Annotated in this window: 48 protein-coding genes and 1 CRISPR repeat array (1 of these 49 running past the window's edge); of the genes, 31 read left to right on the forward strand and 17 right to left on the reverse strand. The window is 62.2% G+C overall.

Translation table 11 applies throughout. The features are described from left to right. The first annotated feature begins 13 nt into the window (after positions 1-13). A CRISPR array of direct repeats spans positions 14-340; the repeat unit is 37 nt; unit sequence ATTTCAGTCCTCTATCGCTCGAGGACAGCATTTCTTG. A 275-nt stretch (positions 341-615) separates the two neighbouring features. The 14 genes from cas4 to WKI89_RS10645 form a co-directional block, all read right to left on the reverse strand. Next, positions 616-1,185 (reverse strand): CRISPR-associated protein Cas4, encoded by a 570-nt coding sequence (gene cas4 / locus WKI89_RS10580; RefSeq protein WP_337869559.1) that lies wholly within the window; start codon positions 1,183-1,185, stop codon positions 616-618. Beyond that, positions 1,182-1,457, reverse strand: a complete 276-nt coding sequence (cas2, locus tag WKI89_RS10585; protein WP_337869451.1) for a CRISPR-associated endonuclease Cas2 — start codon at positions 1,455-1,457, stop codon at positions 1,182-1,184. Before cas2 ends, cas4 begins: the two co-directional genes overlap by 4 nt. Before the next feature lie 3 nt (positions 1,458-1,460). After that, the gene (gene cas1, locus WKI89_RS10590) at positions 1,461-2,468 is read right to left on the reverse strand and encodes a CRISPR-associated endonuclease Cas1 (RefSeq protein WP_337869453.1); all 1,008 of its coding nucleotides are present in this window, start codon (positions 2,466-2,468) and stop codon (positions 1,461-1,463) included. A 16-nt stretch (positions 2,469-2,484) separates the two neighbouring features. Then, positions 2,485-4,839 (reverse strand): CRISPR-associated helicase Cas3', encoded by a 2,355-nt coding sequence (gene cas3, locus WKI89_RS10595; protein WP_337869455.1) that lies wholly within the window; start codon positions 4,837-4,839, stop codon positions 2,485-2,487. Next, positions 4,817-5,215, reverse strand: coding sequence for a hypothetical protein (locus WKI89_RS10600; protein ID WP_337869457.1), 399 nt, complete (start codon positions 5,213-5,215; stop codon positions 4,817-4,819). The genes cas3 and WKI89_RS10600 overlap by 23 nt, the downstream gene beginning before the upstream one ends. Positions 5,216-5,466: 251 nt before the next feature. Beyond that, the gene (gene cas7i / locus WKI89_RS10605; RefSeq protein ID WP_337869459.1) at positions 5,467-6,441 is read right to left on the reverse strand and encodes a type I-B CRISPR-associated protein Cas7/Cst2/DevR; all 975 of its coding nucleotides are present in this window, start codon (positions 6,439-6,441) and stop codon (positions 5,467-5,469) included. 2 nt (positions 6,442-6,443) lie between these two features. After that, entirely contained in the window at positions 6,444-7,916 is a 1,473-nt protein-coding gene (locus tag WKI89_RS10610) for a hypothetical protein (protein WP_337869460.1), read from the reverse strand. After that, a complete protein-coding gene (gene cas6 / locus WKI89_RS10615) occupies positions 7,913-8,863 on the reverse strand; it encodes a CRISPR system precrRNA processing endoribonuclease RAMP protein Cas6 (RefSeq protein WP_337869461.1) in 951 nt (316 codons plus the stop codon). The genes WKI89_RS10610 and cas6 overlap by 4 nt, the downstream gene beginning before the upstream one ends. Before the next feature lie 13 nt (positions 8,864-8,876). After that, the gene (locus WKI89_RS10620) at positions 8,877-9,197 is read right to left on the reverse strand and encodes a TM2 domain-containing protein (RefSeq protein WP_337869462.1); all 321 of its coding nucleotides are present in this window, start codon (positions 9,195-9,197) and stop codon (positions 8,877-8,879) included. 2 nt (positions 9,198-9,199) lie between these two features. Beyond that, positions 9,200-10,198: a WYL domain-containing protein gene (locus WKI89_RS10625; RefSeq protein ID WP_337869464.1), complete on the reverse strand. Its 999-nt coding sequence runs from the start codon at positions 10,196-10,198 to the stop codon at positions 9,200-9,202. A 128-nt stretch (positions 10,199-10,326) separates the two neighbouring features. After that, positions 10,327-11,937, reverse strand: a complete 1,611-nt coding sequence (locus tag WKI89_RS10630; RefSeq protein WP_337869466.1) for a DNA-binding protein — start codon at positions 11,935-11,937, stop codon at positions 10,327-10,329. A gap of 498 nt (positions 11,938-12,435) precedes the next feature. After that, positions 12,436-13,338: a LysM peptidoglycan-binding domain-containing protein gene (locus tag WKI89_RS10635; RefSeq protein WP_337869560.1), complete on the reverse strand. Its 903-nt coding sequence runs from the start codon at positions 13,336-13,338 to the stop codon at positions 12,436-12,438. A 203-nt stretch (positions 13,339-13,541) separates the two neighbouring features. Beyond that, positions 13,542-14,708 carry a cation:proton antiporter gene (locus tag WKI89_RS10640; protein ID WP_337869469.1) on the reverse strand — a complete coding sequence of 389 codons (1,167 nt, stop codon included), beginning with the start codon at positions 14,706-14,708 and terminating at the stop codon, positions 13,542-13,544. After that, complete coding sequence (locus WKI89_RS10645) at positions 14,708-15,163, reverse strand: CBS domain-containing protein (RefSeq protein ID WP_337869470.1); 456 nt, start codon at positions 15,161-15,163, stop codon at positions 14,708-14,710. The genes WKI89_RS10640 and WKI89_RS10645 overlap by 1 nt, the downstream gene beginning before the upstream one ends. Positions 15,164-15,337: 174 nt before the next feature. Here WKI89_RS10645 and WKI89_RS10650 point away from each other — a divergent pair, with 174 nt between their 5' ends. The 19 genes from WKI89_RS10650 to WKI89_RS10740 all read left to right on the forward strand — a co-directional run bounded on the left by WKI89_RS10650 (position 15,338) and on the right by WKI89_RS10740 (position 37,929). Beyond that, entirely contained in the window at positions 15,338-16,360 is a 1,023-nt protein-coding gene (locus WKI89_RS10650) for a LacI family DNA-binding transcriptional regulator (RefSeq protein ID WP_337869472.1), read from the forward strand. 1 nt (position 16,361) lies between these two features. Further along, complete coding sequence (locus WKI89_RS10655) at positions 16,362-17,015, forward strand: transaldolase family protein (RefSeq protein ID WP_337869474.1); 654 nt, start codon at positions 16,362-16,364, stop codon at positions 17,013-17,015. Beyond that, the gene (locus WKI89_RS10660; RefSeq protein WP_337869475.1) at positions 17,012-17,932 is read left to right on the forward strand and encodes a carbohydrate kinase; all 921 of its coding nucleotides are present in this window, start codon (positions 17,012-17,014) and stop codon (positions 17,930-17,932) included. The genes WKI89_RS10655 and WKI89_RS10660 overlap by 4 nt, the downstream gene beginning before the upstream one ends. A gap of 132 nt (positions 17,933-18,064) precedes the next feature. After that, a complete protein-coding gene (locus WKI89_RS10665) occupies positions 18,065-19,540 on the forward strand; it encodes an extracellular solute-binding protein (RefSeq protein WP_337869477.1) in 1,476 nt (491 codons plus the stop codon). Positions 19,541-19,594: 54 nt separating this feature from the next. Further along, the gene (locus WKI89_RS10670; protein ID WP_337869479.1) at positions 19,595-20,728 is read left to right on the forward strand and encodes a sugar ABC transporter permease; all 1,134 of its coding nucleotides are present in this window, start codon (positions 19,595-19,597) and stop codon (positions 20,726-20,728) included. Beyond that, positions 20,725-21,741, forward strand: a complete 1,017-nt coding sequence (locus tag WKI89_RS10675) for a carbohydrate ABC transporter permease (protein ID WP_337869481.1) — start codon at positions 20,725-20,727, stop codon at positions 21,739-21,741. Before WKI89_RS10670 ends, WKI89_RS10675 begins: the two co-directional genes overlap by 4 nt. After that, positions 21,738-22,874 (forward strand): extracellular solute-binding protein, encoded by a 1,137-nt coding sequence (locus WKI89_RS10680; RefSeq protein WP_337869483.1) that lies wholly within the window; start codon positions 21,738-21,740, stop codon positions 22,872-22,874. Before WKI89_RS10675 ends, WKI89_RS10680 begins: the two co-directional genes overlap by 4 nt. After that, on the forward strand, positions 22,875-24,086 hold the full coding sequence (locus WKI89_RS10685; protein ID WP_337869485.1) for a dihydrolipoamide acetyltransferase family protein: 1,212 nt from the start codon (positions 22,875-22,877) through the stop codon (positions 24,084-24,086). Between the two features lie 10 nt (positions 24,087-24,096). Further along, positions 24,097-26,553 carry a thiamine pyrophosphate-dependent enzyme gene (locus WKI89_RS10690; RefSeq protein WP_337869487.1) on the forward strand — a complete coding sequence of 819 codons (2,457 nt, stop codon included), beginning with the start codon at positions 24,097-24,099 and terminating at the stop codon, positions 26,551-26,553. A 13-nt stretch (positions 26,554-26,566) separates the two neighbouring features. Then, entirely contained in the window at positions 26,567-27,871 is a 1,305-nt protein-coding gene (locus WKI89_RS10695; protein ID WP_337869489.1) for an L-fuconate dehydratase, read from the forward strand. 2 nt (positions 27,872-27,873) lie between these two features. After that, positions 27,874-28,893 (forward strand): aldo/keto reductase, encoded by a 1,020-nt coding sequence (locus WKI89_RS10700; RefSeq protein WP_337869491.1) that lies wholly within the window; start codon positions 27,874-27,876, stop codon positions 28,891-28,893. Next, positions 28,894-29,634 carry an SDR family oxidoreductase gene (locus tag WKI89_RS10705; protein WP_337869493.1) on the forward strand — a complete coding sequence of 247 codons (741 nt, stop codon included), beginning with the start codon at positions 28,894-28,896 and terminating at the stop codon, positions 29,632-29,634. A gap of 313 nt (positions 29,635-29,947) precedes the next feature. Further along, positions 29,948-30,787 (forward strand): fumarylacetoacetate hydrolase family protein, encoded by an 840-nt coding sequence (locus tag WKI89_RS10710; RefSeq protein WP_337869495.1) that lies wholly within the window; start codon positions 29,948-29,950, stop codon positions 30,785-30,787. Between the two features lie 16 nt (positions 30,788-30,803). Beyond that, entirely contained in the window at positions 30,804-31,640 is an 837-nt protein-coding gene (locus WKI89_RS10715; protein ID WP_337869497.1) for an amidohydrolase family protein, read from the forward strand. Between the two features lie 368 nt (positions 31,641-32,008). Further along, positions 32,009-33,268: an S-layer homology domain-containing protein gene (locus tag WKI89_RS10720; RefSeq protein ID WP_337869498.1), complete on the forward strand. Its 1,260-nt coding sequence runs from the start codon at positions 32,009-32,011 to the stop codon at positions 33,266-33,268. A 123-nt stretch (positions 33,269-33,391) separates the two neighbouring features. Continuing rightward, entirely contained in the window at positions 33,392-33,784 is a 393-nt protein-coding gene (locus tag WKI89_RS10725) for a hypothetical protein (RefSeq protein ID WP_337869500.1), read from the forward strand. A 162-nt stretch (positions 33,785-33,946) separates the two neighbouring features. Then, a complete protein-coding gene (locus tag WKI89_RS10730; RefSeq protein WP_337869502.1) occupies positions 33,947-35,173 on the forward strand; it encodes a DNA polymerase in 1,227 nt (408 codons plus the stop codon). A 181-nt stretch (positions 35,174-35,354) separates the two neighbouring features. After that, positions 35,355-37,442 (forward strand): DNA polymerase III subunit gamma/tau, encoded by a 2,088-nt coding sequence (dnaX, locus tag WKI89_RS10735; RefSeq protein ID WP_337869562.1) that lies wholly within the window; start codon positions 35,355-35,357, stop codon positions 37,440-37,442. 211 nt (positions 37,443-37,653) lie between these two features. Next, on the forward strand, positions 37,654-37,929 hold the full coding sequence (locus WKI89_RS10740) for a metal-sensitive transcriptional regulator (protein WP_337869504.1): 276 nt from the start codon (positions 37,654-37,656) through the stop codon (positions 37,927-37,929). Positions 37,930-37,933: 4 nt separating this feature from the next. Here WKI89_RS10740 and WKI89_RS10745 read toward each other — a convergent pair whose 3' ends face one another. Both WKI89_RS10745 and WKI89_RS10750 read right to left on the reverse strand, forming a co-directional pair. Beyond that, positions 37,934-38,614: a DUF5995 family protein gene (locus WKI89_RS10745; RefSeq protein ID WP_337869505.1), complete on the reverse strand. Its 681-nt coding sequence runs from the start codon at positions 38,612-38,614 to the stop codon at positions 37,934-37,936. 182 nt (positions 38,615-38,796) lie between these two features. Then, entirely contained in the window at positions 38,797-39,699 is a 903-nt protein-coding gene (locus tag WKI89_RS10750) for a hypothetical protein (RefSeq protein WP_337869506.1), read from the reverse strand. A 115-nt stretch (positions 39,700-39,814) separates the two neighbouring features. On the opposite strand from WKI89_RS10750, the gene WKI89_RS10755 reads away from it, so the two are divergent. The 10 genes from WKI89_RS10755 to WKI89_RS10800 all read left to right on the forward strand — a co-directional run bounded on the left by WKI89_RS10755 (position 39,815) and on the right by WKI89_RS10800 (position 51,983). Next, complete coding sequence (locus WKI89_RS10755; protein ID WP_337869508.1) at positions 39,815-40,858, forward strand: LacI family DNA-binding transcriptional regulator; 1,044 nt, start codon at positions 39,815-39,817, stop codon at positions 40,856-40,858. A 12-nt stretch (positions 40,859-40,870) separates the two neighbouring features. After that, positions 40,871-42,157: an ABC transporter substrate-binding protein gene (locus WKI89_RS10760; RefSeq protein ID WP_337869510.1), complete on the forward strand. Its 1,287-nt coding sequence runs from the start codon at positions 40,871-40,873 to the stop codon at positions 42,155-42,157. A gap of 177 nt (positions 42,158-42,334) precedes the next feature. Next, entirely contained in the window at positions 42,335-43,186 is an 852-nt protein-coding gene (locus WKI89_RS10765; protein WP_337869512.1) for a sugar ABC transporter permease, read from the forward strand. Further along, positions 43,183-43,983 (forward strand): carbohydrate ABC transporter permease, encoded by an 801-nt coding sequence (locus WKI89_RS10770; RefSeq protein ID WP_337869514.1) that lies wholly within the window; start codon positions 43,183-43,185, stop codon positions 43,981-43,983. The genes WKI89_RS10765 and WKI89_RS10770 overlap by 4 nt, the downstream gene beginning before the upstream one ends. Positions 43,984-44,001: 18 nt before the next feature. Continuing rightward, a complete protein-coding gene (locus WKI89_RS10775; protein WP_337869515.1) occupies positions 44,002-45,063 on the forward strand; it encodes an ABC transporter ATP-binding protein in 1,062 nt (353 codons plus the stop codon). 2 nt (positions 45,064-45,065) lie between these two features. Next, a complete protein-coding gene (locus tag WKI89_RS10780; RefSeq protein ID WP_337869517.1) occupies positions 45,066-46,367 on the forward strand; it encodes a trehalase family glycosidase in 1,302 nt (433 codons plus the stop codon). Between the two features lie 58 nt (positions 46,368-46,425). Beyond that, a complete protein-coding gene (locus WKI89_RS10785; RefSeq protein WP_337869519.1) occupies positions 46,426-48,096 on the forward strand; it encodes a sugar phosphorylase in 1,671 nt (556 codons plus the stop codon). A 10-nt stretch (positions 48,097-48,106) separates the two neighbouring features. Beyond that, positions 48,107-49,144: a zinc-binding dehydrogenase gene (locus WKI89_RS10790; protein ID WP_337869521.1), complete on the forward strand. Its 1,038-nt coding sequence runs from the start codon at positions 48,107-48,109 to the stop codon at positions 49,142-49,144. After that, positions 49,141-50,130: a Gfo/Idh/MocA family oxidoreductase gene (locus WKI89_RS10795; RefSeq protein ID WP_337869522.1), complete on the forward strand. Its 990-nt coding sequence runs from the start codon at positions 49,141-49,143 to the stop codon at positions 50,128-50,130. The genes WKI89_RS10790 and WKI89_RS10795 overlap by 4 nt, the downstream gene beginning before the upstream one ends. Continuing rightward, the gene (locus tag WKI89_RS10800) at positions 50,127-51,983 is read left to right on the forward strand and encodes a glycoside hydrolase family 36 protein (protein WP_337869524.1); all 1,857 of its coding nucleotides are present in this window, start codon (positions 50,127-50,129) and stop codon (positions 51,981-51,983) included. The genes WKI89_RS10795 and WKI89_RS10800 overlap by 4 nt, the downstream gene beginning before the upstream one ends. 2 nt (positions 51,984-51,985) lie before the next feature. On the opposite strand, the gene WKI89_RS10805 is transcribed toward WKI89_RS10800, so the two are convergent. Beyond that, positions 51,986-52,597, reverse strand: a complete 612-nt coding sequence (locus tag WKI89_RS10805; RefSeq protein ID WP_337869526.1) for a lysoplasmalogenase — start codon at positions 52,595-52,597, stop codon at positions 51,986-51,988. Between the two features lie 77 nt (positions 52,598-52,674). Here WKI89_RS10805 and WKI89_RS10810 point away from each other — a divergent pair, with 77 nt between their 5' ends. After that, positions 52,675-53,409, forward strand: coding sequence for a DUF1175 family protein (locus WKI89_RS10810; protein ID WP_337869527.1), 735 nt, complete (start codon positions 52,675-52,677; stop codon positions 53,407-53,409). Between the two features lie 12 nt (positions 53,410-53,421). Then, on the forward strand, positions 53,422-57,671 hold the 5' portion of the coding sequence (locus WKI89_RS10815) for an MG2 domain-containing protein (protein ID WP_337869529.1). 226 nt of this gene lie beyond the right edge of the window; 4,250 of the gene's 4,476 nt are visible here — the first part of the coding sequence; it begins with the start codon at positions 53,422-53,424; the stop codon falls past the right edge of the window.

The following is a 57,671-nucleotide window of genomic DNA, read 5'->3' on the forward strand; positions in this document are numbered from 1 at the left end:
GCACCAGCTAGCAATTTCAGTCCTCTATCGCTCGAGGACAGCATTTCTTGTTCCTTCCTTCCTAGACATACGATTACCATATGTCTATTTCAGTCCTCTATCGCTCGAGGACAGCATTTCTTGCAACGACGGCGCGGGAACGGCCAGCAAGATTGACCTATTTCAGTCCTCTATCGCTCGAGGACAGCATTTCTTGTAGCCCCTAGCCCCTACTATAGATTTCGTAGTAGATTTCAGTCCTCTATCGCTCGAGGACAGCATTTCTTGCTATAGCCAAGGCCAAAAGGCCAAGGCCTAGGCCAAATTTCAGTCCTCTATCGCTCGAGGACAGCATTTCTTGAGCGATCAATACGCGGGTTTTTCCGCTTCACATTCTAGTTGTCAATGTGCTTTTGCGTGATTGGAACGCAACGTCATTATACAAGCAACAGCTTCTCGCAAATAAAAACTGGCGCCAATTTTATTCCGGTTTGCGAGCGAGATGAGCTGTCTGGCAGGACACTGGCGCTTTCGCTTGAGAATAGTCTTCTCTAAGGCAAGCAAAATTGCGCCCAAATCTCGCCGGATACGAGTTCGCAAATAGGTGTGATTTTGGTGGGGTCGAGTGATTTGCGACTAAAAAACGTCGCCACAGAAGTTCTTCAGCTCGCACTCGAAACACTTGGCCACTTGCGGCGTGGGGTCAGGGCAGCGCTCAGCTTTGATGAATGCCTTAATTTCTCGGATGGCTTGTAGGGTTCTTTTACGGAGTCGGGTATCAAACTCTATTTCAAAAGTCTCACGGGTGCGGGTGCTATGCCAAAACCCTTTGGGGCTTTTGGTTTGACGGGTGGCCTCGAGCAGCAATCCGTAGGCACACAACTGCATCCGATGCCCTAGGTCGGGTTCGCGGGTGCTGTCCTTGAACTCCACCGGGTAACTCTCTGCTCCAACTATCACCACCAAATCGGCAATACCGGTGAGCTCGAGCGCCTCGCTAGACATATGCACAGCAAATTCTCGCTGTCCTTGGTGCAAACCATAGCGCTGGAGACTCCTCTGCTTTTCAAGTGCCACTTCGACGTCGTGCGCCTCACGCCCATATTGCATACGCCGGGTCTCACGTCGATAAACCGGAGTACAACGTTCATAAAATACGACGCGTGGACAATAGTGGTACTGCCTCAATTCAACAGGGGTGATCACGGGTTTACCTTCTTCCAAGCTCCCTCGAACTGGCTTTGTTCTAGCTGAATCACTGTGATGGCCCCGCTGTGGTCGCCCAAGGTCTTATCCAAGCGTATTTCCAGCTCTTCCCTTGCTGCCCGGGTTAGCCTGCCGCTATAGGCGCTAAACTGAATCCGATCCAGTCCATAGTCCTTGCAGGCATCGCTTACCTTGGTTCTAATGCGGTCGTCGGTAATGTCATAAAGCACCAGAACGGGCTTACCTGGTTTGCGCGGATCTTGGATCAGCATGGTTCACCAACTCGCTACGTAGACTGGGTAATCTCCCTCATCTCGCAGAAATAAGGCCAGACTGCGAGCTTGGGCCACCATAATGCTCTTAAGCCGGAAGCGTTTGCCCTTATGGGTATCCCTGGCATCCAAGCGGTTGAGCACCGCCTCGGCCAAGCGCTTACGTGAAGAGGGCTGGAGCTTGCCCTTCTCGAACTCCGGTCGCCAGCCTCGCCCAAGGGCAGCAATAATGGCACGATCCACCACAGCGGCCCTAAAGCCTTCAACAAAGTCCAGCACCAGGCTGGGCTTACCCGGACGGTCGGTGTGCAGAAAACCCGCGAAAGGCTCGAGGCCCGCCGTCGAGAGTGCGCCCGAGGCCTGTGAGTAAAGGATGCCATAGCCATAGTTGAGGCAGGCATTTACTGGATCGGTGGCCCCGCGCCCCAGACGGCCTGGAAAGTTGAGGTCTTGGGGCAGCAAAGCTGCTATCGCGCCCCAGTACACAACCCCACCACGGCCCTCCACGCTCAAAAGCAGGTCGCGGGCAGCATCCACGTTGGGGGCCTGAATGGCGTCGAGTTCTGCCTCGAAGGTTTGCAGCAACGGCAGGGCCTCCTCGATGGCAGCATAAGCAGCGGGGTCGGCTTCGCGGCGGTACTTGCCAAAGTAGCGCAGCAAGTTAACCTGGTTGCGCAGCCGCACGCGCACCGCGTGGCGGGCCACCTCCAGGCCTTTAGGGGTGGTGTAGGCCAGCATTTGGGCACGACGGGTAGTAACTGTACCCACAAGGTAGGGGCTGGTGATCTTGGCATAGGGGTCGCCCTGGCCGTCCAGTAGGTCAATCTGTACGCCAAATTTGGCGCAGGCCCGGATGGCTTCCACCGAGATGCTAACCGCACTGGAGACGATGGAAAGGGTCTCGAGGTCGCGCAGGGCTACCTCACGCAAGGGTTGCCCTTCCACACGGAACTGTAAGCGCTCCGACTTGAGGCCAATGAAGGTGCCACGCTCTTCGATGATCAGGTTCATTGCTCATCCTTAGTCGTTAGTCGTCCAATTGCCCCCAGGTGTCTTCTCGTACTTCGGGAGCCTTCCACTCCATCCCGAGTTCTGCACTGTACGGCAGGTCAGCAATAAAGAGTTTTAGGGTCTCGCTCCAATGCACGTGCTTCCACAGTCCCGCCGTAATCCAGCGTGGGGCGTTCACCAGCAGGCTACATGCCTCAATAGGGGAATATTTCAGGGTATCCTCATACTCCTGCTGAAAGCACTTTGGCAATACCTGAATGCCGTCAAACAGGTCGTCAAACTTGTGCTCAAGGGTCTCATCTCGGGCAAAAGCTTTGAGGGTATTTACAGCAACCGCTCTGAATTCCTTTGCGCTGCGCTGCACTTTATCACGGAAAACCTTCAAGAGCGTCTCGTTATACACATTGTCGAGCCAACTTGATACCTCCAGGTCGTCAAACTCAGTACCTACATTGGCCTCGAGTTGTTCTAATCCCCGTTGCACGAGCTCATTGTCGTAGATCCGCTGGCCATCTCGAGGTTGGGTCAAGACAGTAACTGGTACAATGCCGTTCTCGCCCTTCTTACCTCTGCGGTTGACCCGCCCGAAGCGCTGCACTAAGGCCTCGAGGGGTGCAGGCTCGCTGAAGATGCAGTCAAAGTCCAGCTCAAGCGAGACCTCAATAACCTGGGTCGCCACAACCACAATGGGGTCTTGGGTATCTCGATTGGCATCGAGGCGGGCCTGAATATCCTGCTCTTTGGCGAGACGGTCTCGTCCCGTGAAGCGACTATGCAGCAGTAAAACCTTCTCGGGGGGAAGCTGCGTCTTAAGGCTTTGCCAAACCGCCTGCGCTTTTTTCACCGTGTTACAGGCCACCAGAACGCTGCGGCCTGCACGCAGCTCATTCACAATCCGTTTCTGAGCCTCTAAGCTTTCGATATCCTTGTCGAGCAGCTCAAGCCGATGTCGCCTGAAAGCCCGGAAAAGCTCCGGGTCGGGCGGCAAGGCCTTCACACCCAGACAGCGCTCGAGTTCCTCTCTTAGCCAGGCTGGCATGGTGGCTGTCATTGCACACACCCGCACGTCAAAGTCGCGGCACAGGGTCTCGGTGACTGCCAGTAACATGCCCAAGCGGGTTGGCTCATAGGCGTGGATTTCATCGAGGACAAGGCACGAGCCTGCCAGCATGGTCAGCAGGCCCTCATAGCCTGCAATTCGGTACATAGCCTTGAGTACCTGGTAGGGGGTCAGTACCGCCACGGCAGGCTGGTGTAACCGGTTAAAGTCATTCTGGCGACGCACGTTTTGTGCTAGCTCCTCGAGATCTTCGACCCCTTCTTTGTGCTGGCGGTACAGCACCTGTAAAGCTCGGCTGTGCAAAATAGCGACGCCGCCTTCTGGCCTAAGGTCGCGCTCAAGCCGATCTTTCATGGCATTCAGACTGGCTTGGTAGGGCAACGCGTAAATGAGCCGCCTGGGGGCCTGGGTTTGTTGTACCGCGGCCCATCCCAAGGCGGCTTCCGTTTTACCGCTTCCAGTGGGGGCGTTAAAAATAAGATTGCCTTCGATCCGAGCAGCTTTCTGATGCCCTCTTGGCTCAGCTTCCTTGTTTTTCCGCGCGATGAGTTGCTCAAGGCAGGGTAACCACAGAACCGAGGGGATAGGGGCGCGGGCGCTTGCCATCCGGTCGGACTGGGTAATAATCCCGCGCAGCAGGATATGCAAGCGGCGCTCGGCCTGGAGCTGGGCAAAACCCGGCTCATGGGGATAGGGCTCATCAAGGCGATGAATGTTAGCGTAAAGCTTGATACCCTTTTCAATTGCCTCCGCTGCCTGCTTAGGAAACTGTTTGAGGTCTATCTGAAAAGTCTTCTTCTGCACACCAAGCCGGGCCAAGTCATAGTGGTCTACCCAGTCATTGGGGACACGCTCGATCCAGTCTTTCAACCACTCAATGGCTCGGGGCTCAAACTCAGTCAGTAACTCCACGCCGCTCGAGTCCTGATACAAGGTTTTGATGACCTCGCTATCCCGGTGGTGTGAGATCACCCCAAGCGCGATCAATCGAGCCTCGTTCGGCTCGGCAACCCAGGGCAAGAAGGCCAGCGAAAGCACCTCGTGGCGGTGTAGATATTTCTGACCGCCGCCATTGAGTCGTGCCTGGAAGCCGCTGGCAGCTTTGCCAAAGTCATGGATCACCGCAGACCAAAACGCGATATGCCAGAAGTCGGGCAGGCCCGCTATTTGCGATAAGTGCGGCGTACGACTAGCAAGTCCTGCCAAACGCTCTACCACCCGTTGGGTGTGCTGTTCCAGGGTCTCGGGCTTTCCCTCAAAACCTAGTCGAGCGCTCTTAGCCAGTGGTTCAAAGGGCTGCGCTGGGTTCAAGGGACTCACTCTCCTCACCCAACAGGCTGTGCCAGACCAGGATACGCTGGCGTTCACTGTGGACAGGGCTGGTAGGATCTACCCAAAGAACCTCGCTGGCTCCGCTCACCGTGATCACCCCGCTAATAGATTCCTGCTGTCTTGGGTTGGGATGAAACAGGCGGCTATTAAGGATTACATACCTGGCCCAGCGCACCTCACGGCGATTAACAGGGTTTATCCAGCGCGGCATCAGAATGCCCTGACCAACCTGTACCCTGGGACGGTACGACCATGGCAGCAAAGTGTGCTCGTAATAGCCGGTGTCGCGTTGCTCGAGGTCTATCACCTCCACGCTGCGGTAACTAGCGAGGTCTTGTGAGCGACCCAGCAACACCGGATAGCGCGGCTCGAGGAAGGCCCTGCGCCAAGTCTCGAGGTTGGGTGTTTGCAGGTAAAGCGTAAGGCGCGGGGAAAAGAACAGCTCTCGAACGGTCGGGCTGAGGTTCGCACTGATATTGGCTGGGTGCTTCCATCCCCTAGCGCTGCGGTCGGCTTTTACTAGCCAGGTGTGCTCAAAGTCATCTACACTACCTTGATGGGTAAATACATAGGCGAAGCGAAAGGAATCGGGCTCGGGATACTCCCCTAAAAGGTAGCCTCAAGCCTAACCCGTTGCTCATCGTAGAAACCCTGTACCCAACCCACATACAAATCGCTCAGCAAACAGTCGCGCCAGACCTGCAAGGCTTCTTTTAGGGCTTCAACCTGAACCTTCGGACGGCCCTTCTCGTCAGCCCCAACCACGTAATGCAGCGGATTGTTTCCACCTTTGAACACAGCCGTCATTACAACTACGGGTGTTACATCGGTGTAGTGAATAGCCTGCTTGGCCCCACCCTCGAGGTGGGCTAGGCCCTTGAGAAGGCCTGCGATACGTTTTGCTCGTTCATCTGTTGGCAGGCGGAATTCTTTGTTCTTTTCATCATGGTGCAACCCTTCGTCTTTGGCAGCCTGAATCCGCACTTCGTCAAGGTTGCGTGATCCGCTCTGATCACGGTAGCTAAAGGTGCCTGCCCGGTTCAAATCAAGGGAAAAAAGACCCTTGAGCGTAGCCCGATAAAACTGGTGGGCGTGCGGCACAGGGTTGCCCTCGTGGCGGCTCATGGTGCCAAAATCCTTGACGATGTTCACGGGGGCAATGGAAACCAAAGTACTCATGCGAAAAGGCGATGTACGGGTAATGCTGGTCTGGGTTTCAGTCTCACTAGCGCGGGAGGCATCCTCAGTCCTGGCCTCCTTCGCAGTGGTCTTTTTAGACTCGGCCCGCATATAACCAAAAAGATCGTCATCCCAATACCTAAGCGGGTTGGCATCGGTATAAGCCACTTTGTTCTCGCGGAAAATAGGTGCAGTATGAGCCGCCCAGTCGGGTTGTTGCTCGAGGGTGCTGCGCAACCAAAACCTAAAAGATTGTGCCGACACGTAGGGCAGGGCCCCTTCTTTAGTACGAATTAGCTTCACACCTACTTCGTTGTCATAGTCGGCATCGAAGGCACGATTGGAGTTGTTAAGGGCGGAAGCAGGTGCATCCAGTAGTAGGGTTCCAGCGATAAAGGCCATGTTTATTCCTCCTCTTCTTCTTCTGGTATATCTTCAAGTACTTCCTTGTTGCTATCAAACCACTGCTGGTCAAACAAGGCTTCAATGAAGCGAATCCGAGTCAAATCCCAGGCCAGGCTGAAATCAGCTCGAGCCAACTCATCGCCCTCCTCAAAAATTTCCAAAAATTCATCGAACCTTACAGCAGGTTCAAGACCCTCCTTTAGCCGTCGCATCCCCATCTGAATCAAGAGTTGTCGAACCTCAAAGGGTTTTCGGGCGGTATAAATGCGCCGAAACAAGCGACGATCGTTATCATCCTTGACCGCATCTGCTAGACGGTCGGCTAGGGCTCGAATGGCTTGAATACGACTCTGCTCCATACCTAAAACCTCCCTTAGAAACAACTCGAGCAAACCCCACAAAGTTGCGGGACGTCGAGTAGATGCAGCATTCGCTGCGGTGGTTTCACTTTTTGATTTTTTGGCTCGTCTTTTCCCCTCAACTGGCTTCGCACCTTTAAGTTGGTCAACAACGGGTTTCCAAAAAAAGCGTCGAACGAACCTTGCGGCGTCTTGAGGCAAGTCGAATACCGCTTCATAGACATCATTGCGCCTCGCATACCGAGGATCCTTATCCTTATCCTTAACCTCTTGCCAAGCACTCGAAACCAGTCGGTTCCAGGCCTCACGGTGCCTAATGCCTTGGGCCTTTCGTACAAAGGCTAGGGCGGGCAGCTCAAGGGTATAAATGGTTAGCTCAGGCCCCTGACCGCTGTTACTAGCGTAGTAGATGGTGACACTACCGGTATACTCAAGGTCAGGGTCTTGGTTGTTTTCACGAAGTTGCTCAATCTCAACAATCTTTTCAATTAACCGCGAACGTGGCCCACTCCAACCTGAGCATTTTTCCCCAGAAGACTTCGAGAGCTGTACCCGTTTGCGAATCTCTGGCTGCCAACACTTCACTAAAAGTAACAATAGCCTGGGGTCGTCAGCAGCCACCACCATCAGCCGCCCGCCAACCAACGGAGAGGCCAGCGAGAGACCTTGCAACGTAGTGATTCCCAGTCCACTGATGGGCAGTTGAGGCTGCCCGTCAGGAAAGAAGTTCGATGGCTCGCGCCCAGTGAGCATCGGCACGAAATCGCGGGCGACCAATTGCTGGGCTGGGCGTCGGAAGTAGCTGCACCCAAGCGCTTTAAGGGTATTTGGGTTTTTGAAGCTCTCAAGGATTTTCTTAGCAACCTCGCGCTTTCTTTCCGGCTCGAAGCTGGGGTTGATGAAGTTGCTGGTAAAGGCAACCGCGATCCAACCCGTCATCTCTTTGGTAAAGTAGGCGTCCTTCGCCCATTCCACAAAATCCTCCAGGTCAGCTCCAGTCACTTCCGCGGGATTGCGCTTTTCGGCAAACACAGTCAGGCCGGCAACACCCATATCAACCAATGGGTGGCCCGTCCAACACAACCCAATAGGTTTGTTTCTGTTGTAGCTCATACCCCTCCCCTAATCCGATATCTTCCCGCCCCAAAGTGCGCCCATTTCCCCACTCCAACCAGTTCACCAAACCGTAGCAGCGTTGCGAAGGGCCGTAAATCCCCGCTGTAGGTCACGCTGCCCACCAGGCCGTTCATAAACACGGGGTATTTACCTTTTCCACTGCGAGCCTGTGCGGCGTGTCGGGTTTTTTGCTCCACGACATCCACTGTTCGGGCTAGTAAGGGCAACTCGCCAAAATTACTACCCAAACTCTTCCCGCCACCATATAGCTGCTCGAGGTTGCTTACCCTGCGCTGCAAGGCTCGTATTAGCACAGGAAACTGAAGGTTGTCCACTGCTTTTCCGCCACTGCGAATGTGGGTAAAGGTCTCGAGGTGCAGGGTCAGGCGGCCCTCAGGCAATGGAGGCAAACCGGCGGCATTCAGGGTGAAGGTCTCGAGGCGCACCACCGGGCTGTCGGCGCTACTAAGCAGCCGGGTCTCGCCGGTGTAGGGATGAATGCTGTGTACCTCGGTCAGCTCAAAGCGGCCCCGCGTCAGCCCGATCCCAGCTTCGCCCATCTGGCGTATCGCGGCCACCATATAGGGCAGGTGCTTGGCGGCCCGGCCCGCGATTCGCAAACCAAACTCGAAGGCTTCACCGGGGGCGATCAGGCGCTCTTGGCCCAGGTGGGTCTCGAAAACCAGCGGGCGCGGAGGGCTCTCCAGCGAGTCCACTTCCAGGTGTGCAGGTAGGGTCGGAGCGTAGAGCGCCGCGTATGGGCAGACCGAGCGCAACGGGCAAGTAGCACAGGTCTTTAGATCACGGCGGGTGCAAGCGATCTGGTAAAGGGTGCGGCCAAAGGCTCCCTCTAGCTTGCTGCCCGCAAAGGCAGGGAGGCGGATGGGCTGCTCGGCCCGCAGGCCAACGCGCAGCAAGCTCACTGGCAGGTCAAACTCAGGCATCTCCAACTCCAGCTTAGCCTAAAGAGCCCACCACCTCAAGGTCGTGTAGGGTCTGTAAGGCTATGTTGCGGTTCACACCATCCACCAAGCCTGGGATGCGAAATAAGTCTATCAGGGCCCAGAACAGCATCCCGCCAAAGGTTAGCCAGTAAAGTGGCTGCATTCCCCATTGTCCGAGGTAGGCGTAGTGCAAATCGAAAAAGAACCACAGCAAATAGGCCACCCCGGTGCTCTTGGCCTTGCGTTGAAAGCTTTGCTCGAAGATTAAGCAGTCATCCGGGCTTAGGTTGCTAGGGGCTTTTTGAACCAGTACTTCCTTGGGTATGTTGGCCATGTTCATTCTCCTTTTCCTGCTACTTCTTTTGCCTCCAAAAGCCACCGCTGCCGCAGGCTTTCCGGCTCCAGCACCTCCACCCGAGGCCCCCAGCTCTGCACCCAGGACAGAAGCTCCAGGGGGAAGTTGTCGTTGTTGGTACCCACGGTAATACAAACCTCGAGGCCCCCGTCGGGGAGCCTCGAGGCAATGCGCAGGTTGGGGTAGCCGCCCTCCAGGATGCGGTAGGCGGCCTCAGGGCGGAAGCGAAGCCGAACCTCTACCGGCACGCCGCCGCTGCTACCCACCACCCCCCAGGCATTGGAGAGGTAGTGGCGGGGATCGAAGCTGTCAGGAATGGTGTAGGCCCCCGGCTCGCCCACCGCCCGCACCCGCCGCATCCGGCTCAGCTTGTAGGTGCGCAGGGCCCGGTGGTAGCCGCGCTCGAGCCCAATCACATACATGCCCAGGTTGGTGCGGGAGACCTCGAGGAAGTAGACCTCGAGCACATTTTTGCGCGGCCTGCCCGAGCCACCGGGCTTGAGGTAGTCGAACTCGATGCGCTGGCGTTTGAACCAGGCTTGGGCCACCACGGCCATGGCGAACCCCTCGTCTTGATGTTGGAGGGTGCGGCGCTCGAGGTCTTCGGTGCTCTTGAGCGCCAGCTCCTGGGCCGAGGAGGGCAGCCGCCGGGCCAGTTTTTTGAGGGCCGATAGGTAGGTGGGCTCGTAGCCGGGGGTGTGGTGGTAGAGCATCCGCAAGGCGCTGTGCGTGACCAGCGCCTCCACCGGGCTCAGCTCGTGGCTTTGCAGCAACTGATACTGGGGTGAACGACCCTTTTTAGCCACCTCGATGGCTTGCAAATCCTCGAGCAGATAACGCAGGGCCGTACGCTTGTCCACCCCCAACACCTGGGCCAGCTCCTGGGCCGTGTAGGGCTTGGCCGCCAGCAGGTCGCGGGCTTCCATCAAGCGAAGTGACTTCTTGTGATCGGCACTGACCCGACGGGGTTCGCGACTCATATAGCCTCAGCTCAATAGATTTGTAGCTTATAAATCCAGCGTCGAAGGGGTGTCGAAATGAGAGAAAAGAATCGTTTGTGCTCAGAAAAACTGATATCAATACACTCATGTAAAACGAACCCGGTGGACTACTCGGTTAACTCCTCGCGGCGGGCCTGCACCCAGTTGGTGTAGATTCCTTCCAGGAATAGGTTCTTTTTCGTACCGGGCAGATGCAGGTCATAGCGCCACTGCACCCGAGGGTCTAGACGATAGGTTCCACCCTGCGCCTCCACGCTCTTTTCCCAGCCCAGGGCCTCGCGCAAGCGCTCGAGGTGGGGCCAGAGGGCCTGGCTGGCCTTCCTGCGGTTCAACTTCTGGGGGTAGAGCTTGTCCATCAGTTGGTCGAGGGTGACCTCTCCGCCATGCTCGAGCAGCAAGACCAAAACCTCCGCCGCTCGGCTGGTGGGGGCCAGGGGAATTTCCCGCTTGTTCACCCAGACCCGCAAAAGGCCTGCCGCACGAACCTCGACCGCCAGGGGTCGGCTTCTGCGCCTGCGCAGCTTGAGAAGTCCCCTGCGCTGCGCCTCGGCAAATAAGGCCGGCAAGCAGTAGCGTTCCTCTTGCAGCCAGGGCTGAGACCAGTCCAGAGTCGGCAAAATCGCCTCGAGGGTAGCCAACTGCCGCTGCTGACGGGCCAGTTCGGCCCGTGCCAACTGAGCTCTCATCGCGTCGCGCCCGGCTATCTGGAGGGCCTGGCTCAGCGCAGCCTCGGCTCCGCTGCGGTTACCCAGCATTAGATGAACAATGGCAATGTCTATGTACAGGGTATCGGCTGGTTCGGCAGCGTGGGCCTGCCAGAAGCAGCCCATCGCTTCGGCGGGCTTGCCACTCAGGCGATGGGTATAGCCCATGCCCCAGTAGGCTTCTTGTAGGTCGTCGGGTTCGACCGCGACCCTGGCAGCCTGCTGGTAGCTGAACAGGGCCCGATCCCATTCCCCCAAGACCCGGCGCACCGCCCCCAGGCCACAAAGCGCCCTGGCGCGAAACTCCTCTGCTTCCTTGCTTTTGCTCAATTCCACCGCTTGCAGCAGGTGGCGCTCGGCCTCTGATGGCTGGGAATGTAGGACGGTGATCCCCAGGCTGTGGTGCAGCCAGGCCAGGTAGTACGGATCGTGGGTGAGGTGGGCCAGCGCCTCTGCCCACAAGCCTCGAGCTAGGCCAGGCTCACCCAACCGGAAATGATGGTTCCCCCAGTCCATCAAGCAGCGGCCCAGCGCGCCTCCACGCAGGCATTGCCGGGCTTGTCTAAAAACCTCCATCCAGCCGGGCTGGTTCAAATAAGCCAGGGCATCGGCCCTAAAACGCAGCCACCATCCCCGATCCTCTGCCTCCAACTCGCTTTTTATGTCTTCCAATAGGGCCAGCGCCTCCGGGGTACGCTGGGTACGCAAAAGAGCCCAACTGCGAAACAACTGCACCCTGGCCGGAGCAGGATGGAGGGTGTCGGAGAGCTCGAGCAGGGGCTGGTGCATTCGGGCACTGCAAAGGGTGCGCGCATACAGCGCGGCCACCTCGGGGTGTTGTCTTAAGAAAGCAGGGGTCAACAGCGCAAAAACCTCTCTCACTAGGTTTTTCGCAGCCGCGTAACCATCGGCCTCACCCACCCTGTGCGCCAGCACCTGGGCCAGCTTGTCTGGATGGTGCTCGAGCAAGGCACCTATGCTGCTTCGAAGACCCTGGACATCTTGGCTGTACACACGCTCATGATAAAAAATTGGGAAAGGCCGTGTAGCCTCTCCCGCTAGGTTTTTCGCTGGCCTATACTAGCCGCCTGCACAGCACTTTGGCCCATCTCCTGCGACTAGCACAGAGACCGGCTGCCCAACCGTTCCCAAGTGCGGTTGCACTGCCAGGGCCAGCAGGGCCAGCGCCAGTACGATGCCTCCTTTCAACCAGCCAAGGGTCTTTTTGCCGATGCCAACAGGGATACTTGGAATGCCGTGGTTGTTTTCCACGCCTGTCAGTGTGGGGGTTGAGTGCGACAGTGCTTGTCGCGGATCTTTCCCACAAGCCTAGGTGGCTGTTCGTGCCGATCCGATGCCCAAACCCGAGCTCTATTTATTTTTTGAATCTGGTGCTAGTGCTCCGGTAACCTAATTCCTGGGATGGATTTGGCTCCCCTAATATCTGGGAGTTGCTTTGAGCGCTTCATTTTGGGAACTTCGCTGCATATCAATCTTTAACTTACCAAACCACTAGGGGCGAACCGCCTGCAGGGCCTCCACCCGCTTGGCCCCGCGATAGACCCGCTTGTAGAAAGGGCTGTCCAGGCTTTCGATCACCACCCGGCTACCATAGCTATTGGCGTGGGCGAACACGCCCCGGCCCAGGTAGATGCCCACGTGGTCAATCTGGCGGCCCCCAAAACTAAAAAACACCAGGTCGCCCTGGCGCATCGCGCCCTGTACGGTGCTGAAGGCCCCCCACTGCTCGCGGCTGGTGCGGGGCAGTTTGATGCCCACCTCGGCAAAAACCTGCTGTACAAAGGCTGAACAGTCCACCGCGCGGTCGGAGTTGGCCCCAAACACATAGGGCAGCCCCAGGTATTTGAGCACCACCAGAATCAGGGGGTGGGTGGGGTCGTAGTCGGTGTCGGCGGGCGGGCTGGGCTGGGGCTGTGGGGCGGGTTCGGGTGCAGGCTGGGGGGAAGCTGGCGGCTGAGGTGGGGTGGGACTGGGCAGTGGGCTCGAGTTAACCAGATTGGCCGAAGAGCCCGCGGGTGGGGCAGGATTGGGGTTGGCTGGGGGCGGGTTGGGCGTAGCGGCAGGTGGGTTGCTGGGAGCCGCCACGCTCACCTGGGGAATCCGGAGCACCTGGCCGGGCGAAAGGCTGGTGCCCTCGAGGTCGTTTTCTTGCTGGATGGCCTGCACTGTAGAGCCGTAGCGCCGGGCAATAGAAAAGAGCGTATCCCCCCGCTGTACGGTGTGCTGCACCACTCGAGGCGGCAGTTGCAGCACCTGGCCCACACTCAGGGTAGCATCGCTCAGACTGTTGAGCCGCATGAGAATTTCCACGGTGGTATCGTGGCGTTTGGCAATGGAGTACAGGGTATCGCCGCGCTGCACCGTGTAGGTGGGGCCGCTCTGGGCCAGCACCATCGCAATAAACCAGGGCAGCACCGCAAAAAGAGCGGTCTTCAGAAAGAGCGGCCCCGTCAGAGCTATGAGGTGTGCTTTTACGGGCCTGTTTTTTGCCGCTGGGAGCAGCAATAGCGAAGGCCGCGATATGCGCATCACAGCGTAAGTATACGCCCAACCATGCTGGTTTTGCGTTCATGGACGATTAATAAAGGGTTTGAGCTTCAGCCTGAGCCCTCCGAGCCGGGTCGGCCTTCGGCCCAGGCAATAGCAGGCCGTAGGAAAAGCGGGGCCAGCAGGGTGGTGCCCACCACCATGAAAAGCACCAGGGCGTACTCTTCTTCATTCACTGCCCCTGCCGACAGGCCCAGCGCGGCTACAATCAGGCCCACCTCACCCCGGGGGGCCATGCCGATGCCCACCACCACCGCCCGGCGAAAGCCCTGGCTCAGGGTTCCCAGAAATCCACCCAGGAGCTTGCCCAGCAAGGCAATGAGCAGCACCCCGCTGCCCACCAGCAACACCTTGGCGCTCACCAGCGCGGCCAGCTCGAGCCTCACCCCCACCATGGCGAAGAAGATGGGGGTCAGAAACTGGCCCACGGACCGGGTGGACTCCTCGATGGCCAGCTCCTCCCGCACCTCGGCCAGGAGCATCCCGGCCAGGAACGCCCCCACAATGGGGGCCAGACCGATGGCCGCCGCCAGCGCCGCCAGGCCCACCCCCACCAAGAGGGCAAAGCCAAAGGAGTTACCTAGGGTAAAGCGCGACAGCGGGATCCGCCGCAGCCAAGGCACCAGCAGCATGGCTCCGCCTACGAACACGACCGAGAGTAGGGTGATGCGCACCGCCACCGCCAGCTCGAAGGCGCCGCTTTGGGCCACCCCGTTGACCACCGCCAGCACAATTAGGCCCAGCACATCGTCAATCACCGCCGCGCCCAGGATGATGCGGCTGTAGTTGCGCGAGAGCACCCCCAGCTCCAGGAGCACCCGGGCGGTAATGCCCACGCTCGTCGCCACCAGGGCCGTGCCCAAAAACAGTGCCGGAAGCTGCTCGAGGCCGATGCTGAGGCCAAAGAAATACCCGCCCACAAAGGGAAACAGCACCCCCAGCACCGCCACCAAGAAGGCTTCCTTGCCCACCGCCAGAATATCGCGCAGGCGGGTCTCGAGGCCCACCATAAAAAGCAGGAAGATGGCCCCCAGCTCGGCCAAAAACTCCAGGACTTCGCCGTCATGTACCAGCCCCAGCACCGCAGGCCCCACCAACAAACCGGCCAGCACCTCGCCGATCACCACCGGCTGCTTGAGGCGGGCAAACAGCCAGCCCACCACCTGCGCAGCCAGCAGCAGAAAAAACACCTCGAGCAGAGGCCCCGCACCGTGCATCAGCGCCCCCGCACAAACAAGCGCAGGAAGTCGGAGCGGGTCAGGGTACCCAGCAGTTGCCGCTGTTCATCCACCACCAGCACCCGGCGGTACTGTCGATCCTGCAGCATCAGGCTCAGGGCTTTTTCGATGGGGTCGTGGGGCCCCACCGTGGCCACTTCGGTGCGCATTAGGCGGTGTACAGGGGTGTTTTTGTAGCGCTCGACCAGCCGATCAAACGAGCCGGGGTCTACCCACTCGTCCAAGAAGCGCAGGGCCTCCACATCGGAAAACGGCACCTTTTGTGGCTCGGGTAGCATCTGGTCAATCTCGAGCAGCCCCACCACCGCGCCCCCATCGTCCACCACCGGCAACCCCCCCAGGCGGTGCTCGAGCATGCGTTCGGCAGCCACGTAAAGGGTTTCGTTCTTGTGTACGGTGTAAGGACGCAAGCCCATCAGATTTTTAACTTGCATACTGCGGATTTTACCAAGGGCGGCCAGCCGTATTGACAAAAGAGCCAAAGGTGTGGCATGCTTTCATGCAATCGTTGTCATAAAAATCAAAATACGGCCTGTAATCTGCTTTTGGCTTAGCTTGTTTCGAGAAGATAACCGTCGAGCTTACGAAAATGACAACGATTGCAGACTATGATCAAAATCGCCGACGTAGCCATTGCCGCCAAGGTCTCCCCGTCCACGGTCTCCCGGGCTTTGACCAAGCCCGACCTGGTTGCCCATGAAACCCGTGAACGGGTTCTCAAGGCGGCCCAGCAGCTAGGCTACCGGCCCAACAAACTGGCCAGGGGTCTACGCAAGCAAAAGAGCCGTCTGCTGGGCCTGATTGTGGGGGACATTCTGGCGCCTTTCCATGCCACCCTGGCCAAAGGCGTCCAGGATGCAGCAGAAAAACACGGCTATATGGTTTTTCTGTTCAACTCCGACGAACAACCCGAAAAGGAAGCCCGCTATCTGCAGGAGTTGCAGAGCCACTTACCCGAAGGCTTGCTGATCGTCCCCACCGCCAAGACCCGACAACACCTGCAGAGCCTCCACAATTTGCGCGACCTGCCCATCATCGAACTAGACCGCACCAGCGGCAGCCCAGGGGTGCACGCGGTGCTGGTGGAGAACGTCCTGGGGGCCCGCGAAGCAGTGGAGCACCTGATTCAGCTTGGACACCGCAGGATTGGCATGGTTGCGGGGGAGCCGGTCATCACCACCGCCCAGGAGCGCCTCGAGGGCTACCGTCAGGCCCTCGAGCAGGCCGGAATTCCATTTGACGACCGGCTAATCGCCAACGGCTACCACAAGGAGGAGGGCGGATATGCCGCCGCCATGGAGCTTCTGCGACGTCCGCTGCACGAGCGCCCCACCGCACTTTTTGTGGGCAACAGCGAGATGGCTGCCGGAACCGTGCAGGCCATCCGCGACCTGGGCCTGGGCATACCCGATCAGATCTCGCTGGTATCCTTCGACGATACCCGCTGGGCCCAGCTCATGGAGCCCGCCCTGACCGTGGTGGCCCAGCCCGCCTACGAGATTGGCTTCCTGGCCTGTGAAACCCTGGTCTCGCTCTTACAGCAGAAAAAACAGATGCAGAGCCGTACCTTGCGGCTCAAGACCCGGCTGCTGATCCGGCAGTCCACGGCCAGACCGTTTGAGGGGGCGTAGCATGCGGCTGTTTCTGGACTCGGCGAACCTAACCCGGCTGGACCCGCTGCTGCACACGGGTGTTTTTTATGGGGTGACCACCAACCCCCTGATTCTGAAGGAAAGCGGCCTGATGGTAGCCGATCTGCCCGCCTTCACCAAAGCGGCCCTACAAGCCGGGGCCCGGGAGGTGTACCTTCAGGCCTGGGGCCCGCAAACCGAAGATCTCTACCGCTGTGCGGAATCCCTTGCCCGCATAGACGGACGGGTGGTGGTGAAACTGCCCGCTACCCAGGAGGGCCTGAGCGTGGCCAGCCGGCTGGCTGCCGAAGGCGTGCGTACCTGCATCACGGCGGTGTATACCCCTTTCCAGGCCCTGCTGGCCGCGGCGGTGGGCGCGACCTTTGTGGCCCCCTACCTGGGGCGCATCAACGACGCGGGGCGTGATGGATACGCAATTATTGCCAAAATGGCCGAGGCCTTAAGGCGCACCGCCTCTACAACTGAAATCCTGGCAGCTTCGATCCGCAGCACCGCCGACCTGGTCACCCTGGCCCAGGAAGGGGTGCGCTGCATCACCTTCTCGACCCAAATTGCCGAACGCCTTTTCCAAGAACCGATGACCCTCGAGGCTGCCCAGGCCTTCGAGCAGTCCATGCAGGAGGTAGGCGCATGATTATCGTCGCCGGAGAAGCCCTAATTGATTTGAAACCCGTGCGGGGTGAGCATGGTTTTTTGCTCAGCCCGCACCCTGGCGGCTCGCCCTACAACGTGGCGCTCGGCGTGGGGCGGCTGGGCGTCCCGGTGGCTTTTTTGGGCCGTTTTTCCACCGATGCCTTCGGGGAGCTGTTGCAGGCCCATCTGCGCAAGAGCCGGGTGGATCTCGGCTATGCCGTGCAAGGGCCCGAACTCACCACCCTGGCGGTGGTGACCCCCGGCGCGCAGGGAGAGTCCTTCTCCTTTTACGCGCACCACACCGCCGACACCCTGCTAAAACCGGCCGATCTGCCGCCTCTGCTTCCCGAGGGGGCACTCCTGCACTTTGGCTCTATTTCGCTGGTGCTCGAGCCTACCGCCAGTACCCTCGAGGCCCTGATGCAGCGGGAAGCCGGACGGCGCCTGATCTCGCTCGACCCCAACGTAAGGCCCTTTCTGATTCCCGATAAGGAAGCCTACAAAAAACGCCTGCGGGGCTGGCTGGCCCTAAGCGACCTGGTCAAGGTCAGCCAGGTTGATCTGGACTGGCTTTACCCCGGCCATTCGGTGGAACAGATTGCCAGGGAGTGGCTCCTGCAGGGCCCCCAGATGGTGGTGGTGACCCTGGGCTCCGCCGGAGCAGTGGCCTTTACACCGGCGCACCGGGTGCAGGTAGAAGCACCACAGGTAACCGTGGTAGATACCGTGGGCGCCGGCGATGCCTTTATGGCCGCCCTTCTGGTGGGCCTGTACCGGTCTGGGTCTACTTCCCGCGAACAACTGGCTTTGCTAGACCTCGAGCGGCTCTCTAGCCTGCTCTCGTTTGCAACAAAGGTGGCCGCCCTGACCTGCACCCGGGCCGGGGCCGATCCACCCTGGCAGGAGGAGGTGATGTAAACCCTTGGTGGCGAGGCACTTCAGCCAGCGCGCCAACGATGTGCCGTAGAGCCACGCCAGCCTTGGGTACCCCCACACTCAAGAAAGCGATTCGGCCTAAGTCAAATCTCTCCCATAGCGGAGGTAGTTAGCATGATACCAAATCTTGCGAAATGGCTGGTTTTCCTGGTCTTGTTCTCAGTTCCGGCCCTGGCCCAGTCCGGGCGCTTCCAGGGCGTCAGCATCAACGTGCTGACCTTCACCGGCCCCCAGATCGCCGAGCCCCTGCGCCGCCACGCCGCAGCCTTCGAGCGGGCCACCGGGGCCAAGGTCAACGTGACCGTGGTGCCCTTCTCCGACCTCTACCAGCAAATTCTCACCGACGCCACCACCGGCACCAACAGCTACGATGCCTGGATTTTCGCGCCCCAGTGGATGGCCGACTTTGCCCCGGCCGGCATCATGGAAGACCTGACGGCGCGGGTACGGGCCGACACCGCCCTCCAGTGGAACGATATCGGGGTGTTCTTCCGGGAGTTTAGCGCGCTTTATGGCGGCAAGATCCTGACCATCCCGCTGGACGGCGACTTCCAGATGGTCTACTACCGCACCGATGTGCTGCGCCAGTTGAACCTCCAGCCACCCCAAACCTGGGACGACTACCTCAATATCGCCCAGCGGGCCAACGGACGGGATATGAACGGGGATGGCCGCCCGGACTTTGGAAGCTGCATTGCCAAGAAGCGCAACGCCCAGAGCTACTGGATGTTCATGAGCATCCTGGGGGGTTACGTGCAGACCCAAGGTACCCGCCAGGGAGCCTTCTTCGATACCCGCAACATGCAGCCCCTGGTGAAAAACCAGGCTTTTGCCGAGGCCCTGCGGGTCTACAAGGAAACCACCCGCTTTGGCCCACCCGACGAACTCAACCTAGACGTAGGCGATACCCGGGGGCTCTTCACCAGCGGGCGCTGCGCGCTTTCGATTGACTGGGGCGACATCGGGCCGCTGTCCATTGACCCCCAGACCTCCAAGGTCAAGGATCTGGTGGGCGCGGTGGTTCTGCCGGGGAGCCGCCGGGTGCTGGACCGCAACACCGGCAACCTGGTGAACTGCACTGCGCAGCTCTGCCCGCACGCCATCAACGGGGTTAACCGGGCCCCCTACGCGGCTTTCGGGGGCTGGTCGGGCGGCATTAATGCGAAGGCGGCTGCCAACAAGAAGGACGCGGCCTATGCCCTCTTCAGCTTTATGGCGCAGCCCGCCCAGGCCAATAAGGACGTGACCATCGGGATTACCGGCTTCAACCCCTACCGCGTCTCGCAGTTCCGGGACATTCAGAACTGGGTGAGTGCCGGTTTTAGCGAGGCCGGGGCCCGCAACTACCTGACGGCCATCCAGCAGAGCCTCAACAGCCCCAACATGGTGCTCGACCTGCGGATTCCCAAAGCCCAGCAGTACCAGCAGGTGGTGCTGGATCGGGTGCTCTCGGAGTACCTGGCGGGTCAGCTTACCATTGCCCAGGCCCAGGAGCAGATTCACAACGGCTGGGAGGAGATCACCAACGCGGAAGGACGGCAGAAGCAGCTACAGGCCTATCTGGCCTCGCTGGGGATTACCGGGCGGTAGCCCACACCAGGGGTGGGGGGCTGCCTACCCCCACCCCGCTTTGGGGATTTGGAGATGAAAAAACCGGAAAGCAAGCCGTCGCAAGCCGGCCTCTGGATCAGGTTCGTGGGCTGGCTCGAGCGCCACGCAGCAACGGCTTTTTTACTGCCTTCGGTGCTGGTCATCCTGGCCTTCGTTCTGTTTCCGCTGGTGGGCTCGCTGTATAGCTCCCTGGCCCGACTGCGCTTCAGTGACGGGGGCCTCGAGCTGAGCTTCGTGGGGCTGGCCAACTACCGCAAACTGCTTTTGGGCAGCGAACAGGGCCACTTTTTGGGACAGCCGGGCGCAACGGCCTGGGTCTGGGTGGTGCTGGCCTTCTTGGGGCTGGCCTTGGGCGTGGTGATGTACCGGCGCTGGCGGGCCGGGCGGCCGGTGTGGGTATGGTTGGGGCAGCCCCTGCTGGGGGGCCTCTTGTTGCTAGCCTTTACTTGGCTTCTGCTGAGCCGCCTGCTGCCCGGCACCCGCATGGGCACCCTGCAGACCACCCTTTTTTACGTAACGGCCGGCACGGCCCTGCAATACCTGCTGGGCCTGGGGCTGGCCCTGCTCTGCGCCGAGCGCCTGCCCGGCACCCGCTTTTTTCGGGTGCTGTTCATTCTGCCGCTGGCCATCACCCCCATTGGGGTGGCGTATATGTTCCGGATGCTCACCGATACCGGCAAGGGACCCCTGGTGCCCCTCTGGGAGGCTTTGGGCCTGGGAGGGTTTTCCTGGGTCAACGACCCCTGGGGCGCCCGGCTGGCCGTCCTGATCGGGGATGTGTGGCAGTGGACCCCGTTCGCCTTCATCGTGCTGCTGGCGGCCTTGCAGAGCGTGCCCCAGGAGCAGGTTGAGGCGGCTGCAGTAGACGGGGCCAGCCGCTGGCAGGTCTTCCGCCACATCATCTTTCCCTACCTGCTGCCGGCCAGCGCCACCCTGGTGCTGATCCGGCTGATCGAAGGGTTCAAAATCGTGGATCTGCCCAACATTCTGACCAACGGCGGCCCAGGAACTGCCACAGAATCCATCACCCTTCACGCCTACTTTGCCTGGCGCACCTTGGATATCGGCACCGCCGCCGCCCTGGGCTTTTTGCTGATGGTGCTGGTGAGCCTGGTGACCAGCCTGTACGCGGCCTGGGTGCTGCCCCGGGCCAGGGGGCAGCTATGAGCCGCCCGCGTTCCCCGCTGGCCCCCTCCCCCTGGCAGGTGGGGCTTACCTATCTGGCCCTGGGGCTGGCCTCGGTCTTCGTGCTGTTTCCCCTGTACTGGTTGCTCATCACCTCCTTCAAGTTGCCGGTAGACGTGAACAGCGGCCCGTTTTACCTGCCCTGGGTGGACTTCAAACCCAGCCTGCACGCCTGGGAGTATGTGCTGGGCACCCTGGGCCCCGATGTGCGGCGCGCCTACACGAATACCGCGGTGGTGGCCCTCTGCAGCGCCCTGCTGGCCCTGTTCCTGGGCACCAGCGCGGCCTACGCCCTCACGCGCTTTCAGTACCGGCCCAGGGTGGGGGCCATCGTCTTGTTTGTGGCCTGCATGGTGCTGACGGTGGCCCTGGTGGCCCTGGGGATGCCCTGGCAGCCGGCGGTGGGCCTGGGTCTGGCGGGGTTTATTCTGGGCTTGCAAACCCTGGGCAAGCGCTTCAAGAAACACCTGGGAAACGACGAAATTGCGCTGTGGTTGATCTCCAACCGCATCCTGCCGCCGGTGGTGGTGGTCATCCCAATCTACCTGCTCTTTCAGCAACTGGGCTTGCTGGACACCCGCACCGCACTGATTATCAGCTACACCGTGATCAACGTGCCCATTGCGGTCTGGCTGATGCGGGACTACTTCCAGAACATTCCCCACGATATCGAGGAGTGCGCCCAGATTGATGGGGCCAGCCGCTACCGCATCTTCTGGACGATTGTGCTTCCGCTGGCGGCCCCTGGGCTGGTGGCCACCTTTTTGCTGCTGCTGGTGTTTGCCTGGAACGAATACCTGCTGGCCTTGTTTTTGTCCAAAGCCAACAGCCAGACCATGCCGCTGATGGTAGCCGCCATGAGCGGAACGCGCGGAACCGAGTGGTGGTATATGTCGGTGATTATCCTGTTGATGATTTTGCCGGTGGTGATCCTGGCTTTGGTGCTCGAGCGCTACATCGAGCGGGGCCTGATTGTGGGGGCGGTGAAAGGATGAGATCCCGCCTGCGCGCCCTGGTGGTGGGCGGCCCCATGTACGATGGCCTGTACGCGACCATCGAGCCCTTTGCCAGGCAGGAAAAGGTGGAGATTGAGGTTGTCCGGGCCGACAACCACCCCGACCTCAACCGGCGCATTACCGAAGCCTTTGGCCAGGGTGCAGGCTTCGACCTGATCTCCACCCACTCCAAGTTTGCGCCCGCCCAGCAGCAGTGGCTCCAGCCCCTGGATGGGCTCCTGGATTCTAGGGAGCTGGTCAATTTCGACCCACGGGCCCTCGAGCTCGCCCGCATCGAAGGCGCGCTTTTCGGCCTGCCGCGCAATATGGACATCAAGCTGCTGCATTACCGCACCGACCGGCTGCAAGAAGCTCCCCAAAGCTGGGAGAGCCTGGTGCAGACCGCCCAGTCCCAGCCGCCTTTTGGCTTTGTGTTTCCGGGCAAGGGCTCGGGGATATTTGGACACTTTTTCGAGTTGTGTGGGAGCGCCGGGCACTACCTGTACGAAACCGAGCTACCCCGCCCCCAGGCCCAGCACCCGGCCGGGCGCTGGGCCCTGGAAACGCTGGCGGCCCTGCTCAAAACCGCCCCCCGGGAGACCCTCGAGTGGGAGTTCGACGCTGTGACGGCCTGTTTTGCCGCAGGCGAGGCCAGCCTGACCACCGACTGGCCGGGCAGCTTCCACCGCTACCGGGCCAGCCCCATCCGCGACCACCTGGGCCTGGCCCTCTACCCCGTGGGCCCGGTGCGGCGGGCCACCTACGCCGGCAGCCACACCTTTGCCCTGGCCCGGTCGGCCCGCGACCTTCCGCTGGCCCTGGCCCTGCTGCGCCACCTGACCTCGAGGGAGGCCCAGCTTCTGGAGGCCCGGCAGGGCACCCTGCCAGGCCGCAGGGACGCCCTGGCCGCCATCCGCAGCGAGACCCCACCCCACACCCTGGAAGCCAGCCGCTGGGACCTGCTAAAACAGGCCCTGGAATACGCCTGGTTCCCGCCCAAACACCCCCGCTACCCGGCGGTGGAGGCGGTTGTATCGGAAAACCTGCGGGCCTTTTTGCGGGGGGAGCAGTCGGTCGAGACCACGCTCGAGCGCATGGATCGCGAGGGCGGGCAAAAGGCGGAAGGAGGCTAGATGGCGGTTGAGGTTCGGATGCCCAAGCCCGGCAACGAGGTGGAAAGCTGTTTGCTGCTGGGGTGGAAAAAGGAAGTGGGGGAAGCCGTGCGGGCCGGGGAGGTGCTGTGCGAGATCGAGACCGACAAGGCCATCATGGAGGTGGAAAGCCCCGCCGATGGGGTGCTGTTGCAACGCCTGGCCGAGGCCGGTCAGGAGGTGCCGGTGCAGACCCCCATCGCCCTCGTGGGTACCCCCGAGGCCAGCACCCCCCGCGATGCGGCCTCTACCGGTATCTCCCCCCGCGCCCGGCGGCTGGCCGCCCAGGCGGGCCTGCATACCCATGGCATCAGCGGGAGCGGGCCGGGCGGGCGTGTAATCGAGCGCGACGTCCGGGCACTGCTGGAGAATCCACACCCGGTGCCGCCTCCGCCCAAGGAAGCCCCCAGCCCATCAACCTCCCTGGCCTTTGAGCAGCCAAGCACCCCACCCCCGGCTTCCCCTCATCCTGGAACCCCCGTGGGGTACACAGCCCCACCCCTACCCTGGCAGACCCTACCCCTGCAGGGTGTCCGCAAGCGGGTGGCCGAGCGCATGCAGCAATCGCTACAGCAAACCGCCCAGCTCACCCTGCACGCCTATGTCGAGGTGGAGGGTCTGCTGAAGCTGCGGCAGGAACTCAAACACCACCCCGACCCCGGCTTTCGCGAGATCAACCTCAACCACCTGCTGCTCTTTGCCCTGGCCCGCACGCTGCCCAACTTCCCCGAACTCAACGCCTGCCTGGTGGGCGACACCCTGTACCAGTACCAGGCCGTGCACCTGGGCTTCGCGGTGGACTCTCCCAGGGGCCTGCTGGTGCCGGTTGTCCACCACGCCGAGCGGCTGGGGTTGCTCGAGCTGGCCCAGACCGCCCGGCGCCTAACCGAGGCGGCCCAGCAGGGACGTGCGGCACCCGAGGTGCTGCAAGGGGGTACTTTTAGCGTGAGCAACCTGGGCCCGCTGGGTATCGAGGTGTTTACCCCCATCCTGAACCCGCCGCAGGTGGCCCTCCTGGGGGTGGGCGCGGTCTGCCTGCGCCCGGTGCAGGCGGGTTCAGAGGTGGTTTTCCGGCCCCACCTGCCGCTCTCGCTGACCTTTGATCACCGGGCGACCGATGGCGCACCGGCCGCGCGTTTCCTGCACAGCCTGGGCCAACGGCTGGGCGACCCCCTGCGCCTGCTGGCGCTTTGACGAGGAAGCTATGCCCAAAACCCTTCCCCTTGACCCTACCCAACTGCGGCAGTCGGGCTGGCTCGAGGCTCCCCGCCTGCCGCTCAACCGGTACCGACCCGACCCCCAGGCCGAGATGGCCCGCTACGGCGCGCCAACCCTCCGCGGCATCTACCGCGACATGCTGTACATTCGCAGCTTCGAGGCGATGCTGGATGCTTTCAAAACCCAAGGGGTATACCAGGGCCTGGAGTACAGCCACAAAGGCCCGGCCCATCTCTCCATCGGGCAGGAGGCCGCTGCGGTTGGGCTTTGCTTACCGCTGGGGCCGGAGGATTTCATTTTTGGCTCCCACCGCAGCCACGGGGAGATTCTGGCCAAAGGTTTTGGCGCCATCGCCCAGCTCGGTGAGGCCGAGCTGGCCTCCATTCTGGAAACCTACCAGGAGGGCCGCATCCTGCGGGTGGTGGAGCGCCACCCGCACCAGAGCCTCCAGGAGCGGGCCCTGGACTACCTGTTGTACGGTTTGCTGGCGGAGATTTTTGGCCGCGATACCGGCTTTAACCGGGGCATGGGTGGCTCGATGCACGCCTTCTTTCCCCCGTTTGGCATTTTGCCCAACAACGCCATTGTGGGCGGCTCAGCCGACATCGCCGTCGGCGCAGCCCTTTACAAGCGGGTGGCGCGCCAACCCGGTATCTGCGTGGCCAGCATTGGCGACGCCGCGCTGGGCTGTGGGCCTACCTGGGAAGCCATGACCTTTGCCAGCATGGACCAGTACCGCTCCCTCTGGCCCGCAGAGGTGGGCGGCGCACCGCCGGTGCTGTTCAACTTCATGAACAACTTTTACGGCATGGGCGGCCAGACCCTGGGAGAGACCATGGGGTTTGGGGTGCTGGCCCGGGTGGGGCTGGGGGTGAACCCCCAGGCTCTGCACGCCGAGCGGGTGGATGGCTTCAACCCCCTGGCCGTGGCCGAGGCCGTGGAGCGCAAAAAAGCCCTGTTGCTGGCCGGCCAGGGCCCCGCCCTGCTGGACACCCTGACCTACCGCTATAGCGGGCACTCCCCCTCGGACGCCTCCTCCTACCGGGACAAATCGGAAATTGAGGCCTGGCAGGCCCAGGATGCCCTCGAGCACTACGCGGGCTACCTGATCGCGCAGGGCCTCATGACCCAGGAGGAACAAGAGGCGCTGCAGTGGGAAGCCCAGGAGCGCCTGCGCCGCATCGCTGGCTGGGCCATCTCCGACAGCCTTTCGCCCCGCCTGCCGCCCAACTCCGAGCAGATCGCCCAGTGGATGTTTTCCCGCAGACCCAGCCCGGCCCGCGCCGAAGGGCCCCCCTGGGTAGAGAAGCCCCTGCCGGAGACCCGCTACGGCGTGTTGCAGTCCAAGCACCGCTCCGGCCTCGATGAAGCGGGCCGTCCCCTACCCAAGCTCAAGTGCCTGACCTATGCCGAGGCCCTGACCGAAGCCCTCTTCGAGGCCCTCTACACCGATCCCAGCCTGATCGCATATGGCGAGGAGAACCGCGACTGGGGCGGGGCTTTTGGGGTCTACCGCGGCCTGACCGAAGCCCTGCCCTACCCCCGGCTTTTCAACGCTCCCATCTCCGAGGCCGCCATCGTGGGCACCGCCGTGGGTTATGCCCTCTCCGGCGGGCGGGTGGTGGTGGAGCTGATGTACTGCGACTTCATGGGCCGGGCTGGCGACGAGATCTTCAACCAGATGGCCAAGTGGCAGGCCATGTCGGGGGGGGTGCTGGAACTCCCGCTGGTGCTGCGGGTCTCGGTGGGCTCGAAGTATGGGGCCCAGCACTCGCAGGACTGGTCGAGCCTGGTGGCCCACATCCCCGGCCTGCAGGTGATGTACCCGGCCACGCCCTACGACGCCAAGGGGATGCTGACCCTGGCCCTGCAGGGCAGCGACCCGGTGGTCTTTTTCGAGAGCCAGCGGCTGTACGGTGAGCCCGAGACGCTGGTGCCTGGGGGCGTACCGCTGGGGTCTTATCAGGTTCCTTTGGGACAGCCCGCGGTCCGGCGCCCGGGCCAGGACATCACCCTGATCAGCCTGGGGCCGGCCTTATACCGGGCGCTCGAGGCCGCCCAGCGGCTACAGGCCTACGGCCTGGAGGCCGAGGTGCTCGATCTGCGCTTTTTGAACCCTCTCGATTACACCCCGCTGGTGGACTCGGTGCGCAAAACTGGGCGGGCGCTGCTGGTTTCCGAGGCCTGCGAACGGGGCTCCTTCCTGCACACGGTGGCCTCGAACCTGAGCCAGCTGGCCTTTGACCACCTGGACGCCCCCATCGTGGTGCTGGGAGCCCGCAACTGGATCACCCCTCCTGCCGAGCTCGAAGACCTCTTTTTCCCCAGCGCAGACTGGATTGTGGACGCCGTGCACGAGCGCATCCTGCCGCTGCCCGGCCACCAGCCCCGCACCGCACAAGCCACGCACGTTATCCTCGAGCGCAACCAGCTCGGGGTTTGAAGGAAGGCCTGCTATGCGCATTCAGCATCTCAAAACCCTCGATCTTCGGTTTCCTACCTCCCGCTTTCTGGACGGCTCCGATGCCATGAACCCCGACCCCGACTACTCGGCGGCCTATGTAATCCTTCAGACCGACAGCGGCCTGGAAGGACACGGCCTGACCTTCACCATCGGCCGGGGCAACGACCTGGTCTGCGCAGCAATTGAGCTGCTCCGGCCCCTGGTGGTGGGCCGCCTGCTGGCTGAGTTTACCCAGAACATGGGGGCCTTTTATCGGCACATCACCGGGGACTCCCAACTGCGCTGGCTGGGCCCCGAGAAGGGCGTGGTGCACCTGGCCACGGCGGCGGTGATCAACGCGGTCTGGGACCTGTGGGCTCGAGCCGAGGGCAAACCCCTGTGGAAGCTGGTGGTGGATTTGAGCCCGGAAGCCTTGGTGCGCTGCATTGATTTTCGCTACCTGACCGACGCGCTCACGCCGGAGGAGGCCCTCGAGCTCCTGCGCCAGATGGCCCCCGGCAAGGCCGAACGCGAGGCCTACCTGCTGCGTGAGGGCTATCCGGCCTATACCACCAGCGTGGGCTGGCTCGGCTACCCCGACGAGAAAATCCGCCATCTATGCCGGAAAGCCTTGCAGGAGGGCTTCACCGCCTTCAAGCTCAAGGTGGGGCGCGACCTCGAGGACGACCTGCGGCGCTGCCAGATTGTGCGGGAGGAGATTGGCTGGGATCATCAGCTCATGGTGGACGCCAACCAGGTCTGGGATGTACCCCAGGCCCTGGACTGGGTACGGCGGCTGCTGCCCTACCGTCCCCTCTGGGTCGAGGAGCCCACCAGCCCCGACGACATTCTGGGCCATGCCACCCTGCAAAAAGCCCTGCAGGGCAGCGGCACCCAGGTGGCCACCGGCGAGCACGTGCAAAACCGGGTGGTCTTCAAACAGCTCCTGCAAAGCGGGGCCATCGGTTTCTGCCAGATTGATGCAGCCCGGGTGGGGGGTGTCAACGAAAACCTGGCCATTCTGCTGCTGGCGGCCAAGTTTGGGATTCCGGTCTGCCCCCATGCCGGCGGGGTGGGGCTGTGCGAATATGTGCAGCACCTATCCAGCATTGACTACATCGCTGTTTCGGGCAGGCTGGAAAACCGCTACCTGGAGTACGTGGATCATCTGCACGAGCACTTCGTCCACCCGGTGGTGATGCGCCAGGGCCGCTACCAGCTTCCCCTCGAGCCCGGCTACAGCATCGAGATCTGGCCCGCCTCGCGCGAGACTTACCGTTACCCCGATGGCAGCTACTGGAGCCAGGTAGGAGGTTAGGCATGGCCCAGGCTGCTATGCTCCAGTTACACCCCAAGAGCGGCCTGCACCTCACCCGCCTGGGCCTGGGAACCGCCCCCCTGGGGGGCCTGTTTGCCCCGGTGAGCGAGGCGGAGGCGAGGGCCACCCTGGAAACCGCCTGGCAGGCTGGCCTGCGCTACTTCGATACCGCCCCGCAGTACGGCAACGGGGTGGCCGAGCAGCGCACCGGGGGCTTCCTGCAAAGCCAGCCCCGGACGGCTTTCGTGCTCTCCACCAAGGTAGGGCGGCTGCTGCGCCCAGGCCCCCTGCACAAAAGCCAGCTCGACCCCAAAGGCGAACCTTTCTTCAAGGGTGTGCCCCAGCTAGCCCAGGTGTACGACTACAGCTACCGCGGCACTTTGGTTTCCCTCGAGGAGAGCCTGGAGCGGCTGGGCCTGAAAAAGGTGGACATCCTCTACATCCACGACCCCGACGCCGACAACCGCAGCGTGGCCGAGGTGATGCAGGGGGCCTACCGGGCCCTGCTGGAGCTGCGTCAGCAGGGGGTGGTGCAGGCCATCGGGGTGGGCATGAACCACACCGACTGGCTTCTGGAGTTCGCCCAGGCCGGCGACTTCGACCTGATCCTGCTGGCCGGCCGTTACACCCTGCTCGAGCAAGGGGCTTTGCAAAAGCTGCTGCCGCTCTGTGCGCAAAAGGGCATCGGGGTGGTGGTCGGTGGGGTGTACAACAGCGGCCTCCTGGCCCATCCAGCCCCAGGAGCGACCTACAACTACCTGCCCGCACCCCCCGAGCAGATCGAGCGGGCCCTGGCGTTGCAAAGGGTCTGTCAGCGGCACGGGGTCCCCCTCAAGGCTGCGGCCATCCAGTTTCCGCTGGGCCACCCTGCGGTGGTCTCGGTGCTTACCGGCGCCCGCTCGGCGCATGAACTAAAGGAAAACCTGCAGATGTTCGAAACCCGGCTCCCGCCGAGCCTCTGGCACGACCTGGTGGCAGAGGGTCTTCTCGCCGGGGATGTGCCGGTTCCTCAGGAGGCGTAGATGCAGCGACTCAAGGGCAAAGTAGCACTCATCACAGCAGCAGGACAGGGCATCGGAAGGGCCACCGCCGAACGATTTATTGCCGAAGGGGCCGAGGTCATTGCCACCGACCACAAACCCGAGCTCCTGCAGGGCCTGGCCTGTACCCAGCTTCGCATGGATGTGCTCGACCGGGGCGAGATCGAAGCGGTGGTGGGTTCGCTTGCGCGGGTGGATATTCTGTTCAACTGTGCGGGCTTCGTCCACCACGGCACAATTCTGGAATGCAGCGATTCGGACTGGGATTTTAGCTTCAACCTCAACGCCCGCTCCATGTTCTGGACGATGCGGGCCGTAATCCCCAGGATGCTGGAACAGGGTGGGGGTTCGATTATCAACATCTCCAGCGTGGCTTCCTCCATCAAGGGCGTACCCAACCGCTTCGTCTACAGCGCCACCAAGGCGGCGGTCATCGGCATGACCAAGGCGGTCGCGGCCGACTACGTGGGCCGGGGTATACGGGTCAACGCCATCTGCCCCGGCACCGTGGACTCCCCCTCCTGGCGGGCCCGGGTGGCGGAGCAGGCCCTGCGCTCGGGCCAGAGCGAGGCCGAGGTTCGGCAGGCCTTCATTGCCCGCCAGCCCATGGGCCGGGTGGGCCGGCCCGAGGAGGTAGCCGCCCTGGCCGCCTACCTGGCCTCCGACGAGGCGGCCTTCACCACCGGAGCCATTCATCTCCTGGATGGCGGCTGGGCTATGTGATACCAGATTCGGTTAGTTCGTCACCGAACGGTGGCGAACTAACCCGACCAACGGGGGTGCTCTAGGATTCAAAAAGATGACCTCATAAGGTTTTTCGTTTGATGACTATCTTTTTGAATCCGGTGTGATACTGTTTCCGCTTGAATCCTTTAGCGTTGGACGCAGTCAGAGGTGAAGGATTCAAGCCGACCGAAGGGAGTAGAAAAGCATTTCGGCAGTATCGTTTAGGCTCTCAAAAGTGAACGATATTGCCGAAATGCGTATGACAGGCAACCCACCCAAAGCATCCGGCTTTTCAACGAAAGGGTCTCCTATGAAACTGGTTCGATACGGAAAAAAGGGCAAAGAAAAACCAGGCCTGCTGGACACCGATGGCCGCTTGCGCGACCTTTCCGAAGTCGTGCCCGACATCAACGGCTGGGTCTTGAGCAAATACCTGCCCCGGCTGGCCCGGCTCCGTCCCGGCAAGCTGCCGCTGGTAAAGGGCCGCCCACGGCTGGGGCCCTGTGTGGGCGGGGTGGGTAAGTTTATCTGCATCGGCCTCAACTACAAAGATCACGCGGACGAGACCGGTGCCGCCTACCCCCAGGAACCGGTGGTTTTTCTAAAGGCCACCAGCGCCATCTCGGGGCCTTTCGACCCCATCGTGATCCCCCGGGGTTCGACCAAGACCGACTGGGAGGTGGAGCTGGGGGTGGTGATAGGCCGCACGGCCAAGTACGTCACCGAGGCCGACGCCATGGAGTATGTGGCCGGTTACTGTGTAATCAACGACGTCTCGGAGCGGTCTTTTCAGCTCGAGCGCGGCGGTCAGTGGGACAAGGGCAAAGGTTGCGACAGCTTCGGCCCCATCGGCCCCTACCTGGTCACCAGAGACGAGGTGCCCGACCCGCAGAACCTGCGGCTGTGGTTGGAGGTAGACGGGCGGCGCTACCAGGAGGGCCATACCCGGAACATGATTTTTGGTGTGGCCCGGCTGGTCAGCTATGTCAGCCACTTCATGAGCCTTCAGCCAGGCGACATCATTTCTACCGGCACCCCGGCGGGGGTTGGCCTGGGCCAGAAACCCGAACCGGTGTACCTGCGCCCTGGGCAGGTGGTGCGGCTGGGCATTGAGAGGCTGGGAGAGCAGCAGCAAGTGGTGGCCGAATAGGGGGTTTGCCGTGGTTGTGGACGCACACCAACACTTTATCTTTCCCAGCCGGGTGCACTACCCCTGGCTGGAGGACCCTGCGCTGGCCCCGCTGCGCCGCGACTTTACCCCAGAGGATCTGCGGCCTTTGCTCAAGCAATGCGGGGTAGACCGCACCATCGTGGTACAGGCCAGGAGCAGCCTCGAGGAAACCCACGAACTCCTCCAGATAGCCGCAACGACCGACTATGTGGTGGGGGTGGTGGGGTGGGTCAATCTGCGTGACCCCGGGGTGGGCCGGGTGCTGGACGAACTCAGAGCGCTGCCGGAGGGCTCGTATCTGGTGGGCATCCGCCACCAGGTGCACGATGAGCCCGACCCAGACTGGCTATTGCTGCCCAAAGTGGCGCGCGGTCTGGCGGCCCTCGAGGAGCGCGGGCTGGTCTACGATCTGCTGGTTCGCACCCGCGAACTGCCCGCGGCCTTGGCCTGTGTGCAAAACTTTCCCGGACTGCGCTTTGTGCTGGATCATCTGGCCAAGCCCAACATCGCCCAGGGTCAGTGGGACGACTGGCTCAGGGCGCTCGAGCCCCTGGCGGTTCAGCCCAACGTGTGGGTTAAGCTCTCCGGCCTGGTGACCGAGGCGCACTGGAAGGACTGGAGGCCGGAAGATCTGGCCCCTTACATTCACCAAGCCCTGGAGTTGTTTGGTTCCTCGCGTTGCATGTTCGGCAGCGACTGGCCGGTGTGCACCCTGGCGGCTGGTTATGCCCAGGTCAAAGAGGCCTTAGAGCAGGCACTGGGGCAGCCGGATCCTGCAATTCTGGGTAAAAACGCCCTGCAGGTATATTCGATTCGAGCCCAGAGCCCTTAATACCGGTTCCGCTTGAATCCTTCACCTTTGGGCGTAATCAAAGGTGAGGGATTCAAGCCGACCGAAGGGAGCAGGCGTGCATTCCAGCAGTATCGTTCACTTTTGAAAGTCTAAACGATACTGCTGGAATGCGTATAAGAACCAGTGTTCGAGGACCAATCACCCTCTGTTTTTTGACCATAGAGCACCGAACCCCTGCCTGGCTTGCCCAAAAAAGTCCCCCATCGCGCCAGTACATGAAATGGGTGATAAAGTTCCAAATTCCCCTTATTGGCTGGTTAAGTTGGATCCTCACGTTGGCTGCGTAGCGTAGGAGACGGAGCCAAGACCGCTTGGTCTCGAAAACTTAAGTCAAAGAGGAGGTTTATATGCCAAAAAGCCGTCTAGCCATTGTCACTTTTGTGTTGGCTGCATTCTTCGGTGTGTTCGCCAGCGCACAGACCCAGTTCCGGGATATCCCCGCTGGGCACTGGGCCCGTCAGGCCGTGGAGTTTGCCGTGCAATGCGGTTTGATAGAGGGTTTCCCCGACGGCACCTTCCGGGGCAACCAAAACCTGACCCGCTACCAGGCCGCCCTGATTTTCTTCCGCCTCTACCAGACCAACCGCCTCGAGACCACCCGCCCCGAGTGCCGTTTGGCGGTTGAGCGGGGTGCACAGGAGGTAGCGCCCGAACTTCAGCAATTGCAGCAGCGTTTTGCAGCCCTCGAGCGCACCAGCCAGGATCAGGCCGGTAAGCTGGCCGAACTCGAGGCCGAGGTCAAGCGGGCTATCGAGACCAGCCAGCGGGCGGCAGCCCTCGAGCAACGCCTAGCGGCTCTCGAACAACAAGTCCAGCGGCTGGCCCAAGCCCCGGCCCAACCCGCCCAGCCGGCCCAGCCGGCGGGCCCCACCCCGGCTGAACTCCAGACCCGTATTGCGGCCTTGGAGCAGCAAGTCCAGCGCCTGAGTCAGGCCCCGGCCGCCCCCACCGCCCCACAAGATGCCGTGGCCCTGGAACGCCGCATCGCCACCCTGGAAGAACAGATTCGCAACCGTCCCGATGCCGCCCGCGTGGCTGCCCTGGAAGAGCAAGTACGCGGCCTGAGCAGCCAGGTCACCACCTTGCAAGGTCAGGTCAACGAGTTGCGCCAACAAGCCCAACAACCCGCACCCCAGCCTCAACCGCAACCCCAGCCTGAAGTACGGCCAGTGGCACCCGTCACGCCCGCCGCACCCAGGGCTCGCAACCTCTACTTTGGTGCGGGTGCTGCGCTCGGCATCATCCCCGAGCCTGCGGGTGGTATCTTCAATACCAACAACCTTGCCCTTACCGGGATGGTGGGTGTCCGCGATGTATTCCTGGGCTTTGGCTTGCGGGCCGGCTTGGACTACAACCTTGGCACCAACGCTCTGGGCATCGAAGCCTACCTGATGCGCCACTTTGGGAGTGGGCTGATTAGCCCCTACGTGGGGGTGGGAGCCCGCTTCCTACCTGCCTTGGCCAACCCCATCTACGGCACCGCCGCCGTGGGGCTCGATCTCAACCTGTTTGGCCCCCTCGGCCTCTTCCTGGAAGGCAACCCCCGCTTCGAGAGCGGCGGTAACTTTGGTCTGGGGGCGCGGGCGGGCTTGAAGTTCAACTTCTAACGCTTACCCTTTAGTAAGAAGAGCCCTCAACTGGGGCTCTTTCTTTTTTGAACCAGGAAGGGTGCTGCCAGTACCGATAATTCCTTGGGATGCGTGCTTTTTTTGGGATGGTTCATCGTCGCAATGAGCGGGTTTTTTGTGGTGGCCGCCATCGGCGGCTTGCTTTCGGGCAACTTGGGAGAAGAGGGGCCTGGGGTTCTGGCGGGTTTGGCGGTATTTTTTGCCATTGTAGGCGTGCTTGGCTACCGCCTGGCAACCTCCAAAAACCCTCGAAACATCGCCCGGTCTCCAGAGCAGCGTATCCTGGCCCTAGCCAAACAGATGCAGGGCCGGGTGACCTTGGCCGAGGTGGTACTGCACTGCCAGTTGGAGATCGAACAGGCCCGTTCTCACCTGCGCGAGATGGTACGCAAGGGGTTGGCCGAACTGCACCTCAGCGACCAGGGAGACGAGGTATTTATGTTCGGTGGGTTTGCCCCCGAAACCAAAGAAACCGCGAAAGACCCCCTGGACTGAGCCCCCCAGCACTGCCCAAGCCTCACCTCAAAAGAAGAATCACCCCCTCAGCAGATGCTGAGGCCATTTGCCCTTGCAAAAATATGATATTTATATTATGTAATATACATAATCACCGAAACTTATTCGGTGTGCAACATCCCCCGCATCCTGGAGGTTCGCATGGGCATCCACTACCTGTTTCTGGACATGAATTCCTACTTTGCCTCGGTGGAGCAACAACTCCGGCCTGAACTGCGCGGCAAGCCGGTGGCGGTGGTACCCGTACTGGCCGAGACCACCTGTTGCATTGCCGCCAGCTACGAGGCCAAACGTTTTGGGATCAAGACCGGGACGCCGGTACAGGATGCCCGGCTCTTGTGCCCCAAGCTGGAAATCGTCGAGGCGCGTCCCAAGGAGTACATCCGCATCCATCACCAAATTTTACAGGCTGTAGACACCGTGCTGCCCATCGAGGCAGTGCTCTCCATAGATGAGATGGTCTGCAAGCTAATGGGTCGGGAAAAAGAGACTTCCGAGGCCCGTCGGCTAGGGGAGCAAGTCAAAGAGGCCATCTACCGGCGAGTGGGCAGGCAGTTGCGCTGTTCGGTGGGCCTGGGGCCCAATCGGTTCCTGGCCAAAGTGGCTGCCGAGATGCACAAACCCGACGGCCTGACCCTGCTACAACTTTCCGATCTGCCCCATCAGCTCTATTCGCTGCAACTGCGCGACCTGCCGGGCATCGGCCCCAGCATGGAACAGCGCCTGTTCAAACATGGTGTTGCTACGGTGGAGCAGCTCTACCAGCTTTCCATGCTGCAACTCGCCCAGGTCTGGGGCAGCCGGGTACATGGCTTTGCCTGGTGGCACCGCCTGCGCGGAACCGACCTGCCCGAATTGCCCACCCAGCGACGCAGCCTGAGCCACTCACATGTACTACCCCCGGTGTTTCGCAACGAAGCTGGAGCCAGAGCGGTGCTCAGCCGGCTGATACACCGTGCTGCCGCCCGATTGCGCCACGAGGGCTACTGGACAGGCTCACTGGCCCTCTTCGTGCGTTTTCTGGACGGGGGCGAGAAGCACAAATGGGACACCTATACCCGCATCCAGCCCAGCCAAGACACCTTGACCCTTCTGCGAGTGTTCCTAAAGCTTTGGCAGCAAAAACCGGAAGGCACCCCCCTTAAGGTAGGGGTGGCCCTGGGGAGCCTGATTCCCGATCACCAGCTTAGTTGGCCCTTGTTCGAGCCCGACCAGAAGCTGGTGCATCTGGCCCGGGCAATGGATAAGGCCAACAGCAAATATGGCCCCCAGGCTCTCTATTTCGCCGGCATGCACCGCACCGAGCAAAGCGCCGTGACCCGCATCGCCTTTAACCGCATCCCCGACCTAGACCTGCCGGATATTTGAAGCCTGATCAACAAGGAGTTTTTCGGAGGGTTTTGCCACTATGCAAAGGACTATCGGCAAAAGACCCGATCTGGAGGGGTTCATATACCGACTTCCGATAGCCAAAACCATGACAGTGCCCCTACTGGAAAACCAAAGCTATAGCTTTGCGCTTTCAGCTTTGGGCCTTAAGCTAGAACCCGTGAGTGCACTCTACCGCCAGGCCCGCCCGACCACCTTCGACGAGATGGTGGGTCAGGAGCATGTCAAGGAAGTTTTGTTGAATGCACTCCGGCAGGGCAAGCTATCCCAAGCCTATCTGTTTTCGGGGCCCCGGGGGGTGGGCAAGACCAGCAGCGCCCGGCTGATAGCCCAAGCGGTCAATTGCTCGAGCGATCCCAAGCCCTGCGGCACCTGTGAGGGTTGCCGGCTGGTGCGGGAGGGGCGGCATCCCGACGTGCTGGAAATTGACGCCGCCTCCAATAACTCGGTGGAGGATGTGCGCGACCTGCGCGAGCGAATCTTGTTGGCCCCCATCATGGGCAACCACAAGGTGGTGATTCTCGACGAGGCCCACATGATGTCCAAAAGTGCCTTCAACGCGCTGTTGAAGACGCTGGAAGAACCCCCGCCCCACGTGATTTTCATCTTTGCCACCACCGAACCCGAGCGGATACCCCCCACCATCCTCTCGCGCACCCAGCACTTCCGCTTCAGGCGGCTTTCTGAAGCCGAGATCGTGGAGAAGTTGCAGCGCATCCTGTCCGGCTTGGGCCGAACCGCCGAACCGCAAGCCCTGCAACTGGTAGCTCGACTGGCCGACGGGGCCATGCGCGACGCGGAGAGCCTGCTGGACAGGTTGCTGACGCTCGAGGGCCCTCTCACCCTGAAACAAACTGAAGACGCGCTAGGGCTGCCCCCACAAGAAGCTTTGTTTGTAGTGGCCGAAGCCCTGGACAAAGGGCAGATTCGTCAGGCTTTGGAACAGGCCCAACACCTTTATACCCAAGGATTTGCCGCCCGCACCGTGGCCCAGGGGCTGCTGGAAGCCCTGCGGGCCGGGTTGTATGGGCGCCTGGGGCTGGGCATTGGCCCCCACCTGAACCAACCCGAAGAACGGTTGGTGGCCGCGATGACTGCGCTAGACGAAACCCTCGAGCGCCTCCTCAAGCGCTCCGATGCCATGTCGCTGGAGTTGGCCATCCTCAGCGCCTACCAAGCCCTCCATACCGCCCCTGCCACCCAGACAGCGACGGTAGCGGTTGCATCCCCAAGCATTCCCGACTTTGATCCCAGGCCGAAAAAGGCCGAGGGCCGGGAAGAGGGCCGTACGCCAGCGGAAGTGCCCCCTGGCTCCACCGGGCAAAGCGTGGTCGAGTTGGCTTCGGAGTGGCGGCGGGTCATGAACGCACTCAAGATGACCATCCGGGGCTTTGTGCGCGAGGCCGAGCCGCGTTTTGAAGACGACAGGGTGGTGTTACTGTTCCCCGAGCGGGCCAGCTTCCACCACCAGGGGGCTCAGAAGAACCTCGAGGATATCCAGAAGGCCGTTCGGGAAGTGCTGGGCATCCAGCAGGTCGAGCTGCGCCTGGGTGGGAAAAAAAAACCAGCGGATGAGCCTTTAGGTGCCGGGTCACAGACCCTCCCGGTAAGGGATCGTCCTCCAGGTGCACGGACGCCCGTCCGTCCCGAAGGGGATCGTCCTCCAGGTGCACGGACGCCCGTCCGTCCCGAAGGGGATCGTCCTCCAGGTGCACGGACGCCCATCCGTCCCGAAGGGGATCGTCCTCCAACCCAACCCTTGATACCGCCAAGCAAGCCCCCGCCATCGGAGACCAACGGCAAAAATGCCACTTCCAGTGCTGCCGATGTAGAGCCCACCATGCTCCCAACCCCACCCACCCCTGTCGCCTTTGAACATCTAGGGCAACCGCTGCCCCCCGAAACCTCTCCAGCTCTCTCAACCAGCAGCACTGCCCCTGTTGAACCAGCCCCCGCCGACACACCCTGGGAAGAACCCGATCTCTCGCTGTTACACCACCCAGATATAGGGCCGCCCGAACCGGAGCCTTGGAACCCCGAAACCCCCCTTTTTGACCAAAACCCTCCCGACGAGGCGTCCGAGGAGACCGAAGCCAAACCTGCCAACGAGACTGGCCTATTGGAAGACCCGCGTTTTCAAAGATTGGTAGAGCTATTTGGCGGAAGACTGCGCAAGTTTTATCCCGATGCCCCGCGCGAAGCCACCCTCGAGGCACCTTCTACCGACCCGGAGGGCGAGCCGGACTAAGTGTCTCCATAGTTGAAATGCGAGATCCGATCCCCAAAGATCGGTGGGGAATTGCGTCAGGTACGCCTTGCCGATTCCGCTGGTTTTGCCAATCCACCCTGGCGCAACTTAACCCTCTCGGCTGAATATTTCCTGAAATAGAAGTCTCGAGGCTACCCCAAAGAGCACCCGATTGCCTCCCTCAGAAAATACTGGTATAGACTATGGCCCTATGAACACCACCGATCTAAACGGGGAAACCCTAGATGGCATCCTCAAACGCCTGCGACGGATCGAGGGGCAAGTGCGGGGACTGCAAAAAATGGTCGAGGAGGGCCGCCCCTGCGAGGAGGTACTCACCCAGATGACTGCCACCAAAAAGGCCATGGAGTCGGCTTCGACCCTCATCCTCCAGGAGTTCCTGACCCTTTGCGCCGCCGACATCGCCAAGGGCGACAACCAAAAACCCGCGCAAATTGCCGCGATGCTGCGTAAGTTTGCGGGGTAGGGGTTTATGCTCGCCTGAGCAGGATGGAATCAGCCAGGCTCAAGCAGGCGTCTTCAACCTTCCGGATTATCGCTTCCCGCTCGGCCTGGGAAGCCATCACCCGCTCAACGGCATGGCGCCAGACTTGGTCGCGCCAGTCGGTAATTAAGCGCGATACCAGCCACTCGTCGAGCGAGCCCATCAGCTTGTCTACTAAATCCATGGCGGGGTCGTAGCGTTCGACGACCTGATCCTGTACGGCGTCTATGGTCTGGGCGATAATCACGTTCACCTTGCAGTGGTCGGCATACCGCATCTCGCGCTGCTTTGGGCTTAAGTTGGCCCACTCATCTTGCAGCAGGTCGCTCACGGCCAATACCAGATCGTAGTTGATATGGGCATTAACCCCCAGCAGTAGGTTTTGCAAGGCTTTCAGGTTGGGGCTGCGACAGCAGTCGTGGGCAATCTGCCATACGGGTGGGGCAGTGATCGGGTCTTGTTCGTAGGCCTCGAGCGCCCCAAAGTAATAGTCGGCGAAGTGGTGCAGGAGCCGGTCTACCCACCGGGGGTCCTGAAAGGCCCCCTGCTCGAGGGCAGTGAGCATGTTCTGGGTCATCATCGAATAGCAGCGCAGGAAGACCGCCCGGTGGTCGCCGCTCTCTTCCCAGCGGCGAACCTGCGCCTGTATACGCTCCACCACCGACATGCTGATACCTCCTGGACTCAAATTATACGCATTCCGGCAGCATCGTTCACTTTTGAAAGTCTAAACGATACCGCCGGAATACACGCCTACTCCCTTTGGTCGGCTTGAACCCCTCGCCTTTGATTACATCCAAAGGTGAAGGGTTTAAGCGGAACCGGTATTACACGGGAGCTTGGCTGGGGTCAAAAAACCCCTAGAGCCCGAATCTGGGCCACCACCCACTGCATGGCGTCGCTGCCCTGGGCGGTAACGCCGCTGTGATCCTCGCGGGACTGGAAGCGGAATAGGCTGGTTTTGGAGCCGTCGAGCCGGTAGTCGGGGTCGTCATCGTGGATGAAGTTGACCGGGGCCAGGTTGACCGGGCTGCGGCTGACGACCTCGAGGCCCACCCCCACGTTGGGCGGAACCACATCGTTGAGGTCTTGTTTAGCCGGCTGGCCCGGCACTGCAATCGCCTTGCAGGGGCCACCGCCTTCATCTTCGTTGAGCGGGAAGGGGCGGCGCAGCCCGCGGGCATCGTAGTAATCCTGAATGATGCGGTTGTTGCGCATATTATCGGTATCCCAGAAGCTACAGATGGCGTCCAGGTAGATGAAATAGTCGAAGCGCACCTCGGGGTGGTTCCAGGCCAAAAGGCTGGCCCAGACGGTGCCGTGGGAGTGGGCCAGCAGCACCACCCGCGTGGGGTTCTCGAAGCCCCGGATCCAGTACTCGTAGACCCGCCTTAGATACCCTTCGGCCTCGAGGTAGCCCGGCTCCTGCTGCCTGGAAATGCCGCTGGTGTGGGCGTACAGGAAGGCCGAAACGTCGAAGTATTCCACGCTATAGCCCAGTTCCCGAAAAACCCCGACCACCGTCTGGGCAGTCTGGCGCGGGGTGGTACTGCGGGGGAAGACTGCATCATCGAGGTAGCCGTAATTGTCGAAGGGCGGGTTGCAGCCATCCCCCACCACCGGCAACGAAGCGCAGCGCCCCGAAAAACCCATCACCACCACATCGGGGCTGCCTGCCGGTCGCAGGTTGCGCTGCGACGGGGCGGGCAGGCAGGCGGCCAGCAGTACTACCAGCCACAGCAGGTGCCTCATGGGTTTTAGCGTACACCCCAGTCCAAGGGGGCTTGCACAAACAAGAGGGGCGTGATAGAGTTTGGAAAACGTTTACATTACGTGCAGAAGTGGCCTCAGTCACGCAGGTTTCCTTATGTCCAATCGCCTATCCCCCCCGGCCGTTGACATCCGCCGCGTAGCGGCCGAGGCTGGGGTCTCGATTGCCACGGTCTCGAGGGTGCTCAACAACCCCGATCGGGTTCGTCCCCAAACCCGCGAACGGGTGCTCGAGATTGCTACCCGCCTGGGATACCGTCCCAATCCAAATGGAAAGCGCCTACGCAAGGGCCGCGCCGAGACCATCGGCCTGGTGATCCCCTCCCCACCGGGGCGCTTTGCCGACTCGTTTTTTCTGGAGCTGCTGGCTGGGCTGGGCGAGGGGCTGTCCAACGCTGGACTGGACCTGCTGGTAGCCACCTGCCCGCCGGGCCTGGAGGAGCTGGCCTGCTACCGGCGCTTGGTGGAAGGCAAAAAGGTGGAAGGTCTGGTGCTAGCCCGCACCCGGCGCCACGACGAGCGCATCGCCTATCTGCTGGAGCACGATATCCCCTTTGTGGCCCATGGGCGCAGCGACCTGATCGGCACCCCCTTTCCCTATCTGGACATAGACGGGCAGCAGGGCTTTTACCGGGCCACCCAGCATCTTTTGAACCTGGGCCACCGCCGCATCGCCTACATCGGCGCGCCCCACGACCTCAACTTTGCCGCGCACCGCTGGGCCGGCTTTCAGCAGGCCATGGCCGAGGCCAGGGTAGAGGTTAATCCTGCGTGGATGGTAGAGGGCGACCTGAGCGAGGAGAGCGGCTACCGCCTGGCCCAGAATCTCCTAGATGCCTCCGAGACCCCCACCGCCATCCTGTGCGCCAACGACCTCATGGCCATTGGGGTACTGCGGGCTTTGCGCGCTCGAGGGCTCAAAGGTGGCCAAGAAGTCTCGGTCATTGGCTACGACGACATCCCCCAGGCCCAATACACCGATCCACCCCTGTCCACCGTACACCAGCCTTTCCGCGATACCGGCAAACGGCTGGTGGAGATGCTGTTGGCCCGGCTGGGCGGGGAAGCGGTTTCGCAGTTGCAAGAGGTCTGGGTTCCCGAGTTGGTTCTGCGGGGGTCGGATGGGCCACCGCAAACATAAAAGGAGGAAGGCATGAAGAAGCACAAGTGGTTGTGGTTGGGTCTGGGCACCCTGCTGGCGCTGTCTGGGGTACTGGCGCAGCAGACGGCCTCGCTGCTGTTTGTCTCTACCCAGTTCACCCCCATCGAGGAGGCCCAGCGGATGCGGCAGGTAATCCTAAAGGACTTCCAGGGGCGGGTGGAATTTATTCCCGAGGACAACGCTCCCTTCACCAACCGCATTCTCTCCGAAGTACGGGCGGGCCGGGTGAACGTGGGCTTGGCCGGGGGTCTGCACGGCGACTTTCCCCCACTGATCGCCGCGGGTGCGCTGGACAATGTAGACGATGTGCTGGCCCAGCTCAAAGACCGGCGGTTCTCCCAAACCTTTGTCAACCTAGGCAAGATGGGCACCGCCAACCAGCTCTACATCCCCTGGATGCAGGCCACCTACATCATGGTGGCCAACCGCCAGGCCTTGCAGTATCTGCCGGCGGGTGCCAACGTCAATACACTCACCTACACCCAGCTCAAGGAGTGGGCCGCCAATGTCCAGCGGGCCACCGGTCGGCGTATGCTGGGTTTCCCGGCAGGCCCCAGGGGTTTGATGCACCGCTTCACGCAAGGTTATTTGTATCCCTCTTATACCAAGAGTGCAGTCACCAAATTTAGAAGCGACGAGGCCGAGAGTATGTGGCTCGAGTTCAAGAGCCTCTGGCAGCACGTGAACCCGCAGTCCACCAGCTACGACTTTATGCAAGAGCCCTTATTGGCGGGCGAGGTCTGGATCGCCTGGGATCACATCGCCCGCCTGCGCGATGCCCTGAACCAGAAGCCCAACGAGTTTGTGGCCTTCCCCGCCCCCATCGGGCCTTATGGCCGGGGTTTCATGCCGGTGCTGGCCGGGCTGGCCATCCCCAAGGGCGGCCCCAACCGGGCTGCTGCCGTAGCCGCCATCGAATACCTGACCCGGCCCGAGGTGCAGATTACCACCCTGGTACAAAACGGCTTCTTCCCGGTCATCCAGGTGCGCCTGCCCGATAACCTGCCCCAGGGCATCCGCATGGGCGCCGACGCCATCGCCCGGCAGGCCCAGAGCAACGTGGCCCTACCCAGCCTGCTGCCGGTGGGTCTGGGCGCCAGGGGCGGCGAGTACAACAAGGTCTTTCAGGACACCTTCGCGCGGATCATCCTTCGCAACGAAGATGTTCGTCGAGTGCTCGATAGCGAAGCCGGCAACCTGCGCCGCATCATGAACGAAACCAGGGCTCCTTGCTGGTCGCCCGACCCTGCCAGCAGTGGGGCTTGCCCGGTGAACTAAAGCGGAAGGCTAAAGGCACCGACCTTTGACGTTTGGAGAACAACACGGGTTGTGTGCCAGCAAACCGCAATAGTCATCAGCGCGATTTGACTTGCCTAAAGGGGTCGGTGATTCAACTGCCGGCCCCTTTCCATCCAAGAGCACTCACCCGACATGGGATGAAAGTGGAAGGGTCAGATGCGTAGCGAACGGTATATCCCCTACGTGCTTATCTTGCCGAGCGTGCTGTTTTTGCTGTTTTTGTTTGCTTGGCCGCTGGTCGAGGCCCTGCTCTTGTCGGTGCGGGGCAGCGGGGGGCAGTGGACGCTCGAGAATTTCCAGCGCATGGCCGCCGATCTCTACTTCCGGGATGCCCTCAAATATACCTTGCTTCTGACGGTGGTTATTGTCCCCTTACAGGTGGTGATGGCCTTGGGGATGGCTATGTTGCTGGGGGGCATCTCCAAAGGCCGTGACCTGTTTTTGTATGTGTGGACGATCCCGTTAGGAATTTCCGACCTAGCCGCCGGTATCGTATGGCTCTCGATTTTTACCGAGCGCGGCTACCTCAACAGCTTCCTGCAGGGTATCGGGGTGATTCAGCAACCACAACTGTGGCTTAGCTACGAGACCCCCATGATGATTTTTGTGGCGGTGGTAGCGGCAGAGGTCTGGCGGGCTACCGCCATCGTGTTTGTGATTCTGGTCGCCGGCTTGCAACTGATTCCCAAAGAATACAGCGAGGCCGCCGAGGTGTTTGGGGCCACCCCCTGGCAGCGCTTCTGGAAAGTCACCCTGCCCCTGCTTATGCCCAGCCTGCAGGTGGCCCTCATCCTGCGCACCATTCTGGCCCTCGAGGTCTTCGCGGTGGTGGTAGCGCTGGGCGGGCGCAACCTGCCGGTGCTGGCGGGTGAGGCCTACTACTGGTACAACGCCTACCAGAATCCGGGGGTGGCGGCGGCTTACGCGGTCATCATCCTGGGCATCTCGGTGGTGGCCACCCTGCTGTACTTACGATTGATGCGCTCCAAGCAGGATGGTGCGGCATGAACCTGCGTCACCTATATATGCTCCTGGCGATCGTGCTGGTGCTATGGGTGCTGATTCCCATCTTTCTGATCGCCACCCTGGCCTTTAGCGACCGGGCCTCGGTGTTTGCCTGGCCCAAAGGGCTTCTGCCCCAGCAGTTTTCTTTGGAAACCATCGCCTTCTTCTTCGGCGTGGAGGGGGTCTGGAAAGCCATCCGCAACAGCCTGGCGGTGGCCGCCATGACCCTGGTGTTCTCGGTACTGCTGGGGGCCCCCGCCGGCTACGCTCTGGCCCGCTACCGGTTTGCCGGTGCGGACGCCTACCGCCTGCTGATTCTGATGACGCGGGCTTTTCCCCTGGCCATCCTGGCCATCCCGCTGGCGGTGCAGTTCCTTCAGTTGGGCATCTACGACACCCCCTTTGGGGTGGCGCTGGTGCACACTGCGCTGGCCCTGCCGTTTGCGGTACTGGTGACCAGCAGCCTTTTTCTGGGCATACCCAAAGAGCTGGAAGAGGCCGCCTGGACGCTGGGCTGCAACCGCATCCAGGCCTTTTTGCGGGTGGTGCTGCCGCTGGCCCTGCCGGGGCTGGCCGCTACGGCCATCTTCGCCTTTGTGATCTCGTGGAACGAGGTGTTCGCCGCTACCCTGCTCACCCTGCGCGAGCGCACCCTACCGGCCTTTTTGCTCACCTCACTCAATGACTCTCCCCTGCCCTTCCGCTTTGCCGGCGGCTTCTTCCTGATCGTGCCGGCCCTGGTCTTTATCTTCATCATCCGGCGCTACCTGTTTACGCTGTGGGGCATCGCCAACCGGTAAGGGGTTTCTAGGAGGTTTATGGCTTCCATTCGAGTGGAAAACATCGAGAAAACCTTTGGCAAGTTCAAGGCTTTGAACGGGGTTTCGCTCGAGGTGCGTGACCAGGAGTTCGTGGTGCTGCTGGGCCCCTCGGGCTGCGGCAAAACCACCCTGCTGCGCATCATCGCGGGCCTCGAGCAGGCCGAAAAGGGGCGGGTCTGGATTGGGGATCGGGACGTGACCGAACTCCCACCTCGTTCGCGCAAGATCGCTATGGTATTCCAGAACTACGCGGTTTTTCCCCACCTCACGGTGTATGAAAATATCGCCTTTGGTCTCAAAATGCAGAAAGTGTCCCCTGAAAAACTGGCGGCCAACGTGGAGCGAGCCGCGACCCTGATGCACATCGAGAACCTCCTCGAGCGCTATCCGGCCCAGCTCTCCGGTGGCCAGCGCCAGCGGGTTGCGGTGGCCCGGGCCCTGGCGGTAGAACCCGAGGTGTTGTTGATGGATGAGCCCTTGTCCAATCTGGATGCCCTGCTGCGCCTAGAGATGCGGGCCGAACTCAAGCGCCTTCTGGCCGAGAGCCGCACCACCACGCTCTACGTAACCCACGACCAGGTGGAAGCGATGAGCCTGGCCGACCGTATTGCAGTCATGAACACCGGATATGTGGTGCAATACGATGAGCCGATGAGGGTGTATCAGGAGCCAGCCAACACGTTTGTGGGTGGCTTTATTGGCAGCCCACCCATGAATTTCTTGAAGTTGCCGGTCGAAGGTAAGCAAGCCAAGATTCAGTCGCTTACCCTGGATTTGCCCACCGCTGTATCCGGCCAGGAAGTCTTGTTGGGGGTGCGGCCCGAAGACCTCGAGGCTCATGCCGTGCAGCAACCGCAAAGCTTCCCTGCCGAAGTGCTGGTGGTGGAGCCCCTGGGCCCCCATCTCCTGCTGACCTTGAGCTTTGGCAGACAACATATCAAAGCCACCGTACCCCCAGACTTCGAGGTCAAGGCTGGGCAAACCCTCTGGTTCAGACCCCAGCCCGATCGCCTGCGCTGGCTTGATCCCAGCAGTGGTCAAGCCCTGACGGTGAGGTAGCCATGCAAATCCAGGAATCCCTCGTTCAAGAAGCCCAGCGGATTCTCCAAGCCAATGACCGGGAGGGCTTCACCATTCCGACGGCTGGCCTCTACCCTTTTCAATGGCTATGGGATGCGGGCTTTACGGCCCTGGGCTGGATGCAGTTTGACGAAGCCAGAGCCTGGCAGGAATTCGATTTGCTCTTCCAGGGACAGTGGCCAAACGGCATGCTGCCGCACATCATCTTCCACAAACCCGAACCTACCTACTTCCCCGGCCCCGAGCGCTGGGGGGTGGCCCGCACCCCGCCCACCTCGGCCATCACCCAGCCGCCGGTGGTGGCCACCTTTGTGCGCTGGATGCTCGAGCAGGCCCAGGATCGGGCTTTAGCCGAGGAAAAAGCCCGGCAGCTCTACCCCAGAATTCTGGCCTACCACCGCTGGTTCAAGCGCGAGCGCGACCCCCAGCACACCGGCCTCGTCACCGTGCTGCACCCCTGGGAGACCGGGGCCGACAACAGCCCGGCCTGGGACGAGGCCCTGGGCCGGGTGCAGGTAGACCCCAGCCTGCCGCCCTACACCCGCCGCGATACCTCGCACGTAGACCCCAGCCAGCGCCCCCACCAGAGCGAGTACGACCGCTTCCTGACCCTGCTCGAGGTCTACAAGCGCGCCGGCTTCGACCAGCTCCGCCTGGTGCAGGAGTGCCCCTTCCGGGTAGCCAGCCTGCTGATTGATTGTGTGCTGCACCGGGCTAACCGCGACCTGCTGTGGCTATCGAAGCGGTTTGGCTTTGGCGATGAGGCCGAAATCGCTGGGTGGCTCGAGGCCAGCCAGCAGGGCATCGAGGGCCTGTGGGACGAGGCCGTCGGCCTTTACTTCAACCTAGACCTCACAACCGGCCAGCCCATCCGGGTGGGGGTCTCGGCCTCGTTTTTGCCGCTCTTTGCCGGAACCGCCAGCCCGGAAAGGGCCCGGCGCCTGCTGGGGAGCCTCGAGGGCTGGGCCAGCCAGGTGCGCTACCTGGTGCCCAGCACCGACCCCGGGAGCCCCCACTTCGAGCCGCAGCGCTACTGGCGGGGCCCGGTCTGGGCGGTGGTCAACTACCTGATCGCCCTGGGTTTTGCCGAGTACGGCTACCCCCAGGTGGCCGAGCGCATCCGCCGGGAGACCCTGAAGCTGTGCGAGACGGCGGGCTTTAGCGAGTACTTCCATCCCCTGACCGGGCAAGGACTGGGCGGTGGTTCCTTCTCCTGGACGGCGGCCATCTACCTGGCCTGGAGCCAGAGCCCGCACACGCCCGGCGCTGGCAGCAGTCTTTAGTGGGCGTGCCCATTTTGCAATAATCGAGCCAACCCCTGAGGAGCGACCACATCCCACCATGACCGCGCACGCCGACATACATCTGAAGCTGAAAGACCACCTCGAGTTTCTCTACCCCGGTCGGGGCCAGGAAGTGCTGGGGCAGCTCATGGCCCTGCTCGAGCGCTATCCCGACCTGGCCCGGCCCCACCCCACCCCCCCCTGGAGCGAGCAGGACGCCATCCTCATCACCTACGGTGATCAGATTACCCAAGCCGGTGAAGCCCCGCTACAAACCCTACACCGCTTTCTACGCCAGCACCTCCAGGGGGCCTTCTCCGGGGTGCACATCCTGCCCTTTTATCCCTACACCTCCGACGATGGCTTCAGCGTGGTGGACTTCAAGCAGGTCAAGCCCGAGTGGGGCACCTGGGAAGATGTACGGGCCATTGCGGCGGATTTTCGGCTGATGGCCGACCTGGTCTGCAATCACGTCTCGGCCTCGTCGCCGTGGTTTCAGGCTTTCTTGCGCGACGACCTCCATTACACAGACTATTTTACCGTGGTGGAACCTGGCACCGACCTCTCGCAGGTCTTCCGGCCCCGCGCTTTGCCGTTGCTCACCCCTTTCCAGACCAAGAGCGGCGAGAAGCTGGTCTGGACAACCTTCTCCACCGACCAGATTGACCTCAATTTTGCTCACCCCGAAGTGCTGTTGGAGGTAATAGATGCCCTGCTGTACTACGTGCAAAACGGCGCACAGCTGATCCGGCTTGATGCAGTGGGCTTCATCTGGAAGGTGATCGGAACCAGTTGCATACACCTGGAAGGTGCCCATCGCATCGTCAAGCTGATGCGGCTGGCCCTAAATGCGGTGGCTCCCCAGGTGGTGCTGATTACCGAGACCAACGTACCGCACCAGGACAACATCGCGTATTTCGGCAACGGCCACGACGAGGCCCAGATGGTCTACCAGTTCCCGCTGCCCCCTTTAGTGCTGCACACCTTCCGCGCCGGTGACGCCAGCAAGCTGGCCGCCTGGGCCGCCAGCCTGAAGCCGCCCTCCGAGCGCACCACCTTCTTCAACTTCCTGGCCTCGCACGATGGGCTGGGGGTGGTGCCGGCCCACGGCATTCTGGAGCCCGAAGAAATCGAGGCCCTCGTCCAGCAAGCCCTGGACCACGGGGGCCGGGTCAACTACAAGGACACCCCGGCAGGCCCGGTGCCCTACGAGCTGTGCCTGACCCTGTTCGATGCCCTCAATCATCCCCACGGCGACGAGGACGAAGACCTCAAGATCGCCCGCTTTCTGGCGGCCCATGCCGTTCTCCTGAGCTTGCAGGGTGTACCGGGGGTCTACATCCACAGCCTCTTCGGCTCCCCCTCCGACCACGCAAGCCTGGAAGAAAGCGGTATCAACCGCCGCCTCAACCGGCACAAGTTCACCGGGCCGGAGCTGGCTGGGCTGCTCTCCAACCCCCATTCGCGCGCCCACAAGGTGCTGGCCCGCTTCATCCACCTGCTCAAGGTGCGCGCTTCTCACCCGGCCTTTCATCCCAACGCGCCCCAGACCGTCATGGCCTCGAGGGAGGTGCTGCGTATCATTCGGGGCTACCGCGACCGGCAGGTGGGGTGCTACATCAACGTGACCAACCGGCCCCAGCCCATCCGGCGGGTGGGGCGCGACCTGATTAGCGGCAAATACTTTGCGGGCAGTCTGCCGCCCTACGGGGTGGTGTGGCTGGTTTGAGAAAGATGCTATGGGACAACAGATGGTTTTTCCTTCGCCTCGGCAGGTTGCCCTCGAGGACACCCCCGACCCGCCGCTTGGGCCCGGCGAGGTGCGGGTCCGGACGCTCTTCTCCGGCATCAGCGCCGGCACCGAGCTGACCCAGTACCGCGGCAGCAACCCCTACCTGCACAAGCGCTTCGACCTCGAGCGGCGGCTGTTCGTGGACGACCGGCCCGGCCTGGCCTACCCGCTCAAAGGGGTGGGCTACGAGCAGGCGGGCGAGGTGGTGGAGGTGGGCCCGGAGGTCACACAGCTTCGGGTTGGACAGAGAATTTGGGGCTCTTGGGGCCACCGCAGCCCGGTGGTGCTGGCCGAATCCACAGCCGCCCCCAGGGTTTTGCCCGAGGGCACCGACCCCCGCCTGGGCATCTTTGCCCGCATCGGGGCCATCGCCCTGGGTGCGGTGCACGATGCCGAGATTCATCTGGGCGAGACCGTAGCCATTTTTGGCCTGGGCGTGGTGGGGCAGATCGCCCTGCAACTGGCCCGGTTGAGTGGGGCCCGCGTAATCGCGGTGGATGGCCTCGAGAAAAGGCTGGCCCTGGCCCGCCAGCTCGGCGCAGAACACACCCTGAACTTCCGCCAGGTCAACCCCGGCGAGGCCATCAAGGCCCTTACCCAGGGACGCGGGGCCGATGTCAGCCTGGAGCTGAGCGGTGCGTACACCGCCCTGCACGAAGCCATCCGGGCCACCGCCTATAACTCGAGGGTGGTGGTAGCCGGCTTCTTGCAAGGCGAGGGGGTAGGCCTGCGGCTGGGAGAGGAGTTCCACCACAACCGCATCGAACTGGTCTCCTCCCAGACCCAGGGCATTGGCCCCCGTTTGGCCCACCGCTGGGATCGCCTCCGGCAGGAGCAGACCCTCATGCAACTGGCCACCCAGGGTGGGCTGCACCTGCTGCCCCTGATTACCCATACCTTCCCCTTTGCAGAGATCGGAGCCGCCTTCGCGCTGCTGGATCAACAGGCCAGCGAGGCGGTGCAGGTCGTGCTGGAGTTCCCATGAAACCCCTCAAAACCGCCATCCTCGGCTGCGGCGGCTTCGCAAAACGCCACGCCCAGGTGCTGCAACAACTCCCCACCGAGGTTCAACTGGTTGCCTGCTGCGACCGCAACGCCTGGAAAGCCCAGGAATTATCCGCTCAGTACAGCGCCGGCCAGGCCCAGGTTTTCACCGACCATACCCGCATGCTGGAGGCCACCGACCTGGATATCCTGATCGTCTGCCTCCCCCCCTACGGCCACACCGACGAGGTGGAGCAGGCCGCCCAGCGCGGCATTCACCTGCTCATCGAGAAACCTATCGCGCTGAGCCGGGACAAGGCCTGGCAGATGGTCGAGGCCAGCGAAAAGGCCGGCATCAAGACCCAGGTGGGTTTTATGTACCGCTTCGGTGAGGCCCTGGAGTACCTGCGCACCCTGGACAGCGGCCCCGTCGGTCTTTTTAGCGCCCGCTACTTCTGCAACGCGCTCCATGCCCCCTGGTGGCGCGACAAAGAAAAATCCGGGGGCCAGCTCGTCGAGCAGGTCATCCATATGTTCGACCTGATGCGTTACCTGATGGGCGAGCCGGTCACGGTCTACGCCAAGCAGGCCAACCTCTTCCACCAGCAAACCCCCGGCTACAGCGTCGAGGATGTGAGCGCCACCATCGCCACCTTCCCAAACGGCGGCCTGGGGGTCGTTTACGCCAGCAATGGGGCCATTCCGGGGCAGTGGATCAAGGACTTCAAACTGGTCGCACAGAACCTTACCGCCGCGTTTGGCGACACCAACCAGGCCCGCTTCTTCTTTACCGCCCAGCCGGGGGTGCCCACCCAGACCATAGAGTCCAGCCGCGACCTCTACCTGGCCCAGCTTCAAGACCTCATCCAGGCCATCCGCAGCGGTGGCCCCACCCGCACCCCCCTGCGCGAAGGCGCAAAGTCGTTGGAACTGGTGCTGGCCGCCCGACAGTCTGCCGAAAGTGGGGCCGAGGTCAGGTTGGCATGAACCTTACCCTCAACCCCGACCAGACCCTGAACTTTCTGGGAAGCGCCATCCGGCTCTTGCAGGCCCGGCCGGTGGTCAACGGGCGTTTGCTCGAGATCACCTCGGCAAAGGTGGAGCAAGAGCATCCAAATCGGTGGCAGGCGCACTACCACAGCCCGACGGGGGTCTTCTGGGTGAAGGCCTGGCGGGAGGAGCCGATCTGGAAACTGAAGTTTGGATTGGATGGTTTCACCGGCAATTTCCCACTGGACTCCTTTGGACTGCACTTTGCGCAGATCGTGGGAGCCCAGAAATACCTGCGCCAGGGCTACCATAGCTGGGACGGGGCCGGGTATGTGGCCCTGGGCGAGGCCCGCCAAACCGGCTATGCACTCACCCAACTGCTGGGCGCGTCCGGCCCCAACAGCGTGGTTTTGGGCTTCGACCGGCACCACCGCTTCCAGCACACCTTCACCTTTGAAGGCTCGTCGCTCCGCCTCGAGGTGCTGTGGGATCGAAGAAGCGCCGGGCAAATCGAGTCGGAATGCCTGCTGATCTTCGAGCAGGACGGCGTCGAAGAGGCTTTGCGCAGTTGGGCGCAGCAGGTAGCCCAGGCGGCCCCCGACCCCCCGCGCCGGCCCGCCCAGCCCATCACCGGCTGGTGCTCCTGGTACAACCTGTACGCCGCCATCAGCGAAGAGAACATCCTGGAGCACCTGCGCGGCGTGGAGAAGGTCTGCAAGCGCGAACACCTGCCGATGCGGGTCTTCCAGCTCGACGACGGCTTTACCCCCGAGATGGGCGACTGGCTCGAGTTCAAACCCCAATTCCCCCGAGGGATTAAGCCGCTGTTGGACGAGATTCGCGCGGCGGGCTTGGTTCCGGGGCTGTGGATTGCCCCGTTCGTGGTGGGCAACCGCAGCAAGCTGTTTCAGCAGCACCCCGACTGGGTGCTGCACGAGCACAGCGGCCAGCCGCTGGTACAGATGCGCTTTTACGGTGAGTTCCGCTGGCACAAACGCAGCGAAGAGTACTACATCCTCGACGCAACCCATCCCCAAGCCCTCGAGTACCTGCGCAACGTTTTTCGCGTCTGGCGGCAGGACTGGGGCTGTGAATACTTCAAAACCGATTTCATGTTTTTCGGGGCCGAGTATGGCCCGGACTGCGTGGCCTACCATACCCCCGGCCTGAGCAGAATCGAGGTCTGGCAGCGGGTGGCCCGGATGATTCGCGCCGAGATCGGGGGTGCGCTGTGGGTGGGCTGCGGCATGCCGCTGTGGGCCTCGGTCGGGCTGGTAGATGGCAACCGTATCGGGCGCGATGTGGGAGCCGAGTGGCTGCCCGATACCTACGAACGCCTGTACGGGCTGGCCCTGCGCAACTTCGGCAACCACCTGCTCTGGGAAGCCGACCCCGACTGCGTGCTGTTGCGCGAACGGTTCCATTACCTGAGCGAGCAGGAGCAAACCGGTCTGGCCTTGTTTTTCGGGATGATGGGTGGGGTTCTCCTCACCAGCGACACCCTGGACGAAATTTCCACCGAACGCCTGGCGCTGTGGCGGATGCTGCTACAGTCTGCGGGGGGTTCCTGCCGCTATCCCCTGCTGGGCTCGGACGACCGGGTGCTGGTGCAGGTCAGGGGCCATTGCCCGGCAGCGGTGCTGGCCTTCAACCTGAGCGACCAGACCGTCCAGCGCACCTACCCGCTGCACACGCTGGGCTTACCGGCTGGGCTGGTGGGTTACGACTGGCACCGGCGCGAATGGCTGCCCCAAAGCGAACAACTCGCCTTTACCCTGGCCCCCCACCAAAGCGCCCTGGTCTTTTTGAGCGATGGGCCGCTCGAGCCGCCTCCCACCCAGCTTCCGTAAGGCTACCGTGCGGCCCAGGCCAGCAGGTACTGGGCTGCGTAGTAAAGCGGCAGGCCCAGCAACGGATTCAGCGGCTGCTGCACCACAAAGCGCTGGCGGGCCACGAACAGGTCGGAGAGGTAGAAGAGCAGCGCCCCCAGCCAGATCTCGCTCTGGGCAGTGCCCAGCCCAGCCCAGAACATCAGGCTGATGACCACCCCGTAGGCCAGCACCGGGGCCTTCCAGCCTCCCAGATGGGGCCATAGCCAGCGCAGCCAGCCATACCCCATCGCCAGCACCAGCAGCAAACCCCCCAAGGAGGGCGTGCCTACCTGCACGAAAGCCCCCAGGTAGGCCAGGTGGGCCAGCAGAAAGGCCCCCAGACCGGCCAGAAAAGCCCGGCTCGAGCCAAAGAGCAAAAGCACATCCCCCACCGCCGAAAGCAGCAACCCCACCAGCACGAGCTGTGCGAACCAACCATCCACACCCAGGCTAAGGGCGAAGAGCAGGAACCCCAACGAGCACAGGGATTTGAAGAGGGCTCGAGCCGCGCGCCGGTTCTGCCACTCTGCCCACAGCAGCCCCACCAGGCTGAGCCCCCCCAGCCCAAGCACCCCCCAACTCCAGTCGTTCATAACGTTGCACACCGCCTTGAGCCAGCTTTTAGACGGCCCCTAGCTTACCTTGGGTCGCGCTACAATCGGAATTGATCATGAGACACCGGGCCAGCAGGCGGTGGGTGGGGCTACTGGGGTTGATTCTGGCGGTAGGCCTGGCCGCGCCGTCGTCTAACCTTGCCGACCTCGACCAGGACGGCTACCCCGACGTTGCCGAGTTCCACAGCGCCGCCCAGCGCGAGGCGTTTTTGGAGTGGTTTGCGGCCATTGCCGAGGCCCAGTTCACCGCCCCCTCGCCCGCCTGGCCCCCCCAGGAGCAAGACTGCGCCGGCCTGCTGCGCTTTGCTTTTTTTGAGGCCCTGAAGCCCAAAACGGCGGCCTGGTTCCAGAAATTCCCCTACCTGCCCGGGGTAGCAGCCCCGCCCCTGAGCACCTATCCCCTGCCCCAGATTGGCCGCGCGGTCTTCCGCATCGAGCCGGGGGCCTACCGCCCGGACGATGTGCAGGCGGGCCGCCTGGTACCCTGGGCCAGCGCCATGTATCTGATGCGGTACTCGAGCGTCTTCCTGGGCCGCACCCCCGACAAAGCCCGGCGCGGCGACCTCTTGTTTTTCGTGCGCCCTCTGGCACGGGGCTCGGCCTATCACAGCATGGTGTATCTGGGCAATAACCTGGTGGTCTACCACACCGGCTACGCCCCCTCCGAAGGGGGCGAGGTGCGCATGGTGAGCCTGGAAACCCTGAACAAGCACCCCCAGAAATACTGGCACCCCCGGCCCGACAACCCCCACTTTTTGGGCTTTTACCGCTGGAAAATTGTGAGTTATTAGGAGGCTACGGAGATGAAGCGTTTTGGGCGAGCAGGGTTCGGCATATTCGGGTTGTTTTTGTTGAGTCTGATACCAGGGTCAGCCCAGCGCCCAGAACCCCAGTTGTACGGCGGCGGAACCTACAGCCCCACCCAGCCGGTGCGGCTGGAGTACTACCTGCCGGGGGGTGGCCGTAGCCAGATCCGCCTCCTGCGGATTCGCAACCCCGAGAAGGTGGTGGAACTGGGCGGTCCGCGCGACTTTCAGCGCACCGGCGAGCTGGACCTGTCGCCGGTGCGCACCGTGCCGGTCTTTCGCACCCAGAATAGGCCCTACGGCGAGGTGAGCCTGGGGCGGCTACCCGAGGGCCTGTACCTGGCCCAGATTGGCGCCCCCCGCCCTACCTCGGCCACGCTGGTCCTGGTGACCAACCTGGGGCTGGTGGTCAAGTCGGAGCCGCAACGAATCCTGGCCTATACCGCCAGCCTGGATAGCGGACAGCCGCGCACCGCCCAGATTTTTGTCTCCAAGGACCGGCGCATCGTGCAGCAGGGGCGGGCCGAGGGCGGGCTGGCCCTGCTCCAGAGCAACCTGCCCGACACCAGCAACCTGTTTGTGGCGGCCCGCTCGGACAGCTCCTGGGCCTTTAGCAGCGCCTACTGGCAGCGCTGGAACCTGGAAAAGAACCGGCTTTATCTGGTTACCGACCGCCCGGTCTACCGCCCCGGCCACACGGTGTTTTTCAAGGGTACGGCCCGCAGCGCCAGCGGCCTGCGCCCCATCGCCAATCAGCCGGTGGAGCTGGTGGTGCGCGACTACGACGACAACGAGGTGTTTTCGGGCCGCTTCAGCACCGACGCCTACGGTAGCTTTTCCGGGCAGTTTCGCCTGGGGCTGGACGTGCGGCTGGGCGGGTATACGGTGGTGGCCCGTCTACAGGGCGAGGAGCACATCGGCGAGTTCGAGGTGCAGGAGTTCGTCAAGCCCGAGTACCGCGTGGAAGTGGCCCCCGAGAAACCCGTAGCGGTGCAGGGGGAGAAGGCCCGCTTTGTGGTGAAAGGCGAGTACCTGTTTGGCGGGCCGGTGGCAGGCGGCAAGGTCAGCTACGCCCTCATCCAGCGGCCCTACTACCGCTTTGCCTACGTCTCGAGCTTCGGTTTCTACGAGAATTACGACTACGAAGACACCTACCAGGGCCGGATCATCGAGCGGGGCGAAGGGCGGCTCAATGCCCAGGGGGAGCTGGTGGTGGAGGTACCCTTGAAGCCCCTGGGGGAAGACTACCGGCTGACCCTCGAGGCCGGTGTCACCGACGAGGCCGGGCGGGAGATCAGCGGAACCGGGTTTCTCACCGCCTACCGGGCTGGCGTGGTGCTCAACGTCCGCACCGACCGCTACGCCTACCAGACCCAGGACACCCTGACCGTCACCGTGCAGGCCGAAGACCTCGAGGGCAACCCGGTCGCGCTGCCCTTCACCCTGAGCGCCAACCGCGCCTACTGGGTGCGGGGCCGGGGCGAACAGCAGGAACGCACCGCCCGCCTCCAGGGGCGCACCGACGCCAGGGGCCAGGCCACGCTCCAGCTCAGGCTGCCCAGGCAGGGCTCGTATGCCCTGGTGGTGGAGGCCCGCGACGGCGCCGGGCGGGCCACCCAGGCCCAGGAGGGGGTCTGGATCTCGGACGGTTCGTACTGGTTCTGGGACTATAAAAGCCTGAAGATTACCCCCGACAAGCCCCAGCACGGGGTGGGCGAGACCGCCCGCTTCGTGGTGCAGTCGCCGGTGGCCGACGGCTGGGCCCTGGTGAACCTGGAAGGCCCGGGCCTCCGCAAGCCCGAAATTGTGCGCTTCCGGGGTTCCACCTTCACCTACGAGCTGAAACTCACCCCGGAGATGGCCCCCAATGGCTACCTCGCGGTCACGGTGCTGGGGGGTGGCGAGTACTACAGCGAGGTGGCGGGCTTTTTGCTGCCGCCAGCGGAGAAATTCCTGAACGTGGCGGTGGCCTCCAATAAAACCACCTACAAGCCGGGCGAGACCGCCATCTACCGGCTCAAAGTGACCGATGCCAGCGGGCGTCCGGTGAAAAGCCAGGTCACGCTGGGCCTGGTGGACGAGGCCATCTACCTGGTGCGGCCCGAGAAGGCCCCAGACATCCGGGCCTTCTTCTGGGGCCTGAAGTCCAACGTGGTGGGCACCCAGACCGCCGGGGGCTTCTACTTTGGCAACGTGGCTCCGGCTCCCGCTGTTGCGGCCCGGGCCCCCATGGACAAGGCCGTCTTTGGGCAATCCAAGGAATCGCTGGCGGCGCCCAAAGTGCGGGAGGATTTCCGCGATACCATCCTCTGGCTGCCCGCGGTGGAGACCGACGAACAGGGCGAGGCCACGGTAGAGGCCCGCTTCCCCGACAACCTGACCCAGTGGCGCCTGACCGCCCGGGCCATCTCGCTTGCGGATACCGTTGGGCAGACCACCCAGACCGTAACCACCACCCTGCCGGTGGTCGCCCGGCTGAGCACCCCGCGCTTCTTGGTTCGGGGGGACGAGGCCACCTTGCGGGTGATCGGGCAGAACAACCTGGGCCAGAGCCAGACCGGCCAGCTACAGCTCGAGGCCACCGGGCTCAGCCTGCTCTCCCCCCCGACCACACCGGCCCAACTGCCCGCAGGGGGCCGGGCCGCCGTCGGCTACCTCGTGCGGGCCCAACAAAGCGGTACCGCTACCTTGGAAGCCTCGGCCCTCACCCCGGCCGCCTCCGATGCCCTGCGCACCCGGCTGCCCATCTTCCCCAAGGGCCTCAAGCAGGAGCTGGGCTGGGCCGGGCAGTCGGGGGATCGCTGGGCGTTTAGTCTGCCCCCCACTACCGACCCCGGCCAGACGCGGGGCCGGCTCTACCTCACCCCCTCGCTGGCCGCCGCCGTGACCCCGGCGCTGGCCTACCTAGCGGGCTACCCCTATGGCTGTTCCGAGCAGACCATGAGCCGCTTTTTGCCCAGTGTGCTGGCCAGGCAAGCCGGCCCCCTGGCCCAGCTCCCCGAGGAACTCGCGCAAAATCTGGACGACTTTGTGGCGGCGGGCCTCAAGCGGCTCTACGACTTCCAGCAGGAGGACGGCGGCTGGGGCTTCTGGCAAAACGATGCCTCTTCGGTCTATATCTCCTCGTACGTGCTGACCGGGTTGTTGCAAGCGCAGGAGGCCGGTTACCGGGTGCGGCCGGAGGTGCTCGAGCAGGGCGTCGCCTACCTGCTCAAAACCCTGAACCGCCCCGACGCCCACACCTACGCCGCCGACGCCGTGGCCTACGCCGCTTATGCCTTTGCCCTGGCCGGGCCCGCGTATATGCCCAAAGAACGTTCCTCCATCGGGACAGACTTCGTTCGTGCGCCTGGTGGCTTGCAGCGCTCCAACCAACCGCAACTGACCCGAACCGCTTATCAGCAAGCTCAGCCGCTGAACCTTGGCTACCTGCAAGACTACCTGAAAAGGCCCGACCTCACCCCCTACGGCCACGCGCTCATCGTGCTGGCCTACCACCACAACGGCAACCGAACCCTGGCCGAGCAAGCCCTCGAGGCCCTGCTAGCCAAACTGACCGAACGCGAACGCACCGCCTACTGGGAGGTGCGGGCCCCGCGCTGGGCCTGGAACGACGACCGCATCGAGGCCACCGCTCGAGGTCTGGAAGCCCTGGCCAAGTTGCGCCCCAACCACCCTGCCGTCCCCAAGGTTGTGAACTGGCTGATGCAGGAGCGCCGGGGGGCCCGCTGGGTCTCCACCAAGGACACCGCCGCAGTGGTGATCGCCGCGCTGGCCCTTGCGAAGGCAACCGGCGAACAGCCCGGCGAACAGGAGGTGCAGGTTCGGGTCAACGGACAGACGCAAACCCTGAAGGTTCCGGCCAGAGGGGCCGAGCTAGCCCTGGAAGGCCTGAAGGTGGGCGAGAACGAAGTACAGGTCATCAGCAACAATCGCCTGTATACCAGCGGCAGCGTGAGCTATTTCGAGGAGAAGGAGTATCTGCGTTCGGAGTCCCGCGGCCTGCGGGTGGCCCGTACCTACCAGAGGCTCACCCCCCGCTACGACGCCAAAGCCGAACGTTTTGTCTACGAGCAGAGCCCCCTGACCGGCCCGGTCAAGGCCGGGGAGCTGGTGCTGGCAACCCTCACCGTGCGCCCCGAGCAGGGCGCGCTAAGGTATGTGGTGGTGGAGGAACCCACCCCGGCGGGCCTGGTGGTGGTGGAAAACGACGACTCCTTCCGCATTGCCGGGGTGCGCTCGCGTTT

Source organism: Meiothermus sp., from assembly GCF_037443965.1.
Classification (GTDB): domain Bacteria; phylum Deinococcota; class Deinococci; order Deinococcales; family Thermaceae; genus Meiothermus.

Bases quoted from the DNA above. Each gene is read 5' to 3' on its own strand.
- WKI89_RS10725 (WP_337869500.1), top strand. From the start codon at position 33,392: ATGAGCGGGTTTTTTGTGGTGGCCGCCATCGGCGGCTTGCTTTCGGGC.
- WKI89_RS10745 (WP_337869505.1), bottom strand. From the start codon at position 38,614: ATGTCGGTGGTGGAGCGTATACAGGCGCAGGTTCGCCGCTGGGAAGAG.
- WKI89_RS10705 (WP_337869493.1), top strand. From the start codon at position 28,894: ATGCAGCGACTCAAGGGCAAAGTAGCACTCATCACAGCAGCAGGACAG.
- WKI89_RS10685 (WP_337869485.1), top strand. From the start codon at position 22,875: ATGGCGGTTGAGGTTCGGATGCCCAAGCCCGGCAACGAGGTGGAAAGC.
- WKI89_RS10690 (WP_337869487.1), top strand. From the start codon at position 24,097: ATGCCCAAAACCCTTCCCCTTGACCCTACCCAACTGCGGCAGTCGGGC.
- WKI89_RS10775 (WP_337869515.1), top strand. From the start codon at position 44,002: ATGGCTTCCATTCGAGTGGAAAACATCGAGAAAACCTTTGGCAAGTTC.
- WKI89_RS10625 (WP_337869464.1), bottom strand. From the start codon at position 10,198: ATGAGTCGCGAACCCCGTCGGGTCAGTGCCGATCACAAGAAGTCACTT.
- WKI89_RS10675 (WP_337869481.1), top strand. From the start codon at position 20,725: ATGAGCCGCCCGCGTTCCCCGCTGGCCCCCTCCCCCTGGCAGGTGGGG.
- WKI89_RS10785 (WP_337869519.1), top strand. From the start codon at position 46,426: ATGACCGCGCACGCCGACATACATCTGAAGCTGAAAGACCACCTCGAG.
- WKI89_RS10655 (WP_337869474.1), top strand. From the start codon at position 16,362: ATGCGGCTGTTTCTGGACTCGGCGAACCTAACCCGGCTGGACCCGCTG.
- WKI89_RS10795 (WP_337869522.1), top strand. From the start codon at position 49,141: ATGAAACCCCTCAAAACCGCCATCCTCGGCTGCGGCGGCTTCGCAAAA.
- cas7i (WP_337869459.1), bottom strand. From the start codon at position 6,441: ATGGCCTTTATCGCTGGAACCCTACTACTGGATGCACCTGCTTCCGCC.
- WKI89_RS10720 (WP_337869498.1), top strand. From the start codon at position 32,009: ATGCCAAAAAGCCGTCTAGCCATTGTCACTTTTGTGTTGGCTGCATTC.
- WKI89_RS10665 (WP_337869477.1), top strand. From the start codon at position 18,065: ATGATACCAAATCTTGCGAAATGGCTGGTTTTCCTGGTCTTGTTCTCA.
- WKI89_RS10800 (WP_337869524.1), top strand. From the start codon at position 50,127: ATGAACCTTACCCTCAACCCCGACCAGACCCTGAACTTTCTGGGAAGC.
- WKI89_RS10740 (WP_337869504.1), top strand. From the start codon at position 37,654: ATGAACACCACCGATCTAAACGGGGAAACCCTAGATGGCATCCTCAAA.
- WKI89_RS10620 (WP_337869462.1), bottom strand. From the start codon at position 9,197: ATGGCCAACATACCCAAGGAAGTACTGGTTCAAAAAGCCCCTAGCAAC.
- WKI89_RS10770 (WP_337869514.1), top strand. From the start codon at position 43,183: ATGAACCTGCGTCACCTATATATGCTCCTGGCGATCGTGCTGGTGCTA.
- WKI89_RS10750 (WP_337869506.1), bottom strand. From the start codon at position 39,699: ATGAGGCACCTGCTGTGGCTGGTAGTACTGCTGGCCGCCTGCCTGCCC.
- WKI89_RS10650 (WP_337869472.1), top strand. From the start codon at position 15,338: ATGATCAAAATCGCCGACGTAGCCATTGCCGCCAAGGTCTCCCCGTCC.
- WKI89_RS10790 (WP_337869521.1), top strand. From the start codon at position 48,107: ATGGGACAACAGATGGTTTTTCCTTCGCCTCGGCAGGTTGCCCTCGAG.
- cas1 (WP_337869453.1), bottom strand. From the start codon at position 2,468: ATGAACCTGATCATCGAAGAGCGTGGCACCTTCATTGGCCTCAAGTCG.
- WKI89_RS10635 (WP_337869560.1), bottom strand. From the start codon at position 13,338: ATGGTGCTGGCCCAGAGCGGCCCCACCTACACGGTGCAGCGCGGCGAT.
- WKI89_RS10700 (WP_337869491.1), top strand. From the start codon at position 27,874: ATGGCCCAGGCTGCTATGCTCCAGTTACACCCCAAGAGCGGCCTGCAC.
- WKI89_RS10810 (WP_337869527.1), top strand. From the start codon at position 52,675: ATGAGACACCGGGCCAGCAGGCGGTGGGTGGGGCTACTGGGGTTGATT.
- WKI89_RS10695 (WP_337869489.1), top strand. From the start codon at position 26,567: ATGCGCATTCAGCATCTCAAAACCCTCGATCTTCGGTTTCCTACCTCC.
- WKI89_RS10645 (WP_337869470.1), bottom strand. From the start codon at position 15,163: ATGCAAGTTAAAAATCTGATGGGCTTGCGTCCTTACACCGTACACAAG.
- WKI89_RS10660 (WP_337869475.1), top strand. From the start codon at position 17,012: ATGATTATCGTCGCCGGAGAAGCCCTAATTGATTTGAAACCCGTGCGG.
- WKI89_RS10755 (WP_337869508.1), top strand. From the start codon at position 39,815: ATGTCCAATCGCCTATCCCCCCCGGCCGTTGACATCCGCCGCGTAGCG.
- WKI89_RS10805 (WP_337869526.1), bottom strand. From the start codon at position 52,597: ATGAACGACTGGAGTTGGGGGGTGCTTGGGCTGGGGGGGCTCAGCCTG.
- WKI89_RS10670 (WP_337869479.1), top strand. From the start codon at position 19,595: ATGAAAAAACCGGAAAGCAAGCCGTCGCAAGCCGGCCTCTGGATCAGG.
- WKI89_RS10710 (WP_337869495.1), top strand. From the start codon at position 29,948: ATGAAACTGGTTCGATACGGAAAAAAGGGCAAAGAAAAACCAGGCCTG.
- WKI89_RS10640 (WP_337869469.1), bottom strand. From the start codon at position 14,708: ATGCACGGTGCGGGGCCTCTGCTCGAGGTGTTTTTTCTGCTGCTGGCT.
- WKI89_RS10610 (WP_337869460.1), bottom strand. From the start codon at position 7,916: ATGAGCTACAACAGAAACAAACCTATTGGGTTGTGTTGGACGGGCCAC.
- WKI89_RS10680 (WP_337869483.1), top strand. From the start codon at position 21,738: ATGAGATCCCGCCTGCGCGCCCTGGTGGTGGGCGGCCCCATGTACGAT.
- WKI89_RS10780 (WP_337869517.1), top strand. From the start codon at position 45,066: ATGCAAATCCAGGAATCCCTCGTTCAAGAAGCCCAGCGGATTCTCCAA.
- WKI89_RS10765 (WP_337869512.1), top strand. From the start codon at position 42,335: ATGCGTAGCGAACGGTATATCCCCTACGTGCTTATCTTGCCGAGCGTG.
- cas6 (WP_337869461.1), bottom strand. From the start codon at position 8,863: ATGCCTGAGTTTGACCTGCCAGTGAGCTTGCTGCGCGTTGGCCTGCGG.
- cas2 (WP_337869451.1), bottom strand. From the start codon at position 1,457: ATGCTGATCCAAGATCCGCGCAAACCAGGTAAGCCCGTTCTGGTGCTT.
- WKI89_RS10730 (WP_337869502.1), top strand. From the start codon at position 33,947: ATGGGCATCCACTACCTGTTTCTGGACATGAATTCCTACTTTGCCTCG.
- WKI89_RS10760 (WP_337869510.1), top strand. From the start codon at position 40,871: ATGAAGAAGCACAAGTGGTTGTGGTTGGGTCTGGGCACCCTGCTGGCG.